Raw genomic sequence first — 54,946 nt, forward strand, 5'->3', positions numbered from 1 at the left:
CGGCGCCGGGCATGCGCCCGGCGCCTGGCCCAACGGGAGCGGGGCATTTCACTGCACCGCGACGGGCGGGAGCCTCCCCCGCGCTGCAATTTCCGCAACGCCCGCATTTTTCCGCAGCATTGCGCAATTCCCGTGTTATACACGGGACCAAACCCGCCAGAGGTCCGGAGCCGCAAGAGTTTCACGCATGAGCAGTTCAGCCAATTTGGAAGACCAGCTGCGCGAGGCGATCCTCGCCAAACCCGACGCCGTGCTGGAGGACCAGCACCTGATGAACGCCCTGGTTGCCGCCAATGAGCGCGCGATGGGCTCCAATGTCGTCGACCTGCGCGGCATCGCGATGGAGCGGATGGCGGCCCGGCTTGACCGGCTGGAGGACACCCACCGCTCGGTGATCGCCGCCGCCTATGACAATCTGGCCGGCACCAATCTGATCCACCGCGCTGTGCTGCGGCTGCTGGAGCCGCAGGACTTCACCGCCTTCCTCGCCTGCCTGGAACAGGACATGCCGGAGATCCTGCGCGTCGATGCCCTGGCGCTGGTGCTGGAAACCGCGCAGCCCGGCGGCGCCGCGGTGGAGCGCAAATCCGGCGCCCTGAAGCTGGCAGGCCCCGGCTTCACCGAAAGCTATGCCGGCCAGCCCGGCAGCCAGCGCACCGTGACCCTGCGCCAGACACAAAGCGGCAGCCCGAGGGTCTATGGGCAGAAGGCCGAATGGATCCGCTCCGAGGCCTGCCTGATGCTGGACCTGGGCGACGGCCGCCTGCCGGGGATGCTGGTGATGGGGTCCGAAGACCCGCATCAGTTCTCGCCGATGCAAGGCACTGACCTGCTGGCCTTTTTCGGCGGCGTGTTCGAGCGCGCGATGCGCAGCTGGCTGTCATGACGATAATTTCCCCGGCCTGCCGTGATGCGCTGCAGCTCTGGCTGGAGCGGCTGGGCGGGCTGGAGGACGCCTCTGCCAACACGCTGACCGCCTACCGCGGCGATGTCACCGCCTTCCTGGCCTTCATGACCGAACATTCCGGCGGCCCGCAGGGGCTGGGCGCGCTGGCGCGGATCACCACCGCCGACATGCGCGCCTGGATGGCGTCGGAGCGCAACTCCGGCACTGGCGCCCGTTCGCTGGCGCGCAAGCTGTCGGCGGTCAAGACCTTCTACCGCTGGCTGGCACAGCGCGAAGGGTTCGAGCCGGCCGCGGTGCTCTCGGCCCGCGCCCCGAAATTCCAGAAGAAACTGCCGCGCCCGCTGGCACCGGAGGCCGCCAAGGCAGTGCTTGAGACGGTGGAGCTGCAATCGGACACGGACTGGGTGGCAGCCCGCGATGTGGCGGTGGTCACGCTGCTCTACGGCTGCGGCCTGCGGATATCCGAGGCGCTGGGGCTGAAAGGCGCCGACGCGCCGCTGCCGCCGGTGCTGCGCATCCTCGGCAAAGGCAAGAAAGAACGCGTGGTGCCGGTGCTGCCCGCTGCCCGCGATGCCGTGAACCGCTATCTGGAACTGTGCCCGCATCCGCAGGAGGCCGAGGCGCCGCTGTTCCGCGGTGTGCGCGGCGGCGCGCTGAACCCGCGCCAGATCCAGGGGGTGATGGCGAAAACCCGTGCCCAGCTTGGGCTGCCCGCCACTGCCACCCCTCATGCGCTGCGCCACAGTTTTGCCACCCACCTGCTGGAGGCAGGCGGCGATCTTCGCGCCATTCAGGAGCTTCTGGGCCATGCGTCGCTGTCGACCACCCAGGCCTACACGGCGGTGGACACCACCCATCTGATGGATGTCTACATGCGGGCCCACCCCAAGGCATGACTTGACCCGTCGCGGATTCCGGCCTCTGCTGAAGTCAGGGAGGCCCGCCAATGTCCGTTTCGAACCCGGAAAAACCCGTCTTGACCAGCACTCTCACCTGCCCCGCCTGCGGGCATCAGACCACGGAGGCGATGCCGCAGGATGCCTGCCAATGGTTCCACGAATGCCCGGGCTGCCGCACCCTGCTGCGGCCCAAGCCCGGAGACTGCTGCGTGTTCTGCTCCTACGGCACTGTCCCCTGCCCGCCGGTGCAAATGGGAAGTAGCTGCTGCGGCTGATCCCGCTTGCGCGGCCCGGGCCAGCTGGCGTGGTTCGTTAAAATGCGCGCTATTTTCCTGGGCCGCAGCAAGCCCGTGTTAAGGCTGCTCCGGCTTGATGGCAGAAACCGATCCAGAAAGGATTCTGCTATGACCAATCCCGGTTCTGCCGCCCTGTATGCCGATGGTGCCCCTGCTGCCCCTGCCCCGCCGCCCGGCGGCCAGCCGTGGGAGCGGATGGGCGATCTGCCATCCAGGGCGCCGTTCTCCTCCCCCGGCATCACCGTCCCCGCCCCCTTCGGCCACCGCATGGCGCGCATTCAGTTTACCGCGGGCACGGAATTCCGCTCAAAGCTGCATTGAACGCTTGCGGCCTGTGGGCAAATTCGCCATCAGGGACGGATGACACCTCAACTGCGCGCCCTGTCCGTTCACCTGCTCACCGCAACCGGCGCCGTGTTCGCCATGCTGGCGATGCTGGCGGCGGCGGACGGCAAGTGGAGCCTGATGTTCGTCTGGCTGGTGGTGGCCTTTGCCGTGGACGGCATCGACGGCCCGCTGGCCCGGCACTACCACGTCAAACGCTATTCGCCTGAATTCGACGGGGTGCTGCTGGACCTGATCATCGACTACCTGACCTATGTGTTCATCCCGGCCTTTGCCCTGTTCCAATCGGGGCTGATGGCCGGCTGGACCGGCTGGTTCGCGATCATCGTGATCACCTTTGGCAGCGCGATGTATTACGCCGACACCAGGATGAAGACCAAGGACAATTCCTTTTCCGGCTATCCCGGCGTGTGGAACATGCCGGTGCTGGTGATCTTTGCGCTGGAGCCCAGCCATTGGACCATTCTGGTGCTGGTGACGCTGTTGTCCATTGCCATGTTCCTGCCGCTGAAATTCATTCATCCGGTGCGCACGGCCCGCTGGCGCAAGGTCTCGCTGCCGGTGGCGCTGGCCTGGACCTTCTTCGCCGGCTGGGCCGCCTGGGTCGACTTCCACCCGGCCAGCTGGGCTCATTGGGGGCTGGTGGTCACCTCGGTCTACCTGCTGTTCGTCGGCATTGCCCAGCAGATCATTCCCGAACGCCGCCGCGCACCTTCGCACCCCTGAGGCAGCTGAAACCAGCAAGCGCTGCCCTGCTCCGGCAGCGCTCTTGCATTTTGCCATGGCGCATTCGCAAGTCTCCGAAAGTTTGAATGGAGTTTGCATTAGAACGCGGGCCCACCGGTAAGCCGGATTTAACAGGACAATGCGGAAACTGCTCCGGAACTTGCCCTTGCGGCAGCAATTGCAGGAGACAGCCATGCATTCCGTATCCGCCCCCGGACTCCCCCCAAGCGGGCTTGCCAACGCTTTGAACGCAGTGACCGGCAACAAGCAGCCCGGTCCGCCCGACCACGCCAAGGCCTGGGGCTGGCGCGCCCAGCAGGCCGAGGCTGCAGAGGCCGCCCAGTCTCCGGCAGGAGGCACATCCGGCACGGCAGAGACCGGTGAGGCAGCCCCTGCGGAAGGCGCTGAAGAAACCGCCGCCGCACCAGCACAGGAGCCACCGTCCGAAGCCGATATGGAATCGGTCATTCTGGCGCTGATAAGCGATTTCCCGGAAACCTCCGGCGCGGATACCGCACCGCTCTATGAACAGGTGAAAGCCCTGTTTGCCTGATCCCTTCCGTGCCGCCCCGCGGCGCGGACTGTTACCTGTGGGGCGACGCCCCCGCTGCTCACCAGGGCGCATTGACCCGGGGAGCCTTCAACCAGAAAGAAGCAAATGCGGATACCGGTGCCGGCCTGCAGGATCAGATCAGCAGGCTGGCGGCGCCTTCATGTTTCAAAAGCGCGACCTTGGTTTCCACCCCGCCCTGGCCGGAGAAGCCTCCCAGCCCCGTGGCGCTCAGCACCCGGTGGCAGGGAATGATCACCGGGATCGGATTGCCGCCGCAGGCATTGCCTACCGGCTGCGGAGGGGCACCCAGGTCCCTGGCAATATCGCCATAGGTGCGGGTTTCACCGAAGGGGATCGCTAGCATCGCCGCGCAGACTGCCTGCTGGAAATCAGAGCCGTCCACCTGCAGCGGCAGATCGAATTCCGTCAGCTCACCGGCGAAATAGGCGCGCAGCTGATCCAGCGCCCGGTCCAGCAATTCTGACTTCCCAGCCGCCTCTGCAGACCAGGCCAGCCGCACGATAGCGCCGTCCCGCTCCGTCACGCTGAGCGCGCCGACAGGTGTTTCAAGGCTGGCTGCAATCATCACGTTTCCCCGGCTTGGCCATCCGCCGCATCATCCTCAGGAAAGGCGCCGTCGGCAAGGCTGACCGCGCTCCGGTATCGCGCGCAGCGTTAACACCCCGTTAACCAGCCCTAAGGATTCCTCACCGAATTAGGTCAAATTATCATAAAGTGAGTCTCAAGAACGAAGTGAAGGGTAATCAAATGCTGCCTGCAGTTTCCAGCACCGCCAGCCTCTATAACGGTATCAAGCAGATGCAGGCCGCGTACCGCAAGCAGCCCGCAATCGCGGAAGCAGGCGGCCAGCCGGTGGATGCACCGTTGACCAACGGCACCACACAGGGCATGGACCGCAGCCTGCAGCGGGAACAGGCGCTGAGCGGCGCGCGCCCCGATGCCCTGACCCCGCAATATGTCGGCCCGGCCCGTGCCGCAGCCCGCACTGAATCGCTGAACCTGCAGCAGGTGCATGGCGTTGACATGGCCGCGTTCTATCAGGACCTGATGAATGGGTGCCAGGCGGGCCCCAAACCGGTCAGCGCCCTTCAAGCGGAAGCCAACTACGCCAAGGCCCGGCTCATCACTGGCTGACCGGGCCTATGCCGGCGCTGCCAGCCGGCCCCAGCCCCCTGCCATCACTTCCGCCGAAGCGCATTAACCGGCTGTTAAGTGCATTATGTTAACCTTCGCTTAAGCCTGGTTCAAAGCCACCGCGAAGGACCCGCTCTATGTTTTTGCCAGTTTCAGGAAGGGTAGATCCTGTCAAACCGAACCGCGGTCATCTGACCGCCCGTCCGGTTGTCCGTTCGGATGATCCGGACCGCAGCGAATCCGCAAACACCAGCCCGCGGGAGCAGGAGCCGGACGGCCATCCGCAGAACCCGGCCTATCCGAATGACCGCCGCAAGCACGCGGCCGGCGCCGGCCGGGAAAACACCGAAGACGCCACCGGCCTGCTGCCGGAAAACCCGGTCCTGGCAGAGCACCTGCTGCTGCAGCGCGCGGGCCATCAGGATCCGGACAGCGAGGCGGAATGCGAGGCCGCCTGCCACGGCTATGAAGCGGCCAAGACCCTGTCAGCCTGACACATCTGCCCTTACTGCAGCTGCGCCCAGAACAGCTCCAGGTGGCGCGACATGATCTCCTCGAACCGGCCGCTGCCGCGCAGTTTCTGCAGGCCCGCATTGATCCGGTAGAGATGGGTTGTGCCGCGCCAGTGGCGTTTGGAAATCACCACATGCAGGCCCTCTTCCGACAGCGGCTTCTCCAGCGGCACGACAATGTCGCGCAGGCCTTCCTTGACGATCGTGTTGGCCCCCAGGAACAGGTTGACCGCCACCGCATCCACCTTGCCCTCTGCCACCATGCGGAAGCAATCGGCCGGGGTCTTCGGCTGCACCAGCGTGATCTTGTCTTCGTCCAGCCAGCGGCGCCCGGCGCGGTTCAGGTCATGGGTGAAATAGCCGGCCGGGCGGCACAGGGTCTTGCCCTCGGCGTCCGCGTCCTCGCGGTAGTCAAAGCCGCTGTCCGCACGGGCAAACAGCATGATCGGCATTGTCATCACCGGTTCGGAGAAATGGAAATTGGCGCAGCGCTCATTGTCCGGCTCAGCCTCGCAGTCGGGCTTGAGCCAGGGGAAGCCCATGTCGAACTCCTTCTTGTCCAGCATCGGGAACAAGTGCTTGGACCAGTCGTCTTCCCAGCTGACCGAGTAGCTGACCGGCGCGGGCGCCAGTTCCAGCGCCGCATTAACCAGTTCGGTCACCATGCCCTGCCCCGGCAGGCCGCGGTCGGTGAAGGGACCGTAACCGCTGCCGGTCAGCAGCGTCAGCTCTGCCTTGTCCCGGCGCAACGGAGTGGCATCCGGCGCCGTCGCCCCGGTGACACAGGGAATGAACAGCTTGCGGCCCGGCAGCACGGTCGCGCCCGCCAGCAGTTTCTGGTTGCGGTAATAAACCAGCGTCCAGCGCTCGCGGTCGCCATAGTGGGTCTCGGCGATGGAAAACAGCGTGTCGCCGGGCTGCGCCACATAGTCCACGTCGCAGATCGCCCAGGCCGCGGCGGGTGCAAAGCTGAACACTGCAGCCAGTTGAAGAACGCGGGAGAACAGCCGTTTCATGATGGCACCCTCCTCAGAAACCGGCCCAGATCCGGGCCATGTGGTCCTCGACGATGGCCTGATAGCTGCCGTCCTCCTGGATGCTGCGCAGGCCGGTGTTGATCATCGACAGCATCTCATCCGCGCGCGGGTGGGTCTTGTGAACCACCACATAGATGCCCAGCACCGACAGCGGCTGCGGCAGGATGGTGAACTGATCCTCCAGCCCGTGCTCCTTCATCACGCTGCGGCCGGTGAATTCGTTGATCGCCACCGCATCGGCCTCGCCCGCGGCCACCATGTCAAAGCAATCCTTCACCTTGTGCGGCTGTTTCAGGGTGATCTTCTTGTCCGCAATCCAGCGGCGGCCGCGCTCATCCAGGTCAAAGGTCAGATAGCCGGTGGGGCGGCACAGGGTCTTGCCCTCGATGTCGCTGTCCTGCTCAAAGGCAAAGGGCCGGTCCTTGGCGGCAAACAGCAGCATCAGCGTCTCGAACATCGGTTCCGAGAAGTGGAAGTTCTGGCAGCGGTAGCTGTCCGGCATGGTTTCGCAGTCGGGCTTGTACCAGGGAAACCCGAGGTCCAGCAGCGCATTGGACAGGAGCGGGTCGAAATGCGAGGCCCAGTCGTTCACCCAGTGGATGGCATAGCCCTCGGCAGGCGCGGCCTGGGTCATCGCGGCGTTCACCACCTCGGTGATCAGCCCGCCGTTGTGCGCGGCCTTGGAGGTGAAGGGTGCGTAGTCGTCGCCGGTCAGCAGGTTGATCTTCTTGCGCACCGCGGCGTTGCCCGGCGCCACCTTGACCGGCACCGCCGCGGCGGGAACGGCGGCTGAGATTTCCTTGCCCCCGGGCAGCCCCAGCGGCAGGCCTTCGAGGCAGGCCAGCGACAGTTTCATGCCGACGCGGATGGCATTCGGCTTGGGGCCGATCTGATCGATGTTGCGGTTGTGGATGGCGCTCCATTTGCCGGCGTCCTTGTACAGCTTGTCGGCAATTACCGACAGGCTGTCGCCGGACTGCACGGTGTAAACCCCGCCACAGGTCTCGGCAGCTGCGGAATTGGCAGCAAGGGCAAACAGCCCCATGGCTGCGGCAGCAAATATCTTCTTCATGGTCCCCCCGGAAGTGTTGTGCACCGCGGCCGTTTGCGGCCTGCGGCGCGTGTCGATCTTGTTTTTGTTGTATGAGGCCCCCGGCCCGGCAGCGCTGGCGGCTGTCCGGGCTTTCCGGCGACAGCTCCGGCGCAGCCGCCGGAGCGGAGATCAGTTGCCGACGAACAATGCCAGCAGCGTGGCCGTATCGACCCGCCCGTCGGCGCGGATCAGGCTGGCGGGCACGGTGATCTCCTGGCGCTCATAGGCACCGTTCACCATCTGGTCGATATAGGCCTCGGACTGGCCCTGGGCCGCGGCTGTCATCACCATCTTGAACAGCGCAGTGCTTTCAGCCGGCTCTGCGGCGGCGGCGGCCGGAGCGGCGGTGCCGGGCTCCGCCTGCTTGCTGCGCAGCGCGGCCAGCGTGCCTGCGGTGATGCGGGCGACCAAGGCGCCTTCGCCACTGCCCGCGCCATCAGCCAGATCCGCAGCCGCAGCCGCCCCGGCAGGCAGAACGGTGCCAGCTTGCAGGCTGGCCTGCTCTTCGGCCACCGGCGCGGTCCCGCCGCTGAACTGGAAATAGAGCAGCATGGCGGAGGCCACCGCCAGCCCGGCCGCGGCCAGGCCAAGTTTCGGCAGAGCGCTGCCGGTCTCCGCCGCCGCACAGGGCTGCTGTGCTGCAAGATTTTCAGCGGAGGGAGCTGCGTTGACCGCTTTCGCCGCCTTGGCAGGCTGGGCCTTCTTGACAGGTGCCTGCTGAGCAGCGCCTGCGGCCGCTTGCGCTGCCCGCTTGGCCGGCGCCGCAGATTTCACGGAAGGCTTCTGCGTCTTAGCCGAGGCCGGAGCACCGCTGGCCACCAGCCCGATCTTCATGTTTTTCGGCGCAGAAACCCCATCAATCCGGACCGCCGTGCTACTCGGCTTGCCAAGCCCGTCCGCCCGTTGCGCGTCCGCTTTCAGCTTCAGCATTAAAAATGCCCCCTGCCCTATGCCATGTTTTGAAATTACGGCTGAAAATCTTCGTAGAATTAACGAATTCTTAACCAGTTGTGGAAAACCGGTCAACATCTAGAGGAATCCAAAATGCCGGGACACAAGGCGGCACACGGAAAAAGTGCGAAAATACCGCAACAATAGCGCAAAAATGACAACGCCCGGCCATCAGGCCGGGCGCTGCATGCAATTCAAGGATGAGGAGCGGATCAGCCCAGCGCGCTGTCGCAGCGGCCGCAGACACCCTCATGGCTGTGGCTGCCCACATCCGGCAGGATCTTCCAGCAGCGCTGGCACTTGCCGCCATCGGCCTTTTCGAACACCACCGAAACACCATCGACTTCGGGCATCCGGAAGGCCTCGGCAGGCGCCGGGTCGTTGGTCAGCAGGATGTCCGAGGTGATGCAGATATCGGCGAAGTTCACCGACTTCAGCGCCGCCAGCGCGTCGCCGTCGCGCACATGCACCACCGGGGCGGCCTCCAGCGAGGCGCCGATCACCTTGTCGGTGCGCTGCACCTCCAGCGCCGCGGTCACCACCCGGCGGGCCTGGCGGATCTTGGACCATTTGGCGGCCAGACCGGGGTTCAGCCACTCGGCGGGTGTCTCCGGGATATCCTGCAGATGCACCGAGCTGCCTTCGCCCGGGTATTTCTCCAGCCAGACCTCTTCCATGGTGAACACCAGGATCGGCGCCAGCCAGGTGGTCAGGCGGTGGAACAGGATGTCCAGCACGGTGCGCGCGGCACGGGCGTTCAGGGTGTCGCCGTCGCAGTACAGCGCGTCCTTGCGGATGTCGAAGTAGAAGGCCGACAGATCCACGGTGGCAAAGTTGAACACCGCCGAGAACACGCCCTGGAAGTCGAACTCGCGGTAGCCTTTGCGCACCTTCTGATCGAGGTCCGCCAGACGGTGCAGCACCCAACGCTCCAGCTCCGGCATGTCCGCGGGCTCTACGCGCTGCTCTTCTTTGAAGTCGCCCAGCGACCCCAGCAGGAAGCGCATGGTGTTGCGCAGGCGGCGGTAGCTGTCGGCAGTGCCCTTCAGGATCTCCGGCCCGATCCGCTGGTCGGCGGTGTAATCGGTCTGCGCCACCCACAGGCGCAGGATGTCGGCGCCGTACTGCTTGACGACTTCCTCCGGCACGATGGTGTTGCCGAGCGACTTGGACATTTTCATGCCCTTCTCGTCCAGCGTGAAGCCGTGGGTCACCACATTGCGGTAAGGCGCGCGGCCCTTGGTGCCGCAGGCCTGCAGCAGCGAGGAATGGAACCAGCCGCGGTGCTGGTCGGTGCCTTCCATGTAGACGTCGGCGATGCCGTCCTCGGTGCCGTCCTCACGGTCGCGCAGCACGAAGGCATGGGTCGAGCCGGAGTCAAACCACACGTCCAGCACGTCGAACACCTGGTCATAGGCATCCGCATCGACGATGCCGTCCAGCACGCGGGCCTTGAAGCCATCCTCGTACCAGACGTCGGCACCGTGCTCCTCGAACTCGGCCACGATGCGCTTGTTCACGTCCTCGTTGCGCAGCAGGAAGTCCGCATCCGTCGGCAGCGCGCCCTTCTTGGTGAAGCAGGTCAGCGGCACACCCCAGGCGCGCTGGCGGCTCAGCACCCAGTCGGGGCGGCTTTCGATCATCGAGAACAGGCGGTTGCGGCCGGTCTGCGGCCACCATTTCACCAGCTCGTCGATGGAGCGCAGCGCACGCTCGCGGATGCTGTCGCCCATCTCGCCCATGCCGTCGTCCAGCTTGCGGTCGACGGAGGCAAACCACTGCGGCGTGTTGCGGTAGATGATCGGCGCCTTGGAGCGCCAGGAATGCGGGTAGCTGTGCTTGATCTTGCCACGCGCCAGCAGGCCGCCGACCTCAACCAGTTTGTCGATGATGGTCTTGTTGGCGTCACCCTCGCCGCCCTTGCGGTTGAGGATGTAGGTGCCGCCAAAGAACGGCAGATCCGCGCGGAAGGAGCCGTCGTCCATCACGTTGTAGGTGATGACCTGCTCCAGCATCCCCAGATCACGGTAAAGTTCGAATTCCTCCATCCCGTGGCTGGGCGCACAGTGGACAAAGCCGGTGCCTTCGGTGTCTGTCACAAAGTCGGCTGCTCGGAAGTCGCGGATCGCGTCCCACTCGCCGTTCGAGCCTTCGGCACCCGCGAGCGGATGCTTCAGCGACAGGCTCGACAGCTCCTCAGCCGAGACCCCGCGCAGACGGGTGTACTGGTCCTCGCCCAGGCGGGCGCGCTTGAACACATCGGCGGCCAGGTTGTCGGCCAGCAGGAAGCGGTCGCCGGTATTGGCCCAGCATTCGTCCGGGGTGCCGGTCACCTCATAAAGGCCATAGGCAATGTCCGCTCCGTAAACCACCGCCTTGTTCGACGGGATGGTCCAGGGCGTGGTGGTCCAGATCACCACATGGGCGCCTTCCAGATCCTGCGCCACGATCGCCGAGTCGGCACCGGCGAAATCAGCATCCTCGCCGTCGGCGGCCACAAAACCGCCCGCCTCGGCCACCTTGAACTTCACCCAGATGGTGAAGCTTTCCTTGTCGTGATACTCGACCTCGGCCTCGGCCAGCGCGGTCTTCTCGACCGGCGACCACATCACCGGCTTGGAGCCCTGATACAGCGTGCCGTTCATCAGGAAGGTCATGAACTCATCCGCGATCACCGCTTCGGCGTGGTAGTTCATGGTCAGATACGGATCATCCCAGTTGCCGGTGATGCCCAGGCGCTTGAACTCCTCGCGCTGGATATCGACCCAGCTGTCGGCAAAGGCGCGGCATTCCTGGCGGAATTCGACCACCGGGACGGCATCCTTGTTCTTGCCCTTCTTGCGGTACTGCTCCTCGATCTTCCATTCGATCGGCAGGCCGTGGCAGTCCCAGCCCGGCACATAGCGTGCGTCAAAACCCATCATCTGGTGGGATCGGACGATCATGTCCTTGATGGTCTTGTTCAGCGCGTGGCCGATGTGCAGGTGGCCGTTGGCGTAGGGAGGGCCGTCGTGCAGGGTGAAGGGTTTGCGCTCCGCGTCCGTGCCTTTGGCCGCGGCAGCCTTCTCGCGGAGTTTGTCATAGACACCGATCTGGGCCCAGCGCTCCAGCCAGCCGGGCTCGCGCTTGGGCAGGCCCGCGCGCATCGGGAAATCGGTTTTCGGCAGATTGAGAGTGTCTTTATAGTCAGGCGTCTGAGGCGTGTCGGCGCACATCGGGGGCGTCCTTTGGATGATCAAGGTCGGATTGTGGGATATTCGGTTCGGCGCGATGGCTCAAGCGCCTTTGCCCGGCGGCTCAAGAGTTCAGAGCGCCGGGGATATAATTCGAATAATGATGGCCGCGAATAGGGACATGAAAGGCCTTATAGGCCGGTGCGGCAGGAGGGTAAAGCGGCAGATGCGCCGCACATTGATGAGGGCTGCGCCTGCCTGGGCTGGCGCGAATGCGCCTGCCGGGGGGCAGGCAGGCGCAGCCCGGCGGTGCCGCCGGGCGAAAGCTCCGTTTTAGCGCATCAGCCACACCCCAAGATCAGGCCGCACCAGCATCAGCCAGAGGATCATCAGCACCGCGGCGAAGGCTGGAAAGCCGCAGGCAAACCAGATCGCAAACAGACGGTGATAGCGCGCGGGCAGCGCCTGCCCTGCCTCTGCTGCTGCCCGCGCCAAGTCGCGCAGCAGCAGCTGGATCCAGACAACCGGCAGCCAGAACGCCCCGGTCAGCACGTAAAGAAGCAGCGACAGCGCCAGCCAGCCTTCGCTGAACGGCCAGCCCAGCCGCCAGGCCAGCAGGCCGCCGGTGATCGGCTGCACGATCACCGCAGTGGCTGTGAACAAAAGATCTGCCAGCACCACCACGCCCGCGGTATGGGCGATCAGACGCGCGTCCCGCGTGCGGTGCGCCATCAGCATGAAGAAGGCGATGCCTGCCCCGGTGCCCAGCAGAACGCAGGCGCCGATCAGATGCAGCCAGCGCAGGATCAGGTCCAGATCCATCTCAGCGCTCCTGCAGCAGTTGATGGGTGATCAGCGCCAGCAGCAGGCCAGGCAGCACCTTGACAAGCGGCCCCAGCGGGTCCGCCCACATCTCCGGCGTGACCGCAGTGGCCGCGGCCAGGTAGATCAGCGAGACCGCCGCCATCCCCAGGCAAGCGCGCGCCGCCCAGGGCCGCCACAGGATTGCCAGCCCCAGGGCGATGTCGGCAAATGACCAGAACCCGACACTGGCTTTTGCAAGCAGGCCGCTCCAGCCCTCATCCGTCAGCACCTTCGCCGCAGTATCCAGCTGCCACAGGCCAATCAGGCCGGAGGCCAGCCAGAACAGGCTTAGCACCGCAACCGCGACGGGCATCAGCAGCGCCATCCGCGCATCCAGCCGCTGCGCGCGGCCTGCAGGCAGCGATTGATAGATGGCTTTCAGCGGCGCAATGCCCTGCCCCCGTACCGCGCGATATGGTTCCGGATCCCCGCGCACGCCGCTGCGGATTTCAGCAATCGCCGTGCTGCGCAAGGGCGAGCGCCAGCCCAGCCGCCCCAGCGCATCGGCACAGGCCGCCACCGGCGGCAGCAGCCAGTCCGGGAACCGCAGAACCAGCCGGGCCGGGGCAAACCCCAGCCAGGAGCGGGTCTCTGCCAGCACCGCCTCCAGCGTGTGCGGCTGGTCCTCGACCAGATCATAGGTGCCGGGCGGCAGCTCTCCCGTCAGCGCGGCTGCGACTGCCGCTGCCAGATCCGCCGTTCCGATGCACTGCACCGGCGCATCTGCCAGCGCCACGGGTTGCACCAGCGGCACCGCCGCCAGCATCCGCAACAGCCTTGTGCCGCCATAGGCGCCCTGCCCGATCACCAGTCCTGGCTTCAGGATCCAGGCCGCAGCTCCGGAGGAACGCAAGGCTGCATCGCCCCGTCCCTTGCTCCGCATGAACTCCGTTCCAGCCTCAGGCCCCGCGCCCGCAGCCGACACCTGCACCAGCTTGATGCCCCGCTCCGCACAGGCCGCCGCCAAGGCTGCAATGGCTGTGTGATGCACGGCCTCCAGCTCACCCGGCGCCATATCCTGCAGCACGCCTGCGCAGTTCACGACCGCATCTACATCCTGCAGCAGCGGCGCCCAGTCTTCGGGCTGCAACAGCTGAAGCAGATCTGCCTCAGCAAAAGGCACCCCCGGCAGCACCCGCGCCGCCTGCTCAGCGCTGCGGCCGAAGCCCGTCATAGCGAAACCCTCGGCCCGTAAGGCCCGGACAACCTCAGCGCCGATAAACCCGTAGGCGCCCAGAACCAGAACCCGCTTGGTGTTCTCCGCCATAAATCAATACCTTTGGCAAATTCCCGGCCCACCATAGCCTCAGGGACGCCGGGCGCCAGTGGGGCCGCGCCGCCGCGCTGCGGCAGATGCGCCTGCCCCCTTCCGCTGGCCTTGGCTTCAACTTATCTAGCGGCGAAAGCAGGCCGGAGCAGATTATGATTGAGACCGAAACGCAGAACCCGCTGGCGCGGTTCGAGATCAGTGCAGAGGAGATCACCCGCGTGGTTGCCGTGTTCTACGCCCGCGTGCGCGCGCACGGCGTGCTGGGGCCGGTTTTTGCCGCCCATGTCTCCGACTGGCCGGAGCATGAGGAGAAAATCGCAAACTTCTGGCGCAATGCGATCCTGCGGGAGCGCAGCTACAGCGGCAATCCGATGCGGGTGCACGTCTCGCGCCCCGATGTGAAGGCAGAGCATTTCCCGCTGTGGCTCGGCCTGTTCCACGAGGTGCTGCGGGCAGAGCTGCCGGAGCGCACCGCGCTGCAATGGGGCGCGCTGGCGGACCGGATCGGCGAAGGCTTCCGCACCGGCGTCGTGGCGATGCGCCAGCCCAAGGATCAGCCGCCGAAACTGTTCTGAACTTCGTCCGCCGGGGTGCTCCCGCGCCTGCCGGCGGTCTGGCTGCGCCAGAACCCCTCCTCAGCCTTGGGCGCGGCTCATGCTGCGCATGAGCCTGGGGCGCGCGACCTATTTCTCCTTGGAAAACAGGCCCGTCAGCGCCCGCTGCACCACTTTCCGGGTGCTGGGCTTGCACCCTTCTGAGAACGGCATCGGGCGGCAGACCTCCATGGCCGCGATGCCGACGCGCGCCGACAGCGCACCGTTAACCAGGCCTTCGCCGAACCGGCGGGAGAGCTTCGACAGGACCGAGCCGCCCAGCACCGGCTCCAGCAGGTCGTCGCCCGCCGCCACAGCACCGGTGGCGGCCAGATGCGCCAGCACCGCGCGGGTCAGCCGCCAGGAGCTGAAGAAACCGGGGCGGCCGCCATAGATCCCCGCCACCCGGCGGATCATGCGCAGCGAGGAGACCAGCGCCGTCAGGATATCGGCCAGCGCCATCGGCACCAGCGCTGTCACCGTGGCCACCTGCCGCGCGGCGGCCTCGACCTCCCGCAGGGCCAAGGCATCGAGCGGCACCAGCAATTCCCCCTCCGCCAGCATCAAGAGGGCGTCGGCATCCATAATGTCCGCCTGGCGCTCCGCCAGCCGGGCCTGGTGCCAGGTGAGATCCTCGCGCCCCTTGTAGAAGCCCTCCAGCCGGTTGGTGAAGGCGCGGGCTGCGGCCAGGTCTGCTGCCTCAGCCGCCTGATGCCGCAAAACATCGACGCGCCGCAGCCGCGACAGCGCCGCCAGCTCGCGCAAGCCCATCGCCAGCGCCAGCAGCACCAGCACCGCCAGCCCGGCGCTGACGGCCCAGCCCAGCACCGGCACCCGGGCGATCAGACCTGTGGCGAAATCCCAGGCCGCGACCGAGGCCATGGCCCCAACGACCGCAACCAGCAGCGCCCAGAACCAGCGCGCCAGGCGCGACGGCCTGCGGGCGGCAATCCGGGCCGCCTGCTCCATCGCCGACGGCGGCAAGGCCTCCGGCACCGCAGGCTCAGGGACCGGCGGGGCCTCCGCGACCGGGGGCGCTTCGGCCTCTTCCTCGAGGTCGAACAGGACGGGCTTCTTGCTCATGCCGCCGCCTCCCGCTTGGCGCGCCATTCATAGGCGATGTCGGGCAAACCTTCCTCATTACCCGACCCATCACCGCGGCCGGTCTCGGCAAAACCCTCGCGCCGGTAGAACTTCTGCGCCCGGGTGTTAGCGGCGAAGGTGCGCAAGGTCAGCCGCGGCGCGGCAGATTTGGCAGCGTCCAGCAGCGCCTTGCCAGCCCCCTGCCCGCAGGCGCCGGGGGCAAGGTAGAGCGAGCAGACCTCCTGGCCATCCTGGGCCAGGAACCCCACGACGCAGCCCTCCCGCTCTGCCACGGTGACCCAGCCGCGGTCGATCATCATGCCGCAAAAGGAGATCACCTCCGCCCAAGTGTAGAGCTTGGGCATCCACTCGGTGTCCTGCTGAAAGCGGTAGAGGATATCCCCCACGGCACCGGCATCCAGGGGGGCGGCGGGGCGCAAGGCGACGGTCACAAGGCATCTCCGATCAGGAATTCGGCGGCGCGGTCGAGACGGATATGCGGCGGGCCGCTGCCGTGTTTCAGGGTCAGCGGCGCCGGCGCAAAGGCCATCGCCTGATAGTCGCCCTCCAGCCAGCGCGCGGCGCCCTGGCGGGCAGGGGTGAGCAGCTGGGAAGGATCTTCGGGCAGCGCGCCGGGGTAAAAGGCCGCCTGCTTACCGGTCTGCAGCAGGGTGCCGCGCACGCAGGGCAGTTCGGTGCCGTTGTGCGGGCGCATCTCCTCGGTGGTGGTGCGCAGGGAGGCCATGGCCAGCGCCGCGGTTTCAGCCCCGGCGAAGCGGGCGCGGTCCTGCGCCTCGCGGGTCAGCGCCTCGATGATGGCAGTCATCCGGCCGTGCTGGGCGTGGTGCAGATGATCGGCCTTGGTGGCGGCGAACAGGATCTTCTCCACCCGCTTGCCGCCCAAAAGCCGGGTCAGGAAGCGGTTACGGCCCGGTTTGAAGGCGCTGAGGATATCGGCCATGGCATGGCGCAAGTCCTCCACCGCCTGCGGGCCGGAGTGGATCGCCGACAGCGCATCCACCAGCACCACCTGCCGGTCGATGCGGGCGAAGTGATCGCGGAAGAAGGGTTTGACGACTTTGGACTTGTAGGCCTCGTAGCGGCGGTCCATCTCGCGCCAGAGGCTGCCGCGCGGAGCGCTGGCCTCGGACGGCAGCGGGGCGAAGGTGAGCACCGGCGAGCCTTCCAGATCGCCGGGCAGCAGGAAGCGGCCCGGGGTGCAATCATAGAAACCGGCAGCACGGGCGGCCCTGAGGTAGCCTGTGAAGGCGGCGGCGAGCGCCTGCGCCTGCGGTTCGTCATGTGTCCCCGCGGGGACAGCCTTGGATTTCTCCGCCAGGAACCCCTGCGCCAGCGGTCGGCTGGCGATGCGGGAGAGCACGTCTCCGGACCATTCGGCATAGCTCTTGTCCAGCAGTGCCAGGTCCAGCAGCCACTCGCCCGGATAGTCGACGATGTCCAGATGCAGCGTGCGCAGGCCCTGCAGCCCGGACAGGAGGCCGGCGGGCCGCACCTTCAGGCTGAGACGCAGCTCGGAGACCGCCCTTGTGCTGTCCGGCCAATGGGGTGACGGCCCGGTCAGCGCCGCGAGGTGGCTCTCATAGTCGAAGCGCGGCACGGTGTCGTCGGGCTGGGGCTGCAGGAAGGCGGCCTCGATCCGTCCCTCGCGCGCGGCGTTCAGCTGCAGCATCCGGCCCCGGTCCATCAGGTTGGCGACAAGCGAGGTGATGAACACCGTCTTGCCGGAGCGTGCGAGCCCGGTGACGCCCAGCCGCAAGGGCCGGTCGAACAGTGCCGAGGAGAGGCCGCTGGTGACGCTTTCCACCCCGCTCATTACCCCGTCTGCAAGGGACGTTATCACCAAGGCCCTGATCCTGCTCTGTTCTTGCCCGCACAAAGATAGGCAGCCGGCCGGCGGCTTACCAGAGTGCAGACGGGACTTGCCCCGGCCCTGTTGCATTGCTACTTGCCCGGCCATGCCGCGTTTTGCTTTGAAAATCGAATACCACGGGAAGCCATTTGCCGGCTGGCAAAGGCAGAAGGAATTGCCCTCGGTGCAGGGGGCGATCGAGGCTGCGCTGGCGCGGCTGGAGCCGGGGGAGCATACCATCGCCGCCGCCGGGCGGACCGACACCGGGGTGCATGCGCTGGGACAGGTGGCGCATTGCGATCTGGTCAAGGAATGGGATCCGTTCCGCCTGTCGGAGGCGCTGAATTACCACCTGAAGCCCGATCCGGTCGCGATTGTCGATTGCGCGCGGGTGGCGGAGGACTGGCACGCGCGGTTCTCGGCCGTGGAGCGGCAGTATCTGTTCCGCATCCTGATCCGCCGCGCGCCTGCCACCCACGACGCGGGCCAGGTCTGGCAGCTGAGCCATGAGCTGGACGCCGACGCCATGCAGGAAGGCGCCAACTATCTGATCGGAAACCACGATTTCACCACCTTCCGCTCCTCGATCTGCCAGGCGGCAAGCCCGGTCAAGACACTGGATGAGCTGACGGTGGAGCGGGTGCAGGGCTTTTCCGGGCCGGAGATCCACTTCCACGTGCGCGCCCGCAGCTTCCTGCACAACCAGGTCCGCAGCTTTGTCGGCACCCTGGAGCGGGTCGGCGCGGGCGCCTGGGATCCGGCGGATGTGAAGGCCGCGCTGGAGGCCCGCGACCGGGCTGCCTGCGGTCCGGTCTGCCCCGGCCACGGGCTCTATCTGGCGCGGGTGGGCTATCCGGAGGATCCCTTCGCCTGAGGCGCTGCCGGGGCGGAAAACCGGTGGCACCCCCTGTACACCTGCCGTACACCCCCTGTGCACCCCCCGGCAGCCGCTGCGGGTATCCGGCGGCCCGCCCCCCTCTTGCATCCTGGCCGCCGCAGCCCATACTCAGTCCGGATATTCCGGCAGCAGCCAGCCGCAGCCATTCGCGCTGCGGCCCGGCCCGAACCCATTTACATGAGGCATAATCCGCAATGGCAGACACCACCAAACCGCCGCTCCTGGCCGTCCTGATCGACGCCGACAACATCTCCGCCAAATTCGCCGAAGCGATGTTCGAGGAGATCGCCTCCTTCGGCGAGGCCAGCATCCGGCGCATCTATGGCGACTTCGCGGGCGGCGGGCCGCAGGGCTGGAACAAGGACAAGCTGGCCTCGCTCGCCATCGTGCCGCACCAGCAGTTTGCCCACACCACCGGCAAGAACGCCTCTGACATCGCGCTGGTAATCGATGCGATGGATATCCTGCATTCGGGCCGGTTCGACGGCTTTGTGCTGATTTCCTCCGACAGCGATTTCACCCGGCTGGCCAGCCGCATCCGCGAACAGGGGCTGGACGTCTATGGCATGGGGATGCGCAAGACGCCTGCCGCCTTTGTCAAAGCCTGCAAGCGGTTCATCTATGTCGAGAACCTGCTGGAAGAACCGGGCAAGGCCAAGCCCAAACCCAAGAAACCGGAGGAGGGCAACGGCAACGCGCCGGCGGAGCTTGTGGACCCGACCAAGCTGGTGATCCGGGCGATGGATGCGATCGATCAGGACGACGAGTGGTTCACGCTGGGCCAGATCGGCCAGTACATCACCGCCGCCTCGCCGGATTTTGACACCCGCAGCTATGGCAAGCGCAAGCTGAGCGACCTGATTGCCTCGCTCAAGCTGTTCGAGACCAAGCGCGGCGAGGGCAACCAGATCCTGGTGCGGCGGCTGGACTGACGCGCCAAGCGGTTGCGCCGCCGTATCAAAAAGCGGCTTTCGCTTTGCCCCGAACCGTGGCTTAGTCCGGCACGAGGACACAAGCAGCGGGGAGGAGGGCACCCATGGCAGTGCTGATCAGCATCGGCCACGACGGCTGGTACACGGAGGAACAGCTGGCACAAGAACTGCGGGCGGCAGACCCCGGCGCGGATATCCGCCCCATCTCGGCCCCCGGCAATCTGGAGGAGATCACGGTGCTGGCGGTCTCGGCGCTGAAGGGCGACCTGCCGGAGCGGCTGCCGAACCTGCAGCTGGTGCAGAAGCTGGGCGCAGGCGTGGATACCATCGTGGCGCATCCCAGCCTGGCGCCGCATGTGCGGGTCACCCGGCTGAAGCCGCAGGAGCCCGCGCATGAGATTGCCGAATACTGCCTGGCCTACGTGCTGCGCGGCCAGCGCAACATGGCGGCCCATGCGGCCTCGCAATCCCGCAGCGCCTGGGAGCCGCTGGCGCCGGGACGTCCGCAGGAAACCACCGTGGGTGTTCTGGGCCTGGGCCATATCGGCGGCATGACGGCGAGGCTGATGCGGGACATGCGGTTCCGGGTGCTGGGCTGGAGCCGCTCGCCCAAGGAGATCGAAGGCGTGGACTGCCGCCACGGCGACGCCGCGCTGCAGCAGATGCTAAGCGAATGCGATTACGTCTGTTCGATCCTGCCCTCCACTCCCGCCACCCGCGGGCTGATGAATGCAGACACACTGGCGGCGATGAAGCCCGGCGCGACGCTGATCAATGCGGGCCGCGGCGATCTGGTGGATGAGCCCGCGCTGCTGGCGGCGCTGGACACGGGCACGCCCGGCCATGCGGTGCTGGATGTGGTCAGCCGCGAGCCGCTGCCCGCGGACAGCCCGCTGTGGGCCCACCCGCAGGTGACCATCACCCCGCATGTGTCGGGCTGGCACCTGGGCGATGCGCTCAAGGACGTGGTGGAGAATTACCGCCGGCTGGAGGCCGGGGAAGACCTGCTGCACGAGGTGGACCGGCAGCGCGGGTACTGAGCAGACGAAAGACCTTCCCTCCTCCCGAAAAATTTACCACCGGAGGCCTTCAAAAATACCGTAAGGAAATGAGTGCATCGTTCGAGGCCAGATATGCGGAAATATCCTACCGTTACTTGCGCTTAAGTGGACATCTTCACATTCGTTCTATCGACCGATTTGCGGCCCTCGCACAGGGAAGTGCATTTTTTGGACCTTTGCACTACGGCTGCGCCGCTGAGCGAACGAAAAATCCGAGATATTTCGACGCAGTTTAATATTGTTGTTTTCTACTTCATGTTGCTCCATCAGCGCGAATGGATCATCCGCACGATGTGTACCAAAGCGGTAATAATCTGCAAAATCCTCAAGATCAGTAACATTCCATTGGAATCCAGTACCACAGAAAACAAGGATCCCTGGCCCTTCCCTGATACTTTGGGCTTCTTCCAGCCGTTCTTCAAAAGCTAAGGAATAGAGAAGGAACTTTGATCGCGAGGCAAAGGTATTTGCGTAAATCATCCCGCCCATCCAGTCCTCTCTGACGATGAAGTTTACGTTCTGCGGATGAAACTGTCTCAACTCCTGATACTTTCCCCAAGTATCATCGCTGTCTGCGGCTTCAGGCTTCACGGTTTTCACCTCAACGTACAAGTTGTCGGCTTCCCTTTCTGCGACGAAGTCAATTTTCTTTCCACTTGGAAGAAAATCGGGTTCGTAAGTCGCACCTCCTGGAAGATTGGGATCTTCAGAAAGAAACTTTGCAGTTGCCAGTTCGTTTATTTTCTCTTGAAGCTGCCGCTCGGCGCCAGTAGTGCCCTGCTCACACGCTTCGATTGCGTTTTGAAATTGTCGCCAAAGTTGGCATCCGTTTTTTATTCGGCCGCTCTCCCCTGCCACAATAGGCTCATAGAGGTTTACGGATTCCGTGATCAACAGTTGTGTTTCTTGGTCCATATAGCATCAATAACCTTTCTCGTGATTGAGCAGTAAACGATTTCACCACAGACCAACGGACCACTAAAGGCTCAATCCCGTCCTCGCAGCAAGGCAAGTAAAGATGCGTGGCGGCCCCGAGCGGGGCCGCAGCCCGATCAGCCAATGAAGTCCTTGTAGCCGGCTTCATCCATGTAATCGTCCATCGGCGACAGGTCGGAGGGCTTGATCTTGAAGAACCAGGCGCCGCCTTCCGGGTCCTCGTTCACCTTGCCGGGGTCATCGGCCAGCGCCTCGTTCACCTCGACGATCTCGCCATCGAGCGGGGCGAGGATGTCGGAGGCGGCCTTGACCGATTCAATCACCACGATCTCGTCATCCTTGGAGACCTCGGTGCCCGGCTCCGGCAGTTCGACATAGACCACTTCGCCCAGCTGTTCGGCGGCGTGGGCGGTGATGCCGACGGTGATCAGGTCGTCCTCGGGCAGCAGCCACTCGTGTTCCTCGGTGTATTTCATGGGGGTTTTGTCCTTCGAAGAGGCGTGGGTTTTGAATGGGTTGGGGCCGCCGGAAATGGCGCCGCATATGGCGGAAGGCCGGCCCCCGCATACGCGGGTATACGCTATCAACGGGCGGGGCTGGCGATCAAGACGGCAATCCCGGAATGGATAGATTTTTTACGCCCCGCGGGCGCTCAGAACAGGTTGAAGTATTCCGCCTGCTCCCATTCGCTGACGGTGTCGAGGTAGCGTTCCCACTCGAATTGCTTGAGCTGCAGGAGGTAGCTGACGGTCTCTTCGCCCAGCGCCTCGCGGCAGAGGGCTGAGCCTGCAAACCCTTCCAGCGCCTGGCCCAGCGAGCGCGGCAGGCGCTCGGCGTCCTCGCTGTAGGGCGACAGGGTGGGTTTCGGGGCCTCCAGCCCCTCCATGATCCCGGCGGCGCCGGCGATGATCTGGGCGGCCAGCGCGTAATAGGGGTTGGCGGAACTGTCGGGGGCGCGGTTCTCGATCCGGCTGGCCGGGTCATGGGGCTGCATCAGCGCGCGCAGCATGGCGCCGCGGTTGTCCTCGCCCCAGCCGATCCGGTTGGGGGCCAGCTGGAACGGCAGGTAGCGCTTGTAGCTGTTCACCGTGGGGGCGGTCAGCAGGGAGGTTTCCGAGGCGTATTTCAACAGGCCGGCCATCCAGGCGCTGGCGGGCGGGGTCAGCATCCCGGCGGTTTCCGGCATGAACAGGTTGCGGCCCGTCGCCAGGTCCTGCAGCGACTGGTGCACGTGCCAGCCGTTGGCCATGGCGTTATCGAGCCGCGGCTTGGCCATGAAGCTGGCGTGCAGGCCGTTCCTGGCGCAGACCTCCTTGACCATGGTGCGGAACATCACCATCGCGTCGGCCTGGGCCATGGCGCCATCGGGGGCAAAGGTGAATTCCACCTGGCTGGGGCCCATTTCGATCTCGACCGAGCGCACCGGCAGGCCCAGTTTCTGGGCGTTGCGGCGGAGCAAGTCCAGCACGCCCTCCACCTCGCCATAGCGGGTTTCGGTGAGGTACTGATAGCCCTGCGTCAGGTTGCGGGTCTGGACCGGTGCGCCGGGGCGGCCTGCCTGCTCGTGGGCAGCGGATTTGTCCGCCAGTTCGAAGATGTGGAATTCCACCTCCAGCCCGAAGGTAGCCGCCATCCCCTGCCCCGCCAGCTGGTCCACCGCCCGCTGCAGCACGCCGCTGGAGGCAAAGGGGATCCGCTGGCCGTCCGGGTAGACCGGCTCGCAGAAGATCCAGGCGGAATGGCCGGACCAGGGCAGCGCACGCCAGGTGTCCGGGCGCGGCACCAGAAGCACGTCGCCTGCCCCCTGCATCGGTCCGGCCAGGCCGGTGCCGGCCTCCCAGACCGGAAAGGCGGTGCGGTGGGAGGTGTCCTTGAGCAGCAGGGTTGCGGGCACATTCAGGCCGCGCTCGAAAACGCCGGCGAACGCCTCTGCCATCACCGTCTTGCCGCGCAGGAGGCCGTGCTGGTCCGGGAACAGCACCCGCACCGTCTCGATCCCGTCGAACTGCGCGCGGGAGGTGATCTCTGCCGCCTTGCGGCAGTCCTCAGCGCTGAGCAGCCCCAGGCGGGCCAGTTTGCCGGATGTGAAATCTTGTGCCATGGGCGGCCTCTTGGCGAGTGAGCTGATTGAAATTGCACCGGATTTGCCCCCAGCGTCCAGCCCGCCGCCGGGTTTCGCCGTAACCCGTTGCGTAATCCGGATATTACGGAGATTTTGCGGCTTGACAGAGTTCATCAGGCGAACATTGTGTGCAGTATTCGCACGAAGGCCGCCGGAACCGGCGGCAGTATTTCAAGAACAGGTTGGGCGGTGCAGATGACAGCGATGGAACAGGACAGGAATATATCGTCGAGCTTTGCCAAGGGGCTGGCGGTTCTGGCGGTGTTTGATGCAGCCACGCCCAGCATGACGCTGGCAGAGATTGCGCGGCGCACCGGCCAGGACCGGGCCACCGCCCGGCGCGGGGCGCTGACGCTGGTGCAGGCGGGGTATCTGCGCCAGGACGGGCGGATGCTGTCGCTGACCCCGCGGGTGCTGGCGCTGGCGGGCGGTTTCCTGCAGGCCAATCAGTTCGGCCGCCGGGTGCAGCCGGTGCTGAACCGCCACGCACGCCAGATGGAGATCGAGGTGACGCTGGCGATGCTCGACCAGGGCCGGGTGCTGCTGCTGGCGCAATCGACGGTGGATCATGGCCATATCACCTATGGGTTCACGGCCGGCTCGCATATCCCGCTGGCCCATACCAGCCTGGGGCGGATGCTGCTGGCCGGGCTGCCGGAGGATGAGGCGGCGGCGGTGCTGGCGGAGACCGAGATCCCGCACCACACCAGCCAGTCGCTGACCGACCCTGCCGCCATCTTGGAGCGTGTCGCCCAGGCGCGTGAACAGGGCTATTGCCTGACCGACAGCGAGTTCGAGGCCGGGATCACCGGCTATGCGGTGCCGGTGTCGCGGCCCGGCCAGACGCCGATCGTGGCGGGCTGCTCGGCACCGCGCGGGCGGCAGCCGCAGGCCGATGCCGAGCGGCTGCTGCGCGGGCTGCAGCTGTGCGCGGCGGAGCTGCGCCAGGCAGAGGCGGTGGACCACCTGTAAGGCGCGTCTTGCTTTGTGCCGGGGCTGCGCTAGGCTGAGCGCAGGCATTTTCCGCAGGAGCATTTCGAATGATGAAACAGACTGCACTGGCGGCGGCCCTGTGCGCCGCACTTGCGTCGGCCGCCTCCGCAAAAGGCGTGGAAGGCACCAAGGTCAGCGTGCTGGGCCGCGACTGGCTGGTGGCCCCGGTCGAGGGCACAGCGGGCCGCTACAGCGCCACCCGGATGAACCTGGAGCAGCTGCCCTTCCGCCCGCCCGCGGTGCTGACCGCCCGCCAGGCGGTGCGGGCGATGCGGGCGGCCACCGGCTGCAGCGTCAACCTCGACACGATGGTGCGCAGCATCACCGGCACCTACTATGCCCAGGTGATCTGCCGCAAATAAGGACGCCGCTGACGGTTCTGCGGTTTTGCCGTCTTTTTCTGAAACATCCTCTTGGGAAATGTGATCATTTTCCCGGGCATACGGATTGAGCGGCCCCAGCGCGCCTGCCATAGATTGCGCATGAAACTTGCTATCAACGGATTCGGCCGCATCGGCCGCGCCATCCTGCGCCAGATTCTGACCACGCCGCGCGGCGACGGCATCGAGGTGGTGCGGATCAACGATATCGCGCCCTTGGACATGTGCGCCTATCTGTTCCAGTACGACAGCACCTTCGGCCCCTTTGCCCATCCGGTGGAGCATGGCGGCGGGGCGCTGCAGGTGATGGGGCGCAGCATTCCGGTGAGCCATGAGCCCGACCTGACAAAGGTGGATCTGAGCGGCGTCGACCTGGTGCTGGAATGCACCGGCATCGCCCGCACCTCCGACGTGGCAGAGCGCGGGCTGAAGGCGGGGGCCGCCAAGGTGCTGATCTCCGGCCCCTCCCCGGCGGCTGAGCTGACCATGGTGCTGGGCGCCAATGAGGACGCATTGGGGGAGACTAGGATCGTCTCCAACGCCTCCTGCACCACCAATGCGCTGACGCCGCTGGTCAAGCTGCTGGACCAGATTGCCGGCATCGACACCGCGCATATGACCACGATCCACTGCTACACCAACTCGCAGCCGATGGTGGACGCGCCGCGGGGCGATTTTGCCCGCTCGCGCGGCGGCGCGCAGTCGATGGTGCCGACGACGACCTCAGCCATGCATCTGATCGACGAGGTGCTGCCGCATCTGAAGGGCCGGGTCAGCGGCGCCGCGGTGCGGGTGCCGACGGCCAGCGTTTCGGCGGTGGATCTGGTGGCGCAGCTGAAGACCCCGATGAGCGAGGCGGATTTCACCGCCGCCCTGCGCGAAGGGGTGGCAGCCTCCAAGGTGATTGGCTGGTCCGATATGCCGCTGGTCTCCTCCGACCTGCGGGCGCGGACGGAATCGCTGGTGATTGCCGGGCCGGAAACCCGCATGGCCGGGACGGCCCAGGTGCGGGTGTTTGGCTGGTATGACAATGAATGGGGCTTTTCCGCCCGGATGCTGGATGTGGCCCGGCTGATGGCAGGCTGAGAAGCGCCTCAGCCGGGTGTGCCTGCTGCAAGCCCGCCCGCGGCGGGCCTGGCTATTCCTGCGGGTTGCGCCCCTTTGCCGCCAGCCGGAGCCAGCGGAAGATCAGCATCAGCGCAAACATGCAGGCCGCGAGGCCGATCAGGTCACCGGCGGCATAAACGGCCATCACCGGCAGCTGATCGCCGTCGAAGATCAGGCCGGAAAACACCACCGTCTGCCCCAGCGAGTTGATGACCGACGCCAGCGCGCCGATGGCCAGCAGCCCGGTCCAGGCAATCCGCCTTGACTGGCCGGCATAGAGGTTCCAGCCGAACAGCCAGGCGATCTCAAAGGCTGCAAAGGCGGAGAAGGCCCCGACGGCGATCGATTGCAGCAGCACCGGCTCCATCAGCTGCCGCACGCTGGCCTCGGTGAACAGTATTTCCGACAGAAGCGCGCCTGCCGCGAGGGGCAGCACGGCCTTCCAGCCGAACAGCCAGGCGCTTAGCACCCGCACGCCGTGCGGCAGGTAGGCCAGGCTGGCAAAGACGGTGATATCCGGCAGGAACAGATTCTGCACCGGGGTGACCACCCAGGCGGTCAGACCGTGGCAGATGACGTAAACTGCGGCGATAACGGCGAATCCCTGGAACCGGGACAGCAACTGGTAATAGCGACTCATGCCGCCCGTTTAGACAGAGGTTGCGGAAGCTGCAATCCGATGTTGCGCCGCAGGCGGCGGGCCGTCACTGGGCGGCGGGATCGAAGCGGACCACGTAATGCTTGGCCCGGCTGCTGCCGGCCCGCTCCAGCAGCCCCATGCCCAGCAGCGACTTCAGCGTGCGGTGGTAGGTGGCCTGGGCAATCCCCTGCACCAGCCGGTGGCTGCGAATCTGGTCGGATTGCACCGGTGCCCCCGGCGCGCTGGTCAGCGCATGAGCCGCCAGAAGCACATCCCGCTCCACCGGGCTGAGCCGGTCAAGCCCGATATCCCGTTCCATCTGGTACAGCATGTCGCGCAGTTCAAATATTGATCTCAGCCTATCCAAAACTCTTACCCCTTAAACACTCAACTTTCTGTTTCAGCCTCTGTAGCGCGAAGTGATACCACATGAAATTATCAAACTGACAATTATATGGACAGCAATAATCCACGTGGTATCATTCCGCCAGGCTTGGCTGCGTGTGAGTGGTGGCTGCGCCTGACGTTACCTGATGTAGTTCTTGTTAATCAGTGCCAGCTCCGGCAGCTTTACCTGCCGGAGCTGAACTGAATAGTACAGTTTAAAAATCACTTTCCAATCATCTTTGCGGTCAAATTTCCGGCGCACGCGCCAAAGTGGCGAAATAGCGCCTTTGCGCACCGCCATTTCCGGAATTGTTCCCCTGGCCCGCCAGCCCGCGTCCCGCGCAGCGCCGGTGCGCGGCAATCCGCCGCCGCCCGGGGCAGGCGGAATGCCGCCGCTTTGCTGGTTCCATCCCGCAATTTCCCCGTGCTAGGCTCGGGCCTGACGCCTGCCGCCCTGCCGGGCCGAATGGCTGATTTTTTACGCCCGCCGCCGGGAGCAGACATGAATTTTCCATTCCGCCCGCGTTTGACCGCGCGCGCCCTTGCCTTCAGCCTCCTGACCCTGCTGCCGCCTGCCGCCCTTGCCGCGGACGCCACGCTGCAGGCCCCCGGCGCCGATGCCGCGCTTGCGGACCGGCTGCGCGGCGCCTCGGCCTCCGTTGCGGCCAGCGGCGAGACCAATGTGCAGGAGCTCCTGGCGGCGGCACTGTCGGATTACCGGACGCTGGTGCAGGTGCTTTACGATGCGGGCCATTTCGCGCCGGTAGTCTCCATCCGCCTGGACGGGCGCGAGGCGGCGCAGATCCAGCCGCTGGACCCGCCGCAAAGCGTCAGCAAGGTGACGATCACCGTCCAGCCCGGCCCGCGGTTTGCCTTTGGCCGGGCGGAGCTGTCGCCGCTGCCCCGGCAGAGCGACGTTGAGTTCCCCGAAGAATACGCCCCCGGCCAGCCCGCCAGCACCGGCGCGATCCGCGATGCGGCGGTTGCCGGCGTCCGGGCCTGGCGGCGCAGCGGCCATGCCAAGGCCACGGTGGCAGAGCAACGGATCACCGCCGATCACCTGCAGGCCCGCCTGGATGCCCAGCTGCGGCTGGCGCCGGGCCCGCGCCTGCAGTTCGGGCGGATGGCCGTGACCGGCGACACAAGGGTGCGCGAGGAGGCCATCCGCCGGATCGCGGGCTTCCCGGCGGGGGAGGAGTTCCACCCCGACCTGATTGCCAAATCCGCCACCCGCCTGCGCCGCACCGGCACGTTTTCCTCCGTGGTGCTGCGCGAGGCGGAGCAACCGAACCCGGACGGCACCCTGGACTACACCGCGGTGGTCGAGGATCTGCCGCCGCGGCGCCTGACCTTCGGGGCCGAGATCAGCTCTTCGGACGGGCTGGAGCTGTCGGGCAGCTGGATGCACCGCAACCTGTTCGGGGCTGCTGAAAAGCTGCGGATCGAGGCGCGGCTGAGCGGCATCGGCAGCAGCAATGATATCGACGGGCGCGTTGCAGTGCGGCTGGACCGGCCGGCAGCGCTGGGGCCGGATGACCTGATCTTCTACCTGGCCGAGGCTGAACAGCTGGATGAAGAGCACTACAAGGCCACCCGGGTGTATGGCGCTGCCGGGGCGAGGCGGACTTTCTCCGACACTTTCTTTGCCGAAGCCGCGCTGGGGGCGTCTTCGATCCTGGCGGAGGACGTGTTCGGCCAGCGCCGGTTCAAATACATCGCAGGCCGGCTGCGCGCCGAATATGACGGGCGCGACAGCCGGGTGAACCCTGCCAGCGGCTATTATCTGGAAGGCATGGCGACGCCCTTTATCGGCGTCGGCGGCAGCAAGTCCGGGCTGCAGATCAAGGCGGACGGGCGCGCCTATTACGGGCTGGGCGCGGACAACCGGATCGTGCTGGCCGGGCGGCTGCAGATGGGTTCGGTCGCCGGCCCGTCGCTCAGCGAAATCTCCCCCACCCTGCTGTTCTTCTCCGGCGGTGCGGGGACGGTGCGCGGGCATGAGTTCCAGTCGCTGGGCGTGCCGGTTGGCGGCGGCACTGCCGGCGGGCGCAGCTTTGCGGCGCTGTCGGGCGAGGTGCGGGGCAAGGTCACCGGTACGATCTCCCTGGTCGGCTTCTACGACATCGGTTTTGTCGATGCGGACAGCTTTGTGTCCGGGTCATCCGCCCGCCATGCAGGCGCCGGCATCGGGCTGCGCTATGATGTGGCGGGGATCGGGCCGATCCGGCTCGACCTCGCCTATCCGGTCGACGGCGGGACCGAGGACGGGCTGCAATTCTATATCGGGATAGGACAGGCGTTTTGAGACAGCTTCTTGCCTATAGCCTTGCCCTGGGCCTCGCGGCCTCGCCGCTGGCGGCGCAGGACACTACTGAGGAGGACGCCGGCGGGCTGCTGGTCGATTTCCTGGAGGACACGCTGTCCGGCGACAGCCGCTATATCAGCGTCAGCGGGCTGGAGGGGGCGTTCTCCTCCCAAGCGAAGATCAAGAAGATCACGGTGGCCGACGAGGACGGCATCTGGCTGACCATCGAGGGGGCGGCGCTGGACTGGAACCGGCTGGAGCTGCTGCGCGGGCGGTTCTCGGTCAATGAGCTGTCGGCGGAGCGCATCGCGGTGGAGCGCGCGCCCGAGCCGCTGCCGCCGGATCCGGAACTGCCGGAGGCGGAGGCCACGCCCTTTGCCCTGCCGGAGCTGCCGGTGGCGATCGAGCTGGGCCAGATCAAGGCGGCGCGGATCGAGCTGGGCGAGGCGCTGGCCGGAACCGCCGCCAGCCTGCGGGTCGAGGGCTCGCTGAAGCTGGCGGACGGCACGCTGGACACCAAGCTGGAGGCGGTGCGGCTGGACAAGCCCGGCGACCAGCTGCGGCTGGAGGCGGGTTATGCCAATGAAACCCAGCAGATCACTCTGGACCTGGCGCTGGATGAGGCCCCGGGCGGGCTGATCTCGCGCAGTCTGGACCTGCCTGGCAACCCGGACCTGCAGCTGACCGCCAAGGGCAGCGGCCCGGTCACGGATTTCACCGCCGGTATCAGCTTCAGCTCCAACGGGGCGGAGCGGCTGGCGGGCCAGGTGGTGCTGGCGGCCCGGCCCCTGCCTGCGGATGCGGCGCCGGAAACGCCGCGCGATATCCGGTTTTCCGCCGATCTGGGCGGCAATATCGACGTGCTGCTGCCGCCGGTGCACCGGCCCTTCTTTGGCCCCGGCCTGCGGCTGAACGTCAAAGGCACGCGCGAAGGCAGCGGCGCGGTTGCACTGGAGACGCTGGTCCTGCGCACCCGGGCGCTGCAAGTGAGCGGCGCCGCGGCGCTGGCGGCGGGCGGCAGGCTGGACACCGCCAACCTGAAGGCCGCCATCACCCCGCCCCCGGGCCAGGCCGCGGTGGCCCTGCCGGCGGGCGGCGGCCAGACCACGCTGGCGGCGGCGGATCTGCAGCTGCGCAAGCGGACGGACGGCAACTGGAGCCTGGACGGGGTTCTGAACCAGCTGAGCCACCCGGGCGCGCTGGTCGATCAGGCTGAGGTCACCGGCCGCGGCACGCTGGATCAAAGCAGCGGCTTTGCGCTGGAGGGGCGGCTGTCGGCCGCGCTCAGCGGGTTCCAGCCGCGCGACCCCGCGCTGGCCAAGGCCACCGGCAGCGACATCCGCTTTGACGGCACGCTCAGCACCGAAGGCCCCGGGGCGCTGCGGATCACGGATATGGAACTGCGCGGCACCGATTACCAGGCGTCGGGCGATGTTGCGCTGGACGGGCTGGAAGAAGGGCTGAAGATCACCGCGGACCTGACCGCGGAGGCGTCGGAGCTGGCGCGGTTCTCGGACCTCGCCGGGCTCCCGCTGGGCGGTTCGGTGCGGACGGAGGTGCAGGGCTCGTTCACGCCGCTGTCCGGCGCCTTTGACACGGACCTGGAGCTCATCGCCGAAGACCTCTCAGCCGGGATTGCCAAGGCGGATGAACTGCTGGCGGGCACCACCACGCTGGCGCTGAAGGCGTCGCGGGACGAGGCTGGCATTGCTATCGACAGGTTCGAGCTGAAGGGCAGCGCGCTGGAGGCTTCTGCTGCGGGCACGCTCAACAATGACAGCGGCCAGATGGAGATCACCGCCCGGCTGACCAAGGTGGAGGTTCTGCTGCCGCAGGCCCCCGGCACGCTGGAGCTGGCCACCAGCGTCACCCGCACCGGCAGGCGGTTTGATGGCGTGGCCGAGCTGACCGGGCCGCATTCCTCCAGCGCCCGGCTGGACGGATCAGTGACGCTGGAGGGCGACGCCGATTTCGACTTTGCCGCTGCCTTCAACGAGCTGGAGCGGTTTGTGCCGGAACTGGCGGGCCGGCTGACGGCCGAAGGCACTGCGGAGCGGCGTAACGGCGAATGGCAGATCGCGGCCAGAGCGGATGGCCCTGCGGACCTGACTGTCGAGGCCGAGGGCCGGTTTGCCGAAAGCAACGGCAGCAGCGATCTGCGCTTTGACGGCGCCATCGGCCAGCTGCAGCAGCTGGTGCCGGACCTGGCCGGACGGCTGGCCGCCAAGGGCACCGCCGCCCGCCGCGACGGCACCTGGACAGTGGACAGCACCGCCAGCGGCCCCGCGGGCATCGACAGCCGCATTGCGGGCAGCTGGAACGAGGCCGAGGGCACCGCGGACGTCACCGCCAAGGGCACCCTGCGGCTGGAGGGGATGAATCCGTTCATCTCTCCCAACCTGCTGCAGGGGCCTGCGAATTTCGATCTGGCCCTGCGGGGGGAACCGGCGCTGGATTCCCTGAGCGGCACAGTCACGGTCCCCGGCGCCTCGCTGGCGATCCCAGCGGCGGCGCAGCGGCTGGATGATATCAACGCCACTGTCTCCTTTGCCCGTTCCAGCGCCCAGGTGCAGGTCTCGGCCCGCGGCCGCGACGGCGGCACCTTGCAGATCAGCGGCCCTGTGTCGATGCGCCTGCCCTTCAGCAGCAACCTGCAGATTGCCATCGGCGGCCTGGTGGTGACCGACAACCTGTCCTATGAAACCCTGCTGAACGGCAGCCTGACGCTGTCCGGGGCGATGGCGGGCGACAAGCGGATCGACGGGCGGATTGATGTGGGCGAGACCAATATCAACCTCAACACCGCCGGCGGTTCGGTCTCGTCGGCGCCGATCCCGCCGATCCGCCATGTGAACGCGCCGCGCGATGTGCGCCAGACCCTGGCGCGGGCCGGGCTGACCGGCAACAACGGCGGCGGCGGGGGCGGCTCGGCCAGAACCGAACTGGACATCCTGATCAGCGCCCCCTCGCGGGTCTTTGCCCGCGGCCGCGGCCTGCGCGCGGAGCTGGGCGGCGACATCCGCCTGCGCGGCACCACTGCGCGGCTGTCGCCCTCGGGCCAGATCAGTCTGATCCGCGGCACCTTCGACATCCTGGGCCGGCGGCTGGAACTGGACGAGGGGCGGATCACCCTGCTGGGCGATCTGAAACCCTACCTGGAGTTCAAATCCACCGCGGCCACCGGCGAGGGCACCGCCACGCTGGAAATCTCCGGCCGCGTCGATGCGCCGGAGATCAAGGTGACCTCAGACCCGCCGCGCCCGTCCGAGGAGGCGCTGGCGCTGTTGCTGTTCGGCGACAACATCGAGGACATCTCGCCGCTGGCGCTGGCGCGCCTGGCCGGCTCGGCGCTGACGCTCAGCGGGCGCGGCGGCGGCGCCCAGAGCAGGGTGCGCGAGGCCACCGGCGCGGATGCCGTCGACATTGGCGCCGACAACCTGGGGGCAGGCCAGCTGGGGCTGGGCGGTTACGTGGCGGAGAACGTCTATACCGATTTCAACGTCAACACCCGCGGCGACAGCGAGCTGAGCATCAACCTGGATGTGACAAACAGCCTGACGGTGCAGGGCACGGTGGACAGCGAGGGCGAGACCGGCTTCGGGCTGTTCTTCAAGCGCGATTACTGACGGCGGTGCAGCGGCGGCAGGCCGGGTTGCGCGCAATAGGCCTGCAGCACATCCTGCAGGCTGGCAATACTGCCGCTGGAAAGCTCTGCAGCGCGGTGACCCCGATGCCGGGCGCCGCCAGGGCCGGCCGGACCCTGCTGCTGCCGGCAGCCCCGTCCAGAACGGTCAGGTCCGCCGCCATCTGCCGCGGTCCAGTCCGATCATCTCCCCGGCCATCAGACTGCAGCAATCCCGCCGCAATTGCGATTGAGCCGGCAGGCAGCGCTTGCAGCGGCAAGCGGAACCCTGCAGGCTGGCAGCAGTTTTCCCGGCAGGCGCAAGACGGAGCCCCGCGTGCACAGATCAATCGGCCACAGGCTGGCGGCCCGCGCCGGGCGGATGGCGCAAGACGCCCTGCACCGCGCACGGCTGCACAGGTCGCTGCGCCATCTGCACGGCCCCGCCCATCGCTTTGCCGCGCCGCAGGAGGTGGTGCTGATCGCGCTGGTGCGGGACGGGGCGTATTACCTCGACGTGTTTTTCGAGTATTACCGGCGGCTGGGTGTGAGCTGCTTTGTGTTCATCGACAACGGCTCTGCCGACGGCACGGTGGACCGCATCCGGCAGGAGCCGGGGACTGCGGTGCTGCGCTCCGCCCTGCCCTGGCTGGAGTTTGAAAACAGCCTCCGCGCCTATGCCGCCAGCCGTTACGGGCGGGACCGCTGGTGCCTGTTTGCCGACATGGACGAGCTCTTCGATGTCGAGGGCAGCAGCACCGCCGGGCTGCCCGGGCTGACCCGCTATCTGGCGCAACAAGGCTATACCGCGCTGCAGGCGCAGATGCTGGAGATGTTCCCCAAGGGCCCGCTGGCAGCGGCCCGCGGGCTGTCCTATGCCGAAGCGGTCAAGGCCTTCCGCTATTGCGATATCAGCACGGTTCAGGCGCTGGACTATGGCCACGACGACACCGGGCTTGCCTACTACCTGCGCCAGAACCGCCTGCCGCCGGGCGGGGCGCAGATGCTGTACGGCGGGGTGCGCGGCAAGGTTTTTGGCGAGCGCTGCTGCCTCAGCAAGCACCCGCTGGTGTTCAACGGTGCCGGCGTGCAGGCGGCGGTGCATCCGCATGTCTCCGCCAGAGTGGCGGTAGCGGATATCGAAGGGCTGATCCGCCACTACAAGTTCGCGGGCGACAGCCTGGCGCGGGATCTGCAGACCCGGGCCGAGGCGCTTTCGGAGCATGGCGAGGACAGGCTGCGCAGCGATGCGATGCAGGCGCAGCCGGAGCTGAGCCTGTGGTCCGAAGCGGCGATCGAAAACGCAAGCATCGCCGATCTGCAGCGCTTGGGCTTCCTGCGCCACGCGCCGGGTTACAGCGGTTTTCTGGCAGGGCGCGGCGCATGAGCGCCCCGGCCATCGGCGCCGTGGTGATCGGCCGCAATGAGGGCGCGCGGCTGATCCGCTGCCTGCGCTCGCTGCAGGGCCAGGTGCAGCAGCTGATCTATGTGGACAGCGGCTCCACCGACGGCTCGGCCGAGGCGGCACGGGGCCTGGGCGCTGAGGTCGTCAATCTGGACCTGAGCCGGCCCTTCACCGCCGCCCGCGCCCGCAACGCCGGGCTGGCCGCCCTGAGGGATGGCATTGAGCTGGTGCAATTCGTGGACGGCGATTGCGAGGTGGACCCCGGCTGGATCGCCGGGGCGGCGGCGTTTCTGCAGGCGCATTCCCGGGCCGCCGTGGTTTGCGGACGGCGGCGGGAGCGCTTTCCGGAGGCGTCGGTCTATAACCGGCTGTGCGATGCGGAGTGGGACACGCCCATTGGCGAGGCCAAAGCGTGCGGCGGCGATGCGCTGATGCGGGTGGCGGCGGTCTATACCGCGGGCGGCTACCGCGAGAGCCTGATTGCCGGCGAGGAGCCGGAGCTGTGCCTGCGGCTGCGGCGGGCGGGCTGGCAGATCTGGCGGCTGAACGCTGAAATGACGCTGCACGACGCGCAGATGACCCGCTTTGGCCAATGGTGGAACCGCAGCCGCCGGGCGGGCCACGCCTTTGCCGAGGGCGCGGCGCTGCATGGCGCAGGGCCGGAGCGCCACTGGGCGGCCGAGACCCGCCGCGCGTTCCTCTGGGGCGCGGTGCTGCCCGCAGCCATCGCGGCCGCCGGGCTGATCAGCCCCTACCTGCTGCTGGCGGCGCTGATCTACCCGGCCCAGGTTCTGCGCCTGTCCCGCCGCATGGGGTATGAGCAGGCACTGTTTTCGGTCTTGGGCAAATTTGCCGAAGCCTCCGGCGCGCTGGAGTATCACTGGCGCCGCTGGCGCGGCACGGCGCGCGGCATTCTGGAGTACAAGTAGAATACTCAGGGGCTTTGCCCCTCTTGGCCTGCCGGCCAATTCACCCCAGGATATTTTCAGCCAGAAGAATAAGGGATCCCGTCTTCTTCTGGCTGCAAATATCCCGGAGCGCGAGGCAGAGCCTCGCAAAAAACCGCTTTTCCGGCTGCTGATCCTGTTTGGCTCACCGCGCGCGGATGCGCCAGGCTCTCAGGACCTGGCCGGGCAGGACCGCCAGGCATTTGGCATAGCGCGGCAGCAGCCGGGACGGGCTGGAGAGCGCCCGCCACAGCCACTCCATCGTAATCGCCCGCACCCAGGCTGGCGCCCGTTTCTGGTGGCCGCCGAGGAAATCAAGCCCGGCCCCGACAGAGGCAAACCCGGTGCGCGGCGCCAGGCGGCGGCCGCGCTGCGCCAGGCGCTCCTGCTTGGGGGCGCCCAGCGCCAGGAAACACAGGCAGGGGCCGGTTTCGTCCAGCCGGTGCAGGATCCGGTCCGCCTCTTCGCCGTCTGGGTCGAACCGGCCCGAAGGCGCGTGGCACCAGGCGATTTCCAGTCCCGGCACTTCGGCAGTCAGTGCCGCCGCGGCGTCCGCCAGCGCCTCACCGGTGCTGCCCGCCAGCGCCACCGGCACCCCGGCCTCTGCCGCCAGGCGGCACAGCGGCAGCACCATGTCCGAGCCCGGCATCAGCTCCACCGGGCGCCCGGCAAGCCGCGACAGCCAGACAATCGGGCGCCCGTCCGCCACCACCAGGTCCTGCGCCTGGTAGGCGGCCAGAAAATCCGGCGAGTCCGACAGCTTGACCAGATGGTCGAGGTTCACGGTGGCCAGCGCAAAGCCCTGACGCGCCTTGAACCGGGCGCGGATCTCCGCCTCCAGCAGCGCCCGGCTGGGCATGTTCACCGCCACCCGGCGGCCATTGAACTCGAAATACAAAACACACCCCCCGGTTTCTGCCCGGCCCCCTGATACATCCGCCGCCCGCCTCAGGCCAGCACAGGGCAGCAGGGCCGTGGGCCAGCGTGGCATCGCTGCACACCGTTTACCGGTTCTTGCAAATCCGCGGGACAGCGCCTGCGGCAATCGTTAAACTTTGACACAACAACCGGGGAACGAGGGGAAACTGGCCTGTGCCCAATGCCTTGGCCTATCTGATGCTGCTGGCCTGGCCGCTGGCCAGCCTGGTGCTGTTCCGGCGCCTGCCGCTGGAGCGGGCGGTGCTGTGGTGCATCATCGCGGGCTATCTGCTGCTGCCGCCGCTGGCCGAGTTCGACCTGCCGCTGGTGCCGGATATGGACAAGTTCGCCATCCCCTCGGTGATGGCCTTCCTGCTGTGCGCCCTGCTGCTGCGCAAGCCGGTGCCGCTCTTGCCGCGGCATCCGGCGGTGCGGCTGCTGGCGCTGCTGTTCGTCTTCGGCGTCATCCCCACGGTGCTGACCAACGGCGAGCCGATCCTGTTCCGCAAGATCGCCAATTCCGACCCGATCATTTTCCTGACCGATCAGCTGCCGGGCCTGCGGTGGCGCGATCTTGGCTCGGTCGTCATCAACCAGATGATCGTGCTGATGCCGTTCCTGCTGGCGCGCCGCTACCTGTCGACGCCCGAGGCGCAGCGCGAGCTGCTGCTGGCGCTGATGATCGGCGGGCTGGCCTATTCCCTCCCGTCGCTGATCGAGATCCGGTTCAGCCCGCAGATCAATGTCTGGATCTACGGCTTTTTCCAGCATGACTTCAGCCAGATGATGCGCCAGGGCGGCTTCAGGCCCATCGTGTTCCTGCCGCATGCGCTGTGGCTGGCGTTCTTCATGCTGTCGGCGCTGCTGGCCGCCACCGCCCTGGCGCGCGCGGCCTCCGGCGGGCACCGGCTCCGCCTGGCTCTGGCGGCCGCCTATCTGTTTGCCGTGCTGGTGCTGTGCAAGAGCCTGGCCTCGCTGGCCTATGCGCTGGCCTTTGTCCCGGTCGTGGCGCTGGCGCCCTTGCGCTGGCAGCTGCGGGCGGCGCTGGTGCTGGCGGTGATCGCGGTGGTCTACCCGATGCTGCGCAACACCGGGCTGGTGCCGACCGAGGCGCTGGTGGCCCAGGCCGAAGTGATCAGCGCCGAGCGGGCGCAGTCGCTGAACTACAGGTTCGAGAACGAGGCGCAGCTGCTGGGGCGCGCCGCCGAGAAACCCTGGTTCGGCTGGGGCGGCTGGGGCCGCAACCTGGTGCGGCATGAGGAGACCGGCCAGATCCTGTCGATTCCCGACGGGCGCTGGATCATCGTATTCGGCACCTTCGGCTGGCTCGGCTACATCGCCGAGATGGGGCTGCTGGCCGCGCCCCTGCTGCTGCTGGCCAAGGCCGCGCGGCAAATGCCTGCGGGCAGCGTCTCACCCTATGCCGCGCCGGTTGCGCTGATCCTGGCCGCAACCATGGTCGACATGCTGCTGAACGCGACGCTGATCCCGATCACCTGGATGTGCGCCGGATCGGTGCTGGGTTATGCGGAGCGGCTGCTCTACCCGGGCTTGTTCCGCCCCAAACCCGCACTATTTGGCGGTGCGCAGGCGATGCTGCCTGACACCGCCGGGCCAGAGAGGCGCAGCATCCTGTGATGCCGCAATCTTTCCGCTTTTCCGGCTCAATTTGACATAATGCGTCCACAGGCTGGCCCTATGGATTGACGATTATAAACAGGATGACACCGCCGCGCGGCACAGATGGGGATCTGGCGCCGCGCGGCGGCACAACAGCCGGGGAGAACCCCGGCATCTCAAATCAACCCGTCCGGCGGGCCCGGCCATCTTCGCAAAGCGGGACTGGCTGCGGCGTGCCGGGCTGTTTGCGAAGGGCCGGTGGGTCAGGTAGTGACGATGCAGGATGGGAAACCCGCAGCCGGGGGCGCTGACGGAGCGCGTGCGGCAGGAGATATCGCAATTGTCGGGCTGTCGGTGACAGTGCCCGGTGCGGGCACTGCCGAGGCGTTCTGGCGGAACCTGCGCGACGGCATTGAATCGATTGAGGTGCTGGACCGGGACACCCTGCTGGCAAACGGCGAGCGGGCATCCGTGCTGGCCGACCCCAACTATGTGCCCGCATCGGCCCGGCTGCAGGGGTTTGACGAATTCGATGCGGAGTTCTTCGGCTTCAGCCCCAAGGAAGCTGCCATCCTCGACCCCCAGCACCGCAAGTTCCTGGAAGTGGCCTGGGGCGCGATGGAAAACGCAGGCCATCCGCCGGAAAGCATCGGCGGCCCCATCGGCGTTTATGCAGGCTGCGGCATGGGCAGCTATTTCTATTTCAACATCTGCTCGAACCCTGCCCTGGTCGATGACGTGGGCATGTTCCTGCTGCGCCACACCGGCAACGACAAGGACTTCCTGTCGACCCGGGTGAGCCACGTGTTCGACCTGCACGGGCCGTCGGTCAACGTGCAGACCGCCTGCTCCACCTCGCTGGTGGCGGTGCATTACGCCTGCAAGGCCCTGCGTGAGGGCGAGTGCGATATGGCGCTGGCGGGCGGTGTCACCATCGAGCTGCCGCAGGGGCGCGGCTATCTCTACAAGGAAAACGAGATCCTCAGCCCGGACGGCCACTGCCACGCCTTCGACCATAGGGCGCAAGGCACTGTTTTTGGTTCCGGCGCCGGTGCGGTGGCGCTGCGGCGGCTGGAGGATGCGATTGCCGACGGCGACCACATCTGGGCGGTGATTAGGGGCTCGGCCATCAACAACGACGGCGCGGACAAGGCCGGTTACCTGGCGCCCTCGGTAGGCGGCCAGTCGGCGGCGGTGCAAGCCGCGCTGGAGGCCGCAGGAACCCCGGCGGAGACCATCGACTATGTCGAATGCCACGGCACCGGCACCTATCTGGGCGACCCGATCGAAGTGTCGGCGCTGACCGACGCCTACCGGGCCACCACACAGGACACCGGCTATTGCCGCATCGGCTCGGTCAAGACCAACATCGGCCATCTGGACACCGCGGCAGGGGTTGCCAGCCTCACCAAGACCGCGCTGGCGCTGCACCACAAGGAAATCCCGCCCTCGCTGGGCTTTGAGGCGCCGAACCCGGCCATCGATTTCGAAACCTCGCCGTTCAAGGTGAATGCCGCCCTCACGCCATGGCAGCCGCACAAGGGGCCGCGGCGGGCCGGCGTCAACTCGCTCGGCGTCGGCGGCACCAACGCCCACGTGATCCTGGAGGAAGCGCCAGAGCGTGCGCCCTCGGAGGAAAGCGACTTCCCGTTCCAGATCCTCTGTGTCTCCGGCCAGTCCAAGGCGGCGCTGGATGCCAACACCCAGGCGCTGGCGGAGTATTTGCGGGCCAATCCCCAGGCTGATCTGGCCGACGTGGCCTTCACCCTCAAAGAAGGCCGCCGCGGTTTTGCCAAACGGCGGGTGCTGGTGGCAGAAACACCCGCCGAAGCCGCCCAACTGATAGAAGAAAACGATCCCCGCAAGGTCTTCACCCACGACCGCTTGGGTGATGCGCCGGAGGTGGTCTTCATGTTCCCCGGCGGCGGCGCACAATATGCCGGGATGGCGCGGGATCTATACGAGACCGAGCCGGTCTTTGCCGAGTGGATGGACCGTGGGCTGGAGCATCTGCAAAAGAGCCTCGACTACGACATCCGCGCCATCTGGCTGCCGGAAGACGGCGCGGAGGACGCGGCCAATGCCAAGCTCCAGCAGCCCTCGGTGCAGCTGCCGCTGATCATGATCGTGGAATACGCGCTGGCGCAGCTGTGGATCAGCTGGGGCGTGAAACCCGCCGCGCTGGTGGGCCATTCGATGGGTGAAAACACCGCCGCTTGCCTGGCTGGTGTTATGTCCTTTGAGGACTGCATCGACCTGGTCCTGCTGCGCGGGCGGCTGTTTGACACCGTCCCTGCGGGCGGGATGCTGTCCATCGCCCTGCCGCTCAAGGAGGTCGAGGCCATCATCGGCGATGATCTGGACATTGCCAGCGTCAACGCCCCTGCCCTCACCGCCGTCTCCGGCCCGCAGGACGCGCTGGACCGTCTGGCCGCGGAACTGACTGGCCGCGAGGTTGAGCACCAGCGCATCCAGATCGACATTGCCGCCCACTCCCGGATGCTGGACGGCATCCTGCAGGAATACGGCGATTTCATCCGTACGTTGGAGCTGATAGCACCCAAGCTGCCGATGATCTCCAACCGCACCGGCGCGCCGCTGACGGCGGAGCAGGCCACCAGCGCCGAGTATTGGGTCGGCCAGCTGCGCAACACCGTGCGCTATGCCGATTGCATCGAGACCCTCGCCAAAACCCCGAACCGCGTGTTCCTGGAGGTCGGCCCCGGCAAGGCCCTCAGCGCGCTGGCGCAGATGTCGCCGGCGGTGAAACAGGGCCAGGTGCTCAGCTCGCTGCGCCACCCGGACCAAGAGGTGATGGACGATAGCTATTTCTTTGGTGTCATCGGCCGGCTTTGGGCCTGCGGGGTAGAGGCCGACTGGCAGCAGATCTGGGGCGAGGCGCGGCGCAACCGCCTGCCCTTGCCCGGCTACGCCTTCCAGCGCAGCCGCTATTTCATCGAACCGGGCAAACCGGCGGTGGAGGAAGACCCCGCGCCAGCCCGCCACGCGGACCTCAAGGACTGGGGCTACCGCCCCGCCTGGCGCCCGCGGCTGGCCGACTGCGCCCTCGATGTGGCGCAGGAGCTGGGCCATGAGCCGCACAGCTGGCTGATCTTCGAGGACGAATGCGGCCATGCCGCCCGTGCCGCCGAACGTCTGGAGGCTGCGGGGCACAGCGTCGCGCGCGTGCGCGCTGGCGACACCTATGCGCAGCTTTCGCCGAACTCCTATATCCTGCCGCCGGAACAGGGCCGCGCCGCCTATGGCGCGCTGCTGGCGGACCTGACCGAAGCCGGGCTGCTGCCGGACCGGATCGCGCATTTCTGGCTGGTGACGGAGGGCGAACGCTTCCGCCCCGGATCCTCCTTCTTTGACCGCAATCTGGAGATGGGCTTCCACGCCCTGACCGCCCTGGCGCAGGAGCTGGGCAACGCCGATCTGCCCGGACCGGTGCATCTGACCGTCTTCACCACCGGTGCCGCGCAGGTGCGGGATGAGGCCTTGCCCTACCCGGAAAAGGCGATGATCGCAGGCCCCTTGGGCGTGATCCCGCGCGAGTTGCCGGGGCTGACCTGCACCGCCGTGGATATCGAACTGCCGCAGGCGCCGCAGGGCCTGTTTGCCCGCAGACCGGCGGAGACGGACCTCACCCACCGTGTGCTGGAAGAGCTGATGGCAGAACCCGCCAATACCTCCGCCGCCTGGCGCGGGGAGAAGCGGTTCGAACTCAGCTGGCGCCCGCAGCCGCTGCCCGAACCAGAGACCCCGCCGTTCAAACAGGGCGGTCATTACCTGATCACCGGCGGCTATGGCGGCATCGGCCTGGCCATTGCCGGCCATCTGATGCGGGACTACGGGGCCAGGATCTCGCTGATCTCCCGCGAGGGCCTGCCGCCGCGCGCAGCCTGGGACCGGTATCTCAGCAGCCACAGCCCGGCCAACCGAACGGCCCGGCGCATCCGCGCGGTCATGGCGCTGGAGGAAACCGGCAGCGGCAGCGTGCTGCCGCTCGCCGCCGACGTCTGCCACGCCGGCGAGCTGCGCACCGCACGGGAGCAAGCCGAGGCCGCCAACGGCCCGCTCACCGGTGTGATCCACGGCGCCGGCGTCATCAATGACGGCCCGCTGCTGGCCAAGGACGAGGACCAGATCGCCCGCGTCCTGGCCCCCAAAGTCAGCGGGCTGCGCGCGCTTGACGCGGTGTTCCCGGACGGCAGCCTGGAGCTGCTGGTGCTGTTCTCCTCCTCCTCTGCCGTGACCCGGCCTGCGGGCCAGGTGGATTACATCGCCGCCAACGAGTACCTCAACGCCTGGGCCAAGCACCGCGCAGGCGGGCAGACCCGTGTCGTGGCGGTGGATTGGGGCGTCTGGGCGGATACCGGCATGGCCGCCGATGCCATGAGTGCCCGCAACAGCACCGCAGGCGCCAGCACGCCGGAGCCCTGCCCGCAGCCGCTGCTGCAGCAGCAAGGGTTCGACGCCGCGGGCAACCGCATCTTCACCCCCCGGTTCAGCACGGACGACTGGCTGCTGGATGAGCACCGCACTGCGGATGGCACTGCCCTGGTGCCCGGCACCGGCTATATCGAAATGGCGGCCGAGGCGCTGGCGGCGGCAGGTGCCCAAGGGCCATTCGAAATCCGCGATCTCTATTTCTTGCGCCCGCTGGTTGTTCAGGACGGCCACCCCCAAAACGTTCTGGTTAGACTCGAAGCTAAAGAAAATGGTTATGAACTGTTTGTTTACTCGGCGTATACAAATGGTTACTCTCTGAATTGTCAGGCAATGCTGGCCTTCGCGGCGGAGGCAGAATGTCCCGCCGCCCTCAACCTTCAGAAGATTTTCACCCGATGCCCGGAGGAGCAGGCGCCTGTCTGCGGGCGCCTGCAATCCCCGCAGGAGGCGCATCTGCGCTTTGGCCCGCGCTGGCATGTTCTGGAGCGCGCCGCCCTGGGGGATGGCGAAGGGATTGCCTCACTCTCCCTGCCAGAGGCTGCGGCGCAGGACGGCACCCTGCTGCATCCCGGCCTGATGGACCTGGCCACCGGCTGGGCGATGGGGCTGATCCCCGGGTATCAGGCAGATGCCCTTTGGGTGCCGGTGTCCTACAGCGCGATCCGTGTCTTTGCGCCGCTGACCCCGAACATCTGCAGCCACGTGCGGCTGGCCGGAGCGCCGGACAGCGCCTCCGCCGTATTCGATGTGACGTTGACAGATGCCGACGGCAAAGTGCTGGCCGACATCGAAGGCTTCCGGATGCAGCGTCTAGCCTCCGGCTTTGACGCCTCTGTGAAGGCAGCAGAGCCCGACGCCAGTGCGGCTGAGCTGGGGCTGGAACCCGCCCGCAGTGCCCAGCCGCTGTCACCCGAAGAACGCCGTCTGCAGCTGAACATTTCCAACGGTATCAAGGCGGAAGAAGGTGGCGAGGCCCTGGCCCGCGCCATTGCCGCCGGCCTGCCGCAAGTGGTGGTTTCCTCGCTGGACCTGCCCGCGCTGATCGCCCAGGCGGCACAAACCGCCGCGCCTGCCGCGGGTGAGGCGCAGACCTTCGACCGCCCGCAGCTCGACACCGATTACATCGCCCCGCGCAACCCGGTGGAGGAGGAACTGGCCAGGCTGTTTGCCGCGCTCCTCGGCGTGTCGCAGGTGGGGATCGAGGACAGTTTCTTTGACCTTGGCGGCCACTCGCTGATTGCGGTGCGGCTGTTTGCGCAGGTGAAACGCCGCTTTGACGTGGAATTCCCGCTGTCGGTGCTGTTCGAGGCCCCCAGCGTCGCGGCACTGGCCGAGCGGATCATCGAGCGCACCGGCGGCGGGGTTGCGGCGGAACCGGGAGACACCCCGCAAACCGCGGAAGAACAGCCGCAATATACCCATCTGGTGCAGCTGCATCCCGGCGACGGCACCGGGCGGCGGCCCTTCTTCCTGGTCGCGGGCATGTTCGGCAATGTGCTGAACCTGCGTCACCTGGCACTGCAGGTCGGCAAGGACCGCCCGGTCTATGGCCTGCAGGCCAAGGGGCTGGTGGGCGAGGACACCCCGCACAGCCGGATCGAGGATGCCGCCCGCAGCTGCCTCTCCGAAATCCGCCAGATCCAGCCCGAGGGCCCCTATCTGCTCGGCGGCTTCTCCGGCGGCGGAATCACCGCCTATGAGATGGCGCAGCAGCTGAAGGAGCAGAGCCAGGAGACCGCCGCGCTGATCCTGCTGGACACGCCGCTGCCGGTGCGCCCGGCCCTCAAGCGTCAGGACAAGGCATTGATCAAGCTGGCGGAACTGCGCCGCAAGGGCCCGGGGTATCTGGCCGAATGGGCCAAAAACCGCATCGCCTGGGAGATTGAAAAGCGGCGCGCCAGCCCGGCAGAAACCGGCGCCCGGCCGGAGTTCAACAACCGCAAGATCGAACTGGCCTTCCGCGCGGCGGTCGAGGCCTATGCCCTCAGGCCCTGGCATGGCCCGCTCACCCTGTTCCGGCCGCCGCTGGACCGTAAGTGGCAGGTTTCAGGCGGCAATTGGGTCAGCGGCGAGCGTGAGTATGTGTTTGACGACAATGACTGGACCAAATGGGCCCCCGCCACCGAAGTGGCCGAAGTGCCGGGCGATCACGACAGCATGGTGCTGGTGCCCAACGTCAGCGTGCTGGCCGCGGGCGTGAAGGCCCGGCTGGACGCCGCCGATGCCGCCGCCGGACGATCCCGCTATGCCCAGGCCGCGGAGTGACCCTGATGACCCAGCAGCGCATCCTTGCCATCCTTCTCAACTACCGCACGCCGGAGATGACCCTGCAGGCGGCAGAGGCGGCCCTGCGCGAGATGGAGGATCTGCCGGGCGAGCTGCTGATCATCGACAACGGCTCGGGCGACGGGTCCTTTGACCATATCCGCAGGGAGGCCGAAGCCCGCGGCTGGCTGAACAGCGGGCGGCTGCGGCTGCTGGCCTCGCCGGTCAACGGCGGCTTTGGCGCAGGGATGAACATCGGCATCCAGGCGGGCCTCGCAGACGGCAGCGCGCCGGAGTTCTATTACCTCTTGAACTCCGACGCCTTTGTGCAGGGCAGCACCATCCGCACCCTGCGCGACTTCCTGCTGGAGCGCCCCGGCGCAGGCCTGGCCGGCTCTTACGTGCGCGGCACCGATGGCACGCCGCACCGCACCGCTTTCCGCTTCCCCTCCATCGCGGGGGAGTTCGAGGCCAGCGTGCGCACCGGTATCTTTACCCGTCTGCTGAAACCCTGGGTCGTGGCAATGGAGATGCCGCAGGGCGAGGTGCAGGTCGACTGGACCGCCGGCGCCAGCCTGATGATCCGCCGCGAGGTGATCGAAGCCGTGGGCGGTTTCGACGAGACCTTCTTCCTCTATTTCGAGGAGACCGACCTCTGCCGCCGCGCCGCCCGCGCCGGCTGGCGCACCCACTATGTGCCCGCCAGCGAGGTGGCGCATGTGGGCTCTGCCTCTACCGGCATGAAGGGCTGGCAGCGCACGCCCGGCTACTGGTTCGACTCGCGCCTGCATTACTTCGTCAAGAACCACGGCCGTGCCTATGCCACCGCCGCCACGATGGCCCGCATCACGGGCAGCCTGATCTATGGCCTGCGCCGCCTGATCCAGAACAAGCCGCAGGCCGATCCGCCGCATTTCCTGCGCGATCTCTGCCTGCACAGCCTGCGCGCGCTGATTGCGCCGCGCCGCACACCGCCTTCGGAAACGCGCCTCCCTTCTCCGCTTGCAAAGGAGCAGAAATGACCGCATTCACCTGTGCCCTGATCGGCAATGAATCCCTTCTGATCGGCTGCGCCGATGCGCTGCTGGCCCGCGGCCACCAGATCCGGGCGGTGGTTTCACAGGACGCGGACATCCGCGCCTGGGCCGCGAACAAGGGGCTGACACTCCTGGATAAACCCGCGGAGCTGACCGGCGGTTTCGATTGGCTGCTGTCAATTGCCAACCTCGCCGTGATCCCCGACGACGTGCTGGCCCTGGCCGCCAAGGGCGCGGTCAACTTCCACGACGGCCCCCTGCCCCAATACGCGGGCCTCAACACCCCCAACTGGGCGCTGATCAACGGCGAGACGCAGCACGGTATCACCTGGCATCTGATCGAGGGCGGCGTCGATGAGGGCGATATCCTGGCCCAGCGGATGTTTGATGTGGCGGCGGATGAGACCGCTTTCAGCCTCAACTCCAAATGCTACGCGGCGGCGATGGACAGCTTTGGCGAGGTGGTGGCGCAGCTAGAAACCGGTGAACTGAACCGCCGCAAACAGGACCTGAGCCAGCGCCGCCTGTTCAAAAAATCCGACCGCCCGGCCGCAGGCGGGATGCTCGATTTCACCCAACCTGCAGAAGAACTGGCCCGGCTGGTGCGGGCGCTCGATACTGGCGGTTACTGGAACCCGATGTGCGCTGCCAAGCTGCGCGTCGGCGAGGCCGTCGTGCTGGCAGGCGGCGTGGAAACTGCCGAGGGCAGCGGCGAGCCAGGTACCGTGCTGGAGGTTGCCAAGGAAAGCCTGACAGTCGCTACCGGCGATGGCGCCCTGACCCTCTCCCGTCTGACCACTCCTGCAGGCCAGCCGCTGGACATTTCCAAACTGGCCAAAGCCGGAGACAAAGTTCCCTCCCCGACCGCAGCAGAGGCCGAGGCTCTCACCGCACGCCTTGCTGCGGTTCAGGGCGGCGAAAGCCATTGGCGCCGGCGGCTTGCGGCGATGCAGCCGGTGCAGGTGCCGCTGGCCTCGGATACCGGCGGCAACGGCTCCATCCGCCGGGACATCGCCCTGCCCGACGGTCTCAGCGAAGAGCACGCCGCCACTGCCGCGCTTGCCTTTGCCCTGCTCAGCAACGGCGGCGAAACCGGGGATGTGGCGCTGTCCGTAGAAGGAATGGAGGGCCTGCCCGGCCTGATCTCAACCTGGGTGCCCTTGCAGGCCCGGCGGCAGGACAGCGTTGCGGCCCTCGTGGAGCGTACCGCGCAAGAGATTGGCAAGGCACGGAAATCCGGCGGTTTTGCCGAAGACCTGGTAGCCCGCGATCCGGGGATTTCGGCGCAATCCATGCCCGGCATCGGCCTGATGCTGGGGTGCGATGCGGCGGTTGATGGCTGCACCGCCACGGTGTCGCTGACCGATGGCGCCATGGCGCTGCACTGTGACACGGCCGTCCTGACTGACGAAGCCGCTGCCCTGCTCGCCGCCCGGCTGGAGCTGGTGCTCGGCGCCATTTCCGAAGACGGCAGCCGCCCGGTTGCGGAACTGCCGATCCTGCCCGAGGCAGAGCGCAAGCTGCTGCTGGAGGACTGGAACCAAACCGCATCGGAGTATCCCGCGGATCTGACCATCCACGCGGCGTTTGCGGCGCAGGCCGCCAGGACCCCAGAGGCCACCGCGCTGGTGTTCGAGGACCAGAGCTTCACCTATGCCGAGGTCAATTCCCGCGCCAACGCAGTTGCCGGGCGCTTACGTGAAATGAACGTAAAACCGGGTGTGCATGTGGGCATCCACATCCGCCGCGCGCCGGAACTGGTGTTCGCGGCGCTCGGGGTGATGAAGGCCGGCGGCGCCTATGTTCCACTGGACCCCGCCTACCCCGCCGACCGCATCGCGCATTACATCGCTGACAGCCAGGCGCAGGTGATCGTGACACAAGCCGCGCTGGCCGCCAGCCTGCCCGCGTCAGGCGCGCAGGTATTGGACATTGAATCTGTCACTGCGGGGACGGGCGAGAATTTCGACGGCGGCGCCACCGGCGCCGATCTGGCCTATCTGATCTACACTTCCGGCTCGACCGGCCTGCCGAAGGGGGTGATGGTCACCCATGCCAATGTCTCGAACTTCTTTGCCGACATGGATCAGCGCATCCCGCACCAGCCCGGCGATGCCTGGCTGGCGGTGACCAGCCTCAGCTTTGACATCTCGGTGCTGGAGCTGTTCTGGACGCTGTCGCGCGGCTTCAAGCTGGTGCTGTCGAGCGACGAAAGCCGGCTGGAGCTGTCCAAGGGGCCGGTGTCCCTCAGCGGCCGCAAGATGGATTTCAACCTGTTCTATTGGGGCAATGACGACGGACCGGGACCGCAGAAATACCATCTGCTGCTGGAAGGCGCCAAGTTTGCCGATCAGCACGGGTTCAACGCGGTCTGGACACCGGAGCGGCATTTCCACGCCTTTGGCGGGCCTTACCCGAACCCCTCGGTCACCGGCGCCGCAGTCGCCGCGGTGACGCAGAACATCGGCGTGCGCTCCGGCTCCTGCGTGGCGCCCTTGCACCATCCGGCGCGGATTGCCGAGGAATGGGCGGTGATCGACAACCTGACCGCAGGACGGGCCGGGATCGGTTTTGCCTCCGGCTGGCAGCCGGATGATTTCATCCTGCGCCCCGAAAACACCCCGCCTGCCAACAAGCCCGCGATGTTCGAAGCCATCGAAACCGTGCGCAAGCTGTGGCGCGGTGAAGAGGTTTCCTTCCCCCGCAAGGACGGCGGCGAGCACGCCGTCGTCACCCAGCCCCGCCCGGTCTCCCAGGAGCTGCCGGTCTGGGTCACCACCGCCGGCAACCCGGAGACCTGGCGCGAGGCGGGGGCGATCGGGGCAAACGTGCTGACCCACCTGCTGGGCCAGAGCATCGACGAGGTCGCGGGCAAGATCCGCATCTATCACGAGGCCCTGCGTGAGGCGGGCCATGACCCCGCGGATTTCAAGGTCACGCTGATGCTGCACAGCTATCTGGCGGAAACCCGCGAGGAAGCCCGCCGGGTGGCGCGGGAGCCGATGAAGGACTACCTGCGCTCCGCTGCCGGGCTGATCAAGCAATACGCCTGGGCTTTCCCCGCCTTCAAGAAACCCGAGGGCGTGAACAACCCGTTCGAGATGGATCTGGGAATGCTGTCGGAGGAGGAGCTGGAGGCGATCCTCGACTTTGCCTTTGAGCGCTATTTCGAGGACTCCGGCCTGTTCGGCACCATCGGGGACGCCTGCCAGCGGGTGGAGCAGCTGAAGCGGATCGGTGTGGATGAGGTCGCCTGCCTGATCGACTATGGCATTGCGCCGGAGGTGGTTCTGGAGGGGCTGAAGCCCTTGGCCGAGGTGCTGCGCCTGTCGAACGCGCCGCAGGAGCTGGCAGCGGATGATTTCTCGCTGGCCGCACAAATCGTGCGGCATGAGGTCAGCCATATGCAGTGCACGCCGTCGATGGCGCGGATGATTGCTGCGGATGCAGACGCCAGCGCCTGCCTGGGCCAGCTGCAGCATCTGCTGGTTGGGGGCGAGGCGCTGCCGGGCGATCTGGTGCAGGCGCTGCGCGAGGCGACCCGGGCAGAGATCCATAACATGTACGGGCCGACCGAGACGACAATTTGGTCCACGGTGGAGAAAATCTCCGCTGTCCCCGCGGGGACAGCCGGGATTGGCTCGCCGATTGCCAACACGCAGGTCTTTGTGCTGGACGAAAAACAATCGCCTGTCCCCGCGGGGACTCCCGGCGAATTGTACATCGGCGGCGCAGGTGTCACCGCAGGTTACTGGCAGCGGGAAGATCTGACGTCTGAACGGTTCGTTAACGCACCGTTCGCTGAGGGCCGGCTTTACCGCACCGGTGATCTGGTGCGCTGGACGGCGGATGGCACGCTCGCCTTCCTGGGCCGCACCGACCATCAGGTGAAAATCCGAGGCCAGCGGATTGAGCTGGGCGAGATCGAGGCGGCGCTGGCGGCGCAGCCGGGTGTGACCGGCGCCGTGGTGGTGCCGCGCGGTGACGCAGGAGCCGAGCAACTGGCGGGGTATGTCACCGCCTCTGCGCCGGTGTCCGAGGACACGCTGAAACAGGCGCTGGCGACCCGGCTGGCAGAAGTGATGGTGCCTTCGCATATCGTCACGCTGGAGGCTTTCCCGCTGACGCCGAACAAGAAAATCGACCGCAACGCGCTGCCGGACCCGCAGCCTGCGCGGGCAGAGGCCGTCCCGTCGGTGCCGCTCGATGCCGGCGCGCAGGCCAGGATCGCCACGGTCTGGAGCCGCATCCTGGGCGTTAGCGGCATCGGCGCGCAGGACAACTTCTTTGCCTTGGGCGGCCATTCGCTGCTGGCGGTGCAGGCGCACCGCGAGCTGCGCGCGGAACTGGGCACGGCGGCGCTGTCGATTACCGATATCTTCCGCTTCCCGACGCTGGCGGGGCTGGCGGCGCATATCGAGGGGCTTGCAGGCACCCCGGCAAATACGGAAGAAAAGCCCCAGGACACCGCAGGGCCGGACCGCGCCGACACCATGTCGAAACGGCGGGCGATGCGGGCAAACCGCAGGGCAAGGACCGGATGACGGAAACCAACAGCAAACTTGCGGAGCGGCTGGCCCTGGTCCGGCCGCTTTTTGCCGCCGATGTGGCGCTGGCCGGGGCGGACCCGCTGGGCGCGCCGCCGGCCCCCTTGGAAGCTGAGGCCGCGGGGCTGTCGCCCAATGCGGTGGAGAAGCGGCGCAACGAGTTTGCTGCCGGGCGGTCTGCCGTGCATCAGGCGATGCAGCAATTGGGGCTTCCCCCTGCCCCGGTGCAGGTCGGCAGCGACCGGGCGCCGGTCTGGCCTGCAGGCGTGGTCGGCTCGATCACCCACACCAAGAGCTGCGCCATGGCGGTACTGGCCCGGGAGGGCGCGGTGCAGGCCTTGGGCATCGACGTGGAGGAAGACACGCCGCTGAAGGATGAGCTGCTGCCCGCGATCTGTTCGGAGCGCGAGCAGGCCTGGCTGCGGCGGCAGGACAGCCCGGGACAGATGGCCAAGGTGATCTTTTCCGCCAAGGAAGCGGCCTACAAGGCCCAGTACACGCTGAGCCGGGCGTTTTACGGCTTTGACGGGATGGAGCTGGAATTCGATCTGGCGGCGGGCGCCTATCAGGCCTTTTTCACCGCCGACCGGCCGCCGTTTGCGCGCGGCGAGGCGGTTGGCGGGCGGTTTGCGGTTGGCGCGGGCCTCATCATGACCACGGCGGAAATCCGGGGGCGCGGATGATGGGGCGGCGCGGGTTTCTGGCCTTGGGCGCTGCCGCGGCAACGCTGGGGCTGATGGTGTTTGCAACCCGCAGCCGGTCTGTGCCGGTGCCGCCGCCGCTGGACCCGCCGGAGGGGCCGCTGAAGGTGTTCCACCTGGGCCATTCGCTGGTCGGGCCGGACATGCCGCATATGCTGGCGCAGCTGGCGCCGGAGGAGCACGGGTTTAACAGCCAGCTGGGGTCTGGCACGCCGCTCAGGGCGCATTGGGAGCCGGGGGAAGATATCCTCGATTTTGAAACGGCCAACCGCGCGCCGGCCTTCCGGGAGGCAAAGGAGGCCATCGGCTCGGGCGAATACGGTGCGGTGGTGCTGACCGAAATGGTCGAGCTGCGCGATGCAGTCAAGTATTTCGATGCGGCCAAGTATCTGGGGAAATGGGCGGATCTGGCACGTGGGGCTTCGCCGCAGCCCCGCCTGTATCTTTATGAGACCTGGCACCGGCTGGATGACGCCGATGGCTGGCTGGAGCGGGTTGACGGCGATCTGGAGGCACTTTGGGTCGGCAAGCTGCTGGCAGCGGACAGCCGCCGCAACCCGCAGCATCCGGTGTACCTGATTCCCGGCGGCCAGGTGCTGGCAGCGGTGGCGCGGGCGGCGGAGGCTGGGGAGATCCCGGGCCTCGCTTCACGTGAATCGCTGTTTGCGCGCGCACCTGATGGTGACTTGGACACAATCCATATCAACGATCTGGGTGCTTATGTGATCGCCCTGACGCATTACGCGGTGCTGTATCAGCGCACTCCTGCCGGGCTGCCGCATGAGCTGACCCGCGCTGATGGCAGCCCGGCGGAGGCGTTCGGCGCTGAGGCCGCCGCCAAGGTGCAGCAGATCGTCTGGCAGGTGGTGCGCAGCCTGCCCCGCACCGGTCTGGCCGCGGCGGGGGCGCCGGCATGAACCTGGATGCGCTGATCACCTCGGTTGTGATGATCGGCCATTCGCTGTTCGGGCCGGACAACCCGCAGATGCTGGAACAGCTATTGGACGCGCGCGCTGAGGCCACTGTGGAGGCGCAGATCATCAATGGCGCGCCGCTCAGCTACAACTGGCAGCACAGTGCCACCGCGGAGGGCGTTGATTCACGTGAAAGGCTGCGCCGGCCAGCGGATGCAGTGATCGTGACCGAGGCCATCCCGCTGGCCAATCACCTGAAGTGGAACGATACCGGAGGCGCGGTCACCCGGTTTTACGAGCTGGCGCGGGCGGCGAACCCGGATGTGGACTTCTACCTGCAGGAAACCTGGCACAGCCTCGACAGCGGCACCGGCGCCGCGGTTCCCTTTGACGACGGCGCGGATGTGCCCTGGCGGCAGCGGCTGGAGCAGGATCTGCCGCGCTGGCAGGCGGTGGTGGACGACGTAAATGCCGCAACCGGCGGCGATGTGAAGCTGCTGCCCGCAGGCCAGGCGATGGCGCGGCTGGACGATGCGATCCGGGCGGGCACGATGCCGGGGCTGAGCAGCATCCGCGATGTCTTTGCCGATGATATCCACCCCAACGCCACAGGGTTCTACTTTCTGGCGCTGCTGCAATATGCGGTGCTGACCGGGGACAATCCCGCAGGCCTGCCGCACCGGCTGACGGACCGCTGGGGCAAGCCCTACCCGGCGCCTCCGCCCGGACTGGCGGAGCGGCTGCAGGACATTGCCTGGGCCGCGGCACAAGGCGGCAGCGTGCGCACGGCAGCCCTGCCCGCTGACCCGGCGGCGCTGCCGCAGGATCCGGTGCTGCCCGTGCTCAACGCGCCGGAGCTGGAGGACGTGCCGGAATTGACAGGCAAACCCGCCCGCCAGCCCCTTGCCATCAACCTGGCGGGCATTGCCGACTGGAGCACCCAGGCGCCGTTCCTCGACCATTTCAAGACCGCGCGGCCTTGGATCGGCCATCTGCCCGGACAATGGGGCGGCGCAGATCATGGCGACCTGCTGGCCGCAGGCTATCTGGACCCGGATGGCTGGCCCACCGCGATCCCGCCGGAGCTGGGCTCGATCGGGACGGTGATCCTGACCGATCTGCCGGAGGACGCGGTGTCCCTGAAGGGCCGCTATGTGCTGCGGTTTGAAGGCGCAGGCATCGTCGAGGTCTCGGGCCGCGCGGAAAATGTCCGCTATGGCAAGGGCGAGGTGCGGTTTGATTACACTCCCGGCCCCGGCCCGGTGGAGATCCGTATCCAGCGCATGGGCCGGGATGGCGGCTATGTCCGCAATATCACCGTGGTGAAGGAAGAGAATCTGGAAGCCTTTGACGGCGGCGCCCTGTTCAACCCGCTGTGGCTGGAGCGGCTGGAGGGCTTTACCGCGCTGCGGTTCATGGACTGGATGGCCACCAATGACTCAGCCCAGACCGGCTGGGAGGACCGCCCCCTGCCCCGGGACTACACCTGGGCGCTGAAGGGCGTGCCCGCTGAGGTGATGGTGGCGCTGGCCAATACACTGGGCGCCGATCCCTGGTTCACCATGCCGCATATGGCGGATGACAGCTATGTCCGGCAGTTCGCCCGGCTGGCGGAGCAAGGGCTGGACGAGGAATTGCGCGCCTATGTCGAGTATTCCAACGAGGTCTGGAACTGGCAGTTCCAGCAGGCCGCCTGGGCCGATGCCCAGGCGCAGGCCCGCTGGGGCGGCGAGGGCCTGTGGATGCAGTTCTATGGCGGCCGCGCGGCGGAGGTGGCGCAGATCTGGACCGAGGTATTCGGAGCGGACAGCGGTCGGCTGGTGCGGGTGATCTCCTCGCAGACCGGCTGGCTGGGACTGGAGGAGCAGGTGCTGACGGCGCCGCTGTGGAAGGCCGAGCGGGCGGACAGGCTGGCCCCTGCAGCCTATTTCGACGCCTATGCGGTGACCGGGTATTTCGGCGGCGTTCTGGGGTTGAAGGACCGCGCCGGGCAAGTGCGCGCCTGGCTTGCCGCCAGCCGGGATCTGGCCCGGGCGGTTGCCGCGGACCGCGGGCTGAGCGGTGCCGCGGCGGCAGAATTCGTCGAGCGGCACCAGTATGATGCAGCCTCTGCTCAAGCCAGTGCTGAGCTACGCGACGGTCTGATCTCTGGCGACAGCGCCGACACGCTGGCGGACCTGCTGGGCCGGGTGCTGCCCTATCACGCGGGTGTCGCGCAAAAGCACGGGCTGGAACTGATCATGTATGAAGGCGGCAGCCATGTGGTCGGGATCGGCCCGATGGTGGAGGACGGCGCGCTGACCGGCTTTTTCACCCATTTCAATTACACGCCTGAGATGGGCGCGCTTTACCGGGAGCTGCTGGTGGGCTGGCGCGCGCTTGGCGGGTCGCTGTTTACGGCCTACGCCGATGTGGGGGTGCCCGGCAAATGGGGCAGCTGGGGGGCCTTGCGCACCTTGAGCGATGCCAACCCGCGCTGGGACGCGCTGGAGGCGGTGAAATGACCCCCCGGGTGTCGGTGCTGATCCCGGCCCATAACGAGGCGGGATATATCGTGGCCTGCCTGGGGGCGGTGTTTGCCTCTGAGCCGCTGCCGGGGGGCATGACGGGCGAGGTTCTGGTGCTGGCCAATGGCTGCACCGACGGGACCGCGGCGCTGGCCCGGGCGTTTGAGCCTCCGCCCGGCTGGACACTTGAGGTGCTGGAGCTGCCCGAAGGGGGGAAGCTGCGGGCGCTGAACGCGGGCGATGCCGCCGCACGCGGGGATATCCTGATCTATCTCGATGCCGACGTGATGGTCTCGCCCGCGCTGATTGCGCAGCTGGCTGCGGCCCTGGCGGTGGGCGTACCGCGCTATGCCAGCGGCCGCCCGCAAGTGGCGCCTGCCCGCAGTGCGGTGACCCGGGCCTATGCGCGGCTGTGGGTGCGGCTGCCGTTCTTCACCCGCGGCGTGCCGGGGTTTGGCGTCTTCGCCATGAACCGCACCGGGCGGGAGCGCTGGGGGGATTGGCCGGATATCATCGCCGACGACACCTTTGCCCGGTTGAGCTTTGCTCCGGCGGAGCGGATGCAGGTGGCAGCAGGCTACAGCTGGCCGATGGTGGAAGGGTTCCGGAACCTGGTGCGGGTGCGGCGGCGGCAGAACGCCGGGGTCACAGAGGTGGCGGCCCGGTTTCCGCAGCTGCTGCGGAATGATGACAAGCAGCCGGCGGGCGTCGGTGCGGTGCTGAAGCTGCTGGCGGCGGATATGCCGGGGTTTCTGGTGTATTGCTGCGTTGCCCTGGCGGTCAAATCGCCGCTGTTTGCCTCCCAAAACCGCTGGACCCGCGGCCGCTGACTGCGTTTGCAAAGGCGCAGCCCTCCCGCGCCCGCAGGATGCCCTGGCTGCGCCAGCACACCCTTGGCGGCCTTGGGGGGGGGGGGGGGG

At 66.9% G+C, this 54,946-nt stretch carries 44 protein-coding genes; 27 read left to right on the forward strand and 17 right to left on the reverse strand.

Features of this window, described 5'->3' with window-relative positions; all coding sequences use genetic code 11:
• The first annotated feature begins 187 nt into the window (after window positions 1-187).
• From ACFMBG_RS15015 to ACFMBG_RS15040, 6 genes are all read left to right on the forward strand, one after another.
• Window positions 188-886 (forward strand): DUF484 family protein, encoded by a 699-nt coding sequence (locus ACFMBG_RS15015; protein ID WP_421055507.1) that lies wholly within the window; start codon window positions 188-190, stop codon window positions 884-886.
• Window positions 883-1,803: a tyrosine recombinase XerC gene (locus ACFMBG_RS15020; protein ID WP_421055508.1), complete on the forward strand. Its 921-nt coding sequence runs from the start codon at window positions 883-885 to the stop codon at window positions 1,801-1,803. Before ACFMBG_RS15015 ends, ACFMBG_RS15020 begins: the two co-directional genes overlap by 4 nt.
• Window positions 1,804-1,853: 50 nt before the next feature.
• Window positions 1,854-2,081, forward strand: coding sequence for a GDCCVxC domain-containing (seleno)protein (locus ACFMBG_RS15025; RefSeq protein ID WP_421055509.1), 228 nt, complete (start codon window positions 1,854-1,856; stop codon window positions 2,079-2,081).
• Between the two features lie 129 nt (window positions 2,082-2,210).
• Entirely contained in the window at window positions 2,211-2,423 is a 213-nt protein-coding gene (locus tag ACFMBG_RS15030; protein ID WP_421055510.1) for a hypothetical protein, read from the forward strand.
• A gap of 39 nt (window positions 2,424-2,462) precedes the next feature.
• Window positions 2,463-3,173, forward strand: a complete 711-nt coding sequence (locus ACFMBG_RS15035; protein WP_421055511.1) for a CDP-alcohol phosphatidyltransferase family protein — start codon at window positions 2,463-2,465, stop codon at window positions 3,171-3,173.
• Between the two features lie 253 nt (window positions 3,174-3,426).
• Window positions 3,427-3,726 (forward strand): hypothetical protein, encoded by a 300-nt coding sequence (locus ACFMBG_RS15040; RefSeq protein WP_421055512.1) that lies wholly within the window; start codon window positions 3,427-3,429, stop codon window positions 3,724-3,726.
• Between the two features lie 133 nt (window positions 3,727-3,859).
• Here the strand turns inward: ACFMBG_RS15040 and ACFMBG_RS15045 are convergent, their stop codons facing one another.
• Window positions 3,860-4,312, reverse strand: a complete 453-nt coding sequence (locus ACFMBG_RS15045) for a methylated-DNA--[protein]-cysteine S-methyltransferase (protein ID WP_421055513.1) — start codon at window positions 4,310-4,312, stop codon at window positions 3,860-3,862.
• Window positions 4,313-4,494: 182 nt separating this feature from the next.
• Between ACFMBG_RS15045 and ACFMBG_RS15050 the strand changes: the two genes are divergently transcribed.
• Complete coding sequence (locus ACFMBG_RS15050) at window positions 4,495-4,881, forward strand: hypothetical protein (protein WP_421055514.1); 387 nt, start codon at window positions 4,495-4,497, stop codon at window positions 4,879-4,881.
• 137 nt (window positions 4,882-5,018) lie between these two features.
• The gene (locus ACFMBG_RS15055) at window positions 5,019-5,375 is read left to right on the forward strand and encodes a hypothetical protein (RefSeq protein WP_421055515.1); all 357 of its coding nucleotides are present in this window, start codon (window positions 5,019-5,021) and stop codon (window positions 5,373-5,375) included.
• Between the two features lie 11 nt (window positions 5,376-5,386).
• Here the strand turns inward: ACFMBG_RS15055 and ACFMBG_RS15060 are convergent, their stop codons facing one another.
• The 6 genes from ACFMBG_RS15060 to ACFMBG_RS15085 form a co-directional block, all read right to left on the reverse strand.
• A complete protein-coding gene (locus ACFMBG_RS15060; protein ID WP_421055516.1) occupies window positions 5,387-6,409 on the reverse strand; it encodes an ABC transporter substrate-binding protein in 1,023 nt (340 codons plus the stop codon).
• Window positions 6,410-6,422: 13 nt separating this feature from the next.
• Window positions 6,423-7,502: a peptidoglycan-binding protein LysM gene (locus ACFMBG_RS15065; RefSeq protein ID WP_421055517.1), complete on the reverse strand. Its 1,080-nt coding sequence runs from the start codon at window positions 7,500-7,502 to the stop codon at window positions 6,423-6,425.
• Window positions 7,503-7,652: 150 nt separating this feature from the next.
• Window positions 7,653-8,453 (reverse strand): hypothetical protein, encoded by an 801-nt coding sequence (locus tag ACFMBG_RS15070; RefSeq protein WP_421055518.1) that lies wholly within the window; start codon window positions 8,451-8,453, stop codon window positions 7,653-7,655.
• Window positions 8,454-8,686: 233 nt separating this feature from the next.
• Window positions 8,687-11,689, reverse strand: a complete 3,003-nt coding sequence (gene ileS, locus ACFMBG_RS15075; protein WP_421055519.1) for an isoleucine--tRNA ligase — start codon at window positions 11,687-11,689, stop codon at window positions 8,687-8,689.
• Between the two features lie 291 nt (window positions 11,690-11,980).
• The gene (locus tag ACFMBG_RS15080; protein WP_421055520.1) at window positions 11,981-12,469 is read right to left on the reverse strand and encodes a DUF2269 family protein; all 489 of its coding nucleotides are present in this window, start codon (window positions 12,467-12,469) and stop codon (window positions 11,981-11,983) included.
• 1 nt (window position 12,470) lies between these two features.
• Window positions 12,471-13,778: an SDR family oxidoreductase gene (locus tag ACFMBG_RS15085; RefSeq protein ID WP_421055521.1), complete on the reverse strand. Its 1,308-nt coding sequence runs from the start codon at window positions 13,776-13,778 to the stop codon at window positions 12,471-12,473.
• Between the two features lie 155 nt (window positions 13,779-13,933).
• Here ACFMBG_RS15085 and ACFMBG_RS15090 point away from each other — a divergent pair, with 155 nt between their 5' ends.
• Window positions 13,934-14,356: a group III truncated hemoglobin gene (locus tag ACFMBG_RS15090; protein ID WP_421055522.1), complete on the forward strand. Its 423-nt coding sequence runs from the start codon at window positions 13,934-13,936 to the stop codon at window positions 14,354-14,356.
• Between the two features lie 108 nt (window positions 14,357-14,464).
• Here ACFMBG_RS15090 and ACFMBG_RS15095 read toward each other — a convergent pair whose 3' ends face one another.
• From ACFMBG_RS15095 to ACFMBG_RS15105, 3 genes are read right to left on the reverse strand one after another with little or no spacing between them, the layout of a single operon-like run.
• A complete protein-coding gene (locus tag ACFMBG_RS15095) occupies window positions 14,465-15,457 on the reverse strand; it encodes a YcjF family protein (protein WP_421055523.1) in 993 nt (330 codons plus the stop codon).
• On the reverse strand, window positions 15,454-15,909 hold the full coding sequence (locus ACFMBG_RS15100; protein WP_421055524.1) for a GNAT family N-acetyltransferase: 456 nt from the start codon (window positions 15,907-15,909) through the stop codon (window positions 15,454-15,456). The genes ACFMBG_RS15095 and ACFMBG_RS15100 overlap by 4 nt, the downstream gene beginning before the upstream one ends.
• On the reverse strand, window positions 15,906-17,321 hold the full coding sequence (locus tag ACFMBG_RS15105; RefSeq protein WP_421055525.1) for a YcjX family GTP-binding protein: 1,416 nt from the start codon (window positions 17,319-17,321) through the stop codon (window positions 15,906-15,908). The genes ACFMBG_RS15100 and ACFMBG_RS15105 overlap by 4 nt, the downstream gene beginning before the upstream one ends.
• A gap of 112 nt (window positions 17,322-17,433) precedes the next feature.
• On the opposite strand from ACFMBG_RS15105, the gene truA reads away from it, so the two are divergent.
• The 3 genes from truA (at window position 17,434) to ACFMBG_RS15120 (ending at window position 20,197) form a co-directional block, all read left to right on the forward strand.
• Window positions 17,434-18,201, forward strand: coding sequence for a tRNA pseudouridine(38-40) synthase TruA (gene truA / locus ACFMBG_RS15110; protein WP_421055526.1), 768 nt, complete (start codon window positions 17,434-17,436; stop codon window positions 18,199-18,201).
• A gap of 218 nt (window positions 18,202-18,419) precedes the next feature.
• The gene (locus tag ACFMBG_RS15115) at window positions 18,420-19,157 is read left to right on the forward strand and encodes an NYN domain-containing protein (RefSeq protein ID WP_421055527.1); all 738 of its coding nucleotides are present in this window, start codon (window positions 18,420-18,422) and stop codon (window positions 19,155-19,157) included.
• A gap of 104 nt (window positions 19,158-19,261) precedes the next feature.
• On the forward strand, window positions 19,262-20,197 hold the full coding sequence (locus tag ACFMBG_RS15120; protein WP_421055528.1) for a 2-hydroxyacid dehydrogenase: 936 nt from the start codon (window positions 19,262-19,264) through the stop codon (window positions 20,195-20,197).
• A 147-nt stretch (window positions 20,198-20,344) separates the two neighbouring features.
• Here ACFMBG_RS15120 and ACFMBG_RS15125 read toward each other — a convergent pair whose 3' ends face one another.
• From ACFMBG_RS15125 to ACFMBG_RS15135, 3 genes are all read right to left on the reverse strand, one after another.
• Window positions 20,345-21,133, reverse strand: a complete 789-nt coding sequence (locus ACFMBG_RS15125; protein WP_421055529.1) for a hypothetical protein — start codon at window positions 21,131-21,133, stop codon at window positions 20,345-20,347.
• 137 nt (window positions 21,134-21,270) lie between these two features.
• The gene (gene gcvH / locus ACFMBG_RS15130; protein ID WP_421055530.1) at window positions 21,271-21,630 is read right to left on the reverse strand and encodes a glycine cleavage system protein GcvH; all 360 of its coding nucleotides are present in this window, start codon (window positions 21,628-21,630) and stop codon (window positions 21,271-21,273) included.
• A 176-nt stretch (window positions 21,631-21,806) separates the two neighbouring features.
• The gene (locus ACFMBG_RS15135; RefSeq protein WP_421055531.1) at window positions 21,807-23,255 is read right to left on the reverse strand and encodes a glutamine synthetase family protein; all 1,449 of its coding nucleotides are present in this window, start codon (window positions 23,253-23,255) and stop codon (window positions 21,807-21,809) included.
• A 225-nt stretch (window positions 23,256-23,480) separates the two neighbouring features.
• Here ACFMBG_RS15135 and ACFMBG_RS15140 point away from each other — a divergent pair, with 225 nt between their 5' ends.
• The 3 genes from ACFMBG_RS15140 to ACFMBG_RS15150 all read left to right on the forward strand — a co-directional run bounded on the left by ACFMBG_RS15140 (window position 23,481) and on the right by ACFMBG_RS15150 (window position 25,735).
• Window positions 23,481-24,248, forward strand: a complete 768-nt coding sequence (locus ACFMBG_RS15140) for an IclR family transcriptional regulator domain-containing protein (RefSeq protein ID WP_421055532.1) — start codon at window positions 23,481-23,483, stop codon at window positions 24,246-24,248.
• A 68-nt stretch (window positions 24,249-24,316) separates the two neighbouring features.
• The gene (locus ACFMBG_RS15145; protein WP_421055533.1) at window positions 24,317-24,631 is read left to right on the forward strand and encodes a hypothetical protein; all 315 of its coding nucleotides are present in this window, start codon (window positions 24,317-24,319) and stop codon (window positions 24,629-24,631) included.
• A gap of 120 nt (window positions 24,632-24,751) precedes the next feature.
• Window positions 24,752-25,735: a type I glyceraldehyde-3-phosphate dehydrogenase gene (locus tag ACFMBG_RS15150; RefSeq protein ID WP_421055534.1), complete on the forward strand. Its 984-nt coding sequence runs from the start codon at window positions 24,752-24,754 to the stop codon at window positions 25,733-25,735.
• 52 nt (window positions 25,736-25,787) lie between these two features.
• Here the strand turns inward: ACFMBG_RS15150 and ACFMBG_RS15155 are convergent, their stop codons facing one another.
• From ACFMBG_RS15155 to ACFMBG_RS15165, 3 genes are all read right to left on the reverse strand, one after another.
• The gene (locus ACFMBG_RS15155; protein ID WP_421055535.1) at window positions 25,788-26,396 is read right to left on the reverse strand and encodes a hypothetical protein; all 609 of its coding nucleotides are present in this window, start codon (window positions 26,394-26,396) and stop codon (window positions 25,788-25,790) included.
• 64 nt (window positions 26,397-26,460) lie between these two features.
• The gene (locus ACFMBG_RS15160; RefSeq protein WP_421055536.1) at window positions 26,461-26,727 is read right to left on the reverse strand and encodes a hypothetical protein; all 267 of its coding nucleotides are present in this window, start codon (window positions 26,725-26,727) and stop codon (window positions 26,461-26,463) included.
• Between the two features lie 195 nt (window positions 26,728-26,922).
• Entirely contained in the window at window positions 26,923-27,144 is a 222-nt protein-coding gene (locus ACFMBG_RS15165; RefSeq protein WP_421055537.1) for a hypothetical protein, read from the reverse strand.
• 141 nt (window positions 27,145-27,285) lie between these two features.
• On the opposite strand from ACFMBG_RS15165, the gene ACFMBG_RS15170 reads away from it, so the two are divergent.
• The 4 genes from ACFMBG_RS15170 (at window position 27,286) to ACFMBG_RS15185 (ending at window position 35,044) form a co-directional block, all read left to right on the forward strand.
• Window positions 27,286-29,088, forward strand: a complete 1,803-nt coding sequence (locus ACFMBG_RS15170; RefSeq protein WP_421055538.1) for an autotransporter assembly complex protein TamA — start codon at window positions 27,286-27,288, stop codon at window positions 29,086-29,088.
• Window positions 29,085-32,714 carry a translocation/assembly module TamB domain-containing protein gene (locus ACFMBG_RS15175; RefSeq protein ID WP_421055539.1) on the forward strand — a complete coding sequence of 1,210 codons (3,630 nt, stop codon included), beginning with the start codon at window positions 29,085-29,087 and terminating at the stop codon, window positions 32,712-32,714. Before ACFMBG_RS15170 ends, ACFMBG_RS15175 begins: the two co-directional genes overlap by 4 nt.
• Before the next feature lie 333 nt (window positions 32,715-33,047).
• Window positions 33,048-34,097 (forward strand): glycosyltransferase family 2 protein, encoded by a 1,050-nt coding sequence (locus ACFMBG_RS15180; protein WP_421055540.1) that lies wholly within the window; start codon window positions 33,048-33,050, stop codon window positions 34,095-34,097.
• Window positions 34,094-35,044, forward strand: coding sequence for a glycosyltransferase family 2 protein (locus ACFMBG_RS15185; protein ID WP_421055541.1), 951 nt, complete (start codon window positions 34,094-34,096; stop codon window positions 35,042-35,044). Before ACFMBG_RS15180 ends, ACFMBG_RS15185 begins: the two co-directional genes overlap by 4 nt.
• A gap of 163 nt (window positions 35,045-35,207) precedes the next feature.
• On the opposite strand, the gene ACFMBG_RS15190 is transcribed toward ACFMBG_RS15185, so the two are convergent.
• Window positions 35,208-35,960, reverse strand: a complete 753-nt coding sequence (locus ACFMBG_RS15190; protein ID WP_421055542.1) for a WecB/TagA/CpsF family glycosyltransferase — start codon at window positions 35,958-35,960, stop codon at window positions 35,208-35,210.
• Window positions 35,961-36,154: 194 nt separating this feature from the next.
• Here ACFMBG_RS15190 and ACFMBG_RS15195 point away from each other — a divergent pair, with 194 nt between their 5' ends.
• From ACFMBG_RS15195 to ACFMBG_RS15230, 8 genes are all read left to right on the forward strand, one after another.
• Window positions 36,155-37,618 carry a hypothetical protein gene (locus tag ACFMBG_RS15195; RefSeq protein ID WP_421055543.1) on the forward strand — a complete coding sequence of 488 codons (1,464 nt, stop codon included), beginning with the start codon at window positions 36,155-36,157 and terminating at the stop codon, window positions 37,616-37,618.
• Between the two features lie 258 nt (window positions 37,619-37,876).
• A complete protein-coding gene (locus tag ACFMBG_RS15200; RefSeq protein ID WP_421055544.1) occupies window positions 37,877-44,320 on the forward strand; it encodes a type I polyketide synthase in 6,444 nt (2,147 codons plus the stop codon).
• 5 nt (window positions 44,321-44,325) lie between these two features.
• The gene (locus ACFMBG_RS15205; protein ID WP_421055545.1) at window positions 44,326-45,342 is read left to right on the forward strand and encodes a glycosyltransferase family 2 protein; all 1,017 of its coding nucleotides are present in this window, start codon (window positions 44,326-44,328) and stop codon (window positions 45,340-45,342) included.
• On the forward strand, window positions 45,339-49,901 hold the full coding sequence (locus ACFMBG_RS15210; protein WP_421055546.1) for a MupA/Atu3671 family FMN-dependent luciferase-like monooxygenase: 4,563 nt from the start codon (window positions 45,339-45,341) through the stop codon (window positions 49,899-49,901). Before ACFMBG_RS15205 ends, ACFMBG_RS15210 begins: the two co-directional genes overlap by 4 nt.
• Entirely contained in the window at window positions 49,898-50,587 is a 690-nt protein-coding gene (locus ACFMBG_RS15215; RefSeq protein ID WP_421055547.1) for a 4'-phosphopantetheinyl transferase family protein, read from the forward strand. Before ACFMBG_RS15210 ends, ACFMBG_RS15215 begins: the two co-directional genes overlap by 4 nt.
• Window positions 50,587-51,522 (forward strand): hypothetical protein, encoded by a 936-nt coding sequence (locus ACFMBG_RS15220; protein WP_421055550.1) that lies wholly within the window; start codon window positions 50,587-50,589, stop codon window positions 51,520-51,522. Before ACFMBG_RS15215 ends, ACFMBG_RS15220 begins: the two co-directional genes overlap by 1 nt.
• Window positions 51,519-54,023: a hypothetical protein gene (locus ACFMBG_RS15225; protein ID WP_421055548.1), complete on the forward strand. Its 2,505-nt coding sequence runs from the start codon at window positions 51,519-51,521 to the stop codon at window positions 54,021-54,023. Before ACFMBG_RS15220 ends, ACFMBG_RS15225 begins: the two co-directional genes overlap by 4 nt.
• A complete protein-coding gene (locus ACFMBG_RS15230) occupies window positions 54,020-54,856 on the forward strand; it encodes a glycosyltransferase family 2 protein (protein ID WP_421055549.1) in 837 nt (278 codons plus the stop codon). The genes ACFMBG_RS15225 and ACFMBG_RS15230 overlap by 4 nt, the downstream gene beginning before the upstream one ends.
• The last annotated feature ends 90 nt before the right edge of the window (window positions 54,857-54,946 follow it).

It is taken from the genome of Leisingera coralii, assembly GCF_049056525.1.
Classification (GTDB): Bacteria; Pseudomonadota; Alphaproteobacteria; order Rhodobacterales; family Rhodobacteraceae; genus Leisingera; species Leisingera coralii.

Excerpts from the sequence above, each read along its gene's own strand:
- ACFMBG_RS15015 (WP_421055507.1), top strand. The coding sequence starts at position 188 with ATGAGCAGTTCAGCCAATTTGGAAGACCAGCTGCGCGAGGCGATCCTC.
- ACFMBG_RS15020 (WP_421055508.1), top strand. The coding sequence starts at position 883 with ATGACGATAATTTCCCCGGCCTGCCGTGATGCGCTGCAGCTCTGGCTG.
- ACFMBG_RS15025 (WP_421055509.1), top strand. The coding sequence starts at position 1,854 with ATGTCCGTTTCGAACCCGGAAAAACCCGTCTTGACCAGCACTCTCACC.
- ACFMBG_RS15030 (WP_421055510.1), top strand. The coding sequence starts at position 2,211 with ATGACCAATCCCGGTTCTGCCGCCCTGTATGCCGATGGTGCCCCTGCT.
- ACFMBG_RS15035 (WP_421055511.1), top strand. The coding sequence starts at position 2,463 with ATGACACCTCAACTGCGCGCCCTGTCCGTTCACCTGCTCACCGCAACC.
- ACFMBG_RS15045 (WP_421055513.1), bottom strand. The coding sequence starts at position 4,312 with ATGATTGCAGCCAGCCTTGAAACACCTGTCGGCGCGCTCAGCGTGACG.
- ACFMBG_RS15050 (WP_421055514.1), top strand. The coding sequence starts at position 4,495 with ATGCTGCCTGCAGTTTCCAGCACCGCCAGCCTCTATAACGGTATCAAG.
- ACFMBG_RS15055 (WP_421055515.1), top strand. The coding sequence starts at position 5,019 with ATGTTTTTGCCAGTTTCAGGAAGGGTAGATCCTGTCAAACCGAACCGC.
- ACFMBG_RS15060 (WP_421055516.1), bottom strand. The coding sequence starts at position 6,409 with ATGAAACGGCTGTTCTCCCGCGTTCTTCAACTGGCTGCAGTGTTCAGC.
- ACFMBG_RS15065 (WP_421055517.1), bottom strand. The coding sequence starts at position 7,502 with ATGAAGAAGATATTTGCTGCCGCAGCCATGGGGCTGTTTGCCCTTGCT.
- ACFMBG_RS15070 (WP_421055518.1), bottom strand. The coding sequence starts at position 8,453 with ATGCTGAAGCTGAAAGCGGACGCGCAACGGGCGGACGGGCTTGGCAAG.
- ileS (WP_421055519.1), bottom strand. The coding sequence starts at position 11,689 with ATGTGCGCCGACACGCCTCAGACGCCTGACTATAAAGACACTCTCAAT.
- ACFMBG_RS15080 (WP_421055520.1), bottom strand. The coding sequence starts at position 12,469 with ATGGATCTGGACCTGATCCTGCGCTGGCTGCATCTGATCGGCGCCTGC.
- ACFMBG_RS15085 (WP_421055521.1), bottom strand. The coding sequence starts at position 13,778 with ATGGCGGAGAACACCAAGCGGGTTCTGGTTCTGGGCGCCTACGGGTTT.
- ACFMBG_RS15090 (WP_421055522.1), top strand. The coding sequence starts at position 13,934 with ATGATTGAGACCGAAACGCAGAACCCGCTGGCGCGGTTCGAGATCAGT.
- ACFMBG_RS15095 (WP_421055523.1), bottom strand. The coding sequence starts at position 15,457 with ATGAGCAAGAAGCCCGTCCTGTTCGACCTCGAGGAAGAGGCCGAAGCG.
- truA (WP_421055526.1), top strand. The coding sequence starts at position 17,434 with ATGCCGCGTTTTGCTTTGAAAATCGAATACCACGGGAAGCCATTTGCC.
- ACFMBG_RS15115 (WP_421055527.1), top strand. The coding sequence starts at position 18,420 with ATGGCAGACACCACCAAACCGCCGCTCCTGGCCGTCCTGATCGACGCC.
- ACFMBG_RS15120 (WP_421055528.1), top strand. The coding sequence starts at position 19,262 with ATGGCAGTGCTGATCAGCATCGGCCACGACGGCTGGTACACGGAGGAA.
- ACFMBG_RS15125 (WP_421055529.1), bottom strand. The coding sequence starts at position 21,133 with ATGGACCAAGAAACACAACTGTTGATCACGGAATCCGTAAACCTCTAT.
- gcvH (WP_421055530.1), bottom strand. The coding sequence starts at position 21,630 with ATGAAATACACCGAGGAACACGAGTGGCTGCTGCCCGAGGACGACCTG.
- ACFMBG_RS15135 (WP_421055531.1), bottom strand. The coding sequence starts at position 23,255 with ATGGCACAAGATTTCACATCCGGCAAACTGGCCCGCCTGGGGCTGCTC.
- ACFMBG_RS15140 (WP_421055532.1), top strand. The coding sequence starts at position 23,481 with ATGGAACAGGACAGGAATATATCGTCGAGCTTTGCCAAGGGGCTGGCG.
- ACFMBG_RS15145 (WP_421055533.1), top strand. The coding sequence starts at position 24,317 with ATGATGAAACAGACTGCACTGGCGGCGGCCCTGTGCGCCGCACTTGCG.
- ACFMBG_RS15150 (WP_421055534.1), top strand. The coding sequence starts at position 24,752 with ATGAAACTTGCTATCAACGGATTCGGCCGCATCGGCCGCGCCATCCTG.
- ACFMBG_RS15155 (WP_421055535.1), bottom strand. The coding sequence starts at position 26,396 with ATGAGTCGCTATTACCAGTTGCTGTCCCGGTTCCAGGGATTCGCCGTT.
- ACFMBG_RS15160 (WP_421055536.1), bottom strand. The coding sequence starts at position 26,727 with ATGCTGTACCAGATGGAACGGGATATCGGGCTTGACCGGCTCAGCCCG.
- ACFMBG_RS15170 (WP_421055538.1), top strand. The coding sequence starts at position 27,286 with ATGAATTTTCCATTCCGCCCGCGTTTGACCGCGCGCGCCCTTGCCTTC.
- ACFMBG_RS15185 (WP_421055541.1), top strand. The coding sequence starts at position 34,094 with ATGAGCGCCCCGGCCATCGGCGCCGTGGTGATCGGCCGCAATGAGGGC.
- ACFMBG_RS15200 (WP_421055544.1), top strand. The coding sequence starts at position 37,877 with ATGCAGGATGGGAAACCCGCAGCCGGGGGCGCTGACGGAGCGCGTGCG.
- ACFMBG_RS15205 (WP_421055545.1), top strand. The coding sequence starts at position 44,326 with ATGACCCAGCAGCGCATCCTTGCCATCCTTCTCAACTACCGCACGCCG.
- ACFMBG_RS15210 (WP_421055546.1), top strand. The coding sequence starts at position 45,339 with ATGACCGCATTCACCTGTGCCCTGATCGGCAATGAATCCCTTCTGATC.
- ACFMBG_RS15215 (WP_421055547.1), top strand. The coding sequence starts at position 49,898 with ATGACGGAAACCAACAGCAAACTTGCGGAGCGGCTGGCCCTGGTCCGG.
- ACFMBG_RS15220 (WP_421055550.1), top strand. The coding sequence starts at position 50,587 with ATGGGGCGGCGCGGGTTTCTGGCCTTGGGCGCTGCCGCGGCAACGCTG.
- ACFMBG_RS15225 (WP_421055548.1), top strand. The coding sequence starts at position 51,519 with ATGAACCTGGATGCGCTGATCACCTCGGTTGTGATGATCGGCCATTCG.
- ACFMBG_RS15230 (WP_421055549.1), top strand. The coding sequence starts at position 54,020 with ATGACCCCCCGGGTGTCGGTGCTGATCCCGGCCCATAACGAGGCGGGA.